A 57,376-nucleotide genomic window follows, 5' to 3' on the forward strand; every position below is an offset into this window, starting at 1 on the left:
TTCCAGCAAACGGGGCAAAATAGCGAACACAGAAGGTGTATATCCTTTTGTTGTCGGCGGTTCTCCCGCTGCCAGGCCGATTTCCCGCTGAGCCATCGCGACCCTCGTGACAGAGTCCATCATGAACATCACATTCCGGCCTTTATCGCGGAAGTACTCTGCAATGGCGGTGGCCGTATACGCCGCTTTCAAACGCATTAAGGCAGGCTGATCAGAGGTCGCGACTACGACTATCGAGCGTTTCAGTCCTTCTTCGCCTAAATCCTTCTCGATGAATTCACGCACCTCGCGCCCCCGTTCACCGACGAGTGCGATAATGTTTAAATCAGCTTCAGTCTGCTTCGCGATCATTCCCATCAGGGTGCTTTTTCCGACTCCGCTTCCGGCAAAAATCCCGATTCTCTGCCCTTTTCCTACCGTCAGCAGACTGTCAATCGATCTGACGCCGACACCCATCTTTTCCCGTATCGGCGGGCGTTTCATCGGGTTTGGCGGCGGCTGTTCCGTCGAAACGGGGGACAAACCTTTCGGAAGCGCCCGGCCGTCAAGAGGTTCGCCGAACGCGTCGACAACCTGTCCGATTAAACCCGCGCCTACTTTGATGCGGAGCGACTCGCCAGTGGCCTCCACAATGCTGCCCGGCGCGATGCTGGCCGCTTCCAGATAAGGCATTAGCAGAATGTTTTCATCCTGGAAGCCTACAACCTCAGCTTTAATTGCTTTTTTCGTATGGCCTTTCGGATAAATGAGACAAACATCTCCGATTGAGCTTTCGGGCCCTTTTGATTCAATCATCAGCCCGATGACCCGTTTAACCTTGCCGTAGCGTTTGTACGGATCCGCTGTTTCAATTGAGTCTATTAAATACTGTGTCTTCATTGCTCCGCTCCCGCCTCAAGCGCCGTTAAAAGTTTTTGCTTTAATTGCATCAGCTGGGTGTCTACGCCTGCATCAACACGTCCGAACGGAGTTTCTATCGAGCACGTTCCCTTCGCGGCTTTTTCATCGGCATATAAGCTTAATCTGCATTCTTTGTATAACAGCTGCTGAATTTCGTCCATATGCTGATGAACCGTCTCATAATATTCAGGGTCCACATAGATGGAGATGTCATCATAATCTTTTACTTCGGCTACTACCTGTTTGACCAGCAGAAGGAAAGCCTCTTTATCATCACTTTTTTGCCGCCATACTTTTTTAGCGAGCGCAACGGAAAGCTCAATAATTTCTTCCTCAGCGCTTTCCAGTTTTTCCTCGACTGACTGTCTCGCCATTTCCATAACGGCATTGGCCCGGCTGATGAGATTAGCGTATTCAGCTTGAGCCTCGGCTTTTCCCAATGCCATGCCTTCTTCATATCCTTCTGCCTTTGCTTCTTCTATCAATCTTTGTTTTTCTTCCGCCCAGCGGTTTTTCTCTTCTTCAATCTGCTGAAGAGTGTGCTCAAATTGATTTTTCGCTTCTTCAGACACCCTGTCGGCTTCTGCTTTGGCAAAAGCCATGAGAGCCTCTGGATTTTCGAGTTCCTCCCGGTCTTGCTGGGAATGTGTTTTCCTGACTTCCTGCAAGGAAAGCTTGCGCCGTTTTTGTTCAGGAGAAAATGATGATTGCTGTTTAATGATATTAGACAATAATATCGTCTCCTCCGCCTCGCGCGATTACAATTTCACCGGCTTCTTCCAGCTTGCGGACGACGCCCACGATTCTTGATTGCGCCTCTTCCACATCACGCAAACGCACAGGCCCCATAATCTCCATTTCCTCTTTAAACGTTTCAACCATACGCTGTGACATATTGCTGAAGACGATTTCTTTGACTTCCTCGCTCGCAACCTTCAATGAAAGCAGGAGGTCGTCGTTCTCAACGTCTCTGATCACGCGCTGAATCGCACGGTTATCAAGGGTGACAATATCTTCAAAGACAAACATCCGTTTTTTGATTTCATCCGCCAACTCAGGATCTTGGATTTCTAATGAATCAAGGATCGTTTTTTCCGTTCCTCTGTCTACGCCGTTTAACACTTCAACAACGGCTTCTATGCCGCCGGTCTGCGTATAATCCTGCGTAAAGGAGGAGGACAGCTTTTGTTCAAGGACCCGCTCCACTTCATTTATGATTTCAGGAGACGTTCTGTCCATAACCGCAATCCTTCTTGCCACCTCAGCCTGAACGTCCGGGTTCAGCTCAGACAAAATCTGTCCGGCCTGCACCGGGTCAAGGTAGGATAAAATCAGCGCCATCGTTTGCGGATGTTCCTGCTGAATGAAATTTAAAATCTGTTCGGGTTCCGCTTTTCTCGCAAAATCAAACGGCTTTACCTGCAAAGAAGAGGTGAGCCTGTTTAAAATGCTTACCGCTTTGTCTTCTCCGAGCGCTTTTTCAAGCACTTGGCGGGCGTAATTTAAACCGCCTTGTGAAATATAGTCCTGTGCGATTGCGATATTATGAAATTCTTCAATGATTTCATCTTTTCTTTGATGATCGACGCTTCTGACTCCCGAAATCTCGAGTGTCAATCTTTCAATTTCTTCTTCAGACAAATGCTTGTATACAGAAGCTGATACATCAAGGCCTAAGGAAATCATGAGGATGGCTGCTTTTTGTTTTCCTGTAAGCTTGTTCTGATCACGTTTCGCCATTTTCCATTCCCCCTAATCCTCGTCCAGCCAGCTTCGAAGCAATTTAGCAAAGTCTTCCGGTTTTTCTTTAGCCATTTTTTCAAGCTGTTTTCGTCTGACTGTTTCTTCCGTTTCAATTTTCTCTTCGTTGATATCAGGCAATCGAACCGGCTCCGACGGTGTTTCATATTCATATTCTTCGTATTCATCCTCTTGTGAGCGTTTCTTTCTGATGAGGAGAATAATAAGCAGAATAATGGCCGCAAGCAGTACGCCGCCTGTAATGTATACCCAGATCGGAAGACCTGAAGATTGTGCCGAATCTGTGTTCAGGCTTGTTTTTCCGTCAAACGGCTGAACGGATACAACGATTTTATTGTTGATATCATTGTCTGTCAGGTTTTGATTTTGCGTTTCGTTTTTATCAAGAGACGTTCTGACGACCGTTCCTAAAATCTTCTGTATATCAGCCTGTCTCTGTGCTGATAAGGAAGCGGCATTTTTCGGATTAGGCGGCTCCACCATGACCTGAATGCCTAAATCACGCACTTTATACGGGCTTTCAGCGATTTCTTTATGAATGCGGTTGACTTCATAGTTGATTTTATTGCTGCTTTTTTCGTAGTCCCCGCTGTTTGAACCGCCGTTTGTCTCGGCATAGTTCGCGGTGTCATTGCTTCCCGTTCCGGCCGTGCCGCCGTTGGCCGCTCCGTCGCCTTTATACGTTTCCGCAACTTTTTCGGCGCTTACCGCTATGCCTTCCATGTTATCTTTATCGACAGGTTCGACAGTGTCTTCAGTGCGTTTTTCCTTCGTGAAGTCAATATCCGCCGTTACGGAAACAACGACCTTATCCTGCCCCATCATTGTGCCGAGCAGTGACTGAACATGTTTTTGAATGTCCTTTTCGACCTGCGACTTAATACCTTGCTGAGAAGCATAACTGTCAGAAACGGCCCCTGCACCGCTGTCACTTTTGTCATAATATGTAGAATTTTGATCCATTATGACGATATTATCTTCTTTTAAGTTCGGAACACTTTTAGAAACGAGATGGTACAGCCCGTTGATCTGGTTTTGATCAAGCGAGTAGCCCGGTTTAATCTGCAAAACGATTGAAGCGGATGCTGCCGGCTGATCTTCACCGACGAACACGGCTTCTTTCGGCATATTGATCATGACCTTCGAGCTTTTAATACCGTCCATTTCATTTATCAGGTTTGACAATTCGGTCTGAGTCGCCTCAACCTTTAAAACGTCAAACTCATTATCTGTCAGGCCGAAGCCCGCATTTTGTCCGAAGAACGAATAATCAATTGATCCCGTTTTCGGCAGGCCTTCTGCGGCAAGCTGGACTTTAAGCGAATCCACTTGGCTCTCAGGAACCTTAATGACTGTGCCGCCGTCAGCAAGTTCAGAAGACACCTTTTTCGTATCGAGCTCTTCTTTAATCTTCCCCGCTTCTTCCGCGGACAAATCTTTATAAAGAGGCACCATCTTTTCAGACGAAGTAAAAATAATAACGACGATGAGTAAAATAATGAATGCGGCCAAGCCGCTTACCATGAGTATCTTCTGTGTTTTTGATCTGTTGTTCCAAAACGCTGCCGTTTTGGTTTTCATTTGCATTAGAGTACGATTCATGTTAACCCCCGGTCATTCCAGTCATTCTCTTCAATCTGACCACTACATCTGCATTCTCATGATTTCCTGATAGGCTTCCACGGCTTTATTGCGGAATTCGGTAGCGGCCGTCAGAGAAATATTTGCTTTTTGGGCAGCGATCATGACCTCGTCAAGGTTTACATCCTTTCCTGCAGCCAGTTCGTTCGTTATTTGGTCAGATTTTACTTGTGACTCATTTAACGAATCAATAGAGTTTTTTAAAAGCTCCGAAAAGCTTGTTTGGTTTGAAGAATCAGTTTTTTGAGTTTGGTTTAATTGATTCGTTACGTTTTGAGTGTTTTGGGTTTGTTGAAGCTGAAAAGGAGTAATAGCGTTAACCACTTACATCACCTTACTTTCCGATTTCTAAAGCCTTCAAAAGCATGCCTTTGGAGGCGTTTAATGCAGTTACGTTTGCTTCATATGATCTCGAGCTGCTGACAAGATCCACCATTTCCTTTAATGGATCTACATTTGGTTTTTGTACATATCCGTCTTTATTCGCATCAGGATTCTCCGGATCATAAACGAGATTAAAAGCGGACGGGTCTTCCGTAACACCAGATACCTTTACGCCACTTCCCGCGCTTCCTGTTCCGATCATCTTGGAATGTAAAAGGGACGAAAATGATTCGCCTCCGGATTGGAGAGATACCAGCTTTCTTCTGTAAGGCACCCATTCGCCATTTACCTGCTTCGCTCTCGTTGTATCCATATTGGCCAGGTTGGACGATACGACGTCCATCCGGACACGCTGTGCAGTTAAAGCGGAACCCGAAATATTTAAGCTTTGAAAGCCACTCATTATTTTCCTCCTGTCAAGACGGTTTTCAGAGAATTGAATTTGCCGCTCATTCTTTCAACCAAAGCCTGATAATTAATTTGGTTTTCGGCTAAATCTGTCATTTCTTTGTCGATATCGACATTGTTTCCGTTTTGCTGGTACGATGTATCACTGCTGGAAACGATAGAATAATCGTCCCCCGAACCCGTAAAGTCAACGTGCCGATAGTCGGTTTTTACAGCCTCAAGATTGGATGTTTCCTGATCTAACAAATTTCGGAAAGAGACTTTTTTTGCCTTATAGTTCGGTGTATCTATATTGGCGATATTATTAGTTAAGACTTTTTGCTTAATGTCCGCTCTCCCCAAGGCATTCTCAAGATTTTGTATAGTTCCAGAAAATAAGTCCAAATCCACTTACCTCCATTTCAGATATTTTTCTCCTAAAAATCCTTGTCGAGAATTGTAAAACCATATGCTTATTGTAAGAAATAACAGGCTTAAAGTCTATGAAGTTAGGCTAAAAAAAAGTGCTCAATTGTATCTATTTTGCATGTGGGTATTAAGTCCTAGAATATTTGTACTACAAGGGTTTGTTTAATATTAGACTGAAAATAGCGGAATTTCTGTATCTTCCTCCTTTTTTCACACAGCAAGATGGATTATCTCAGATCAGATTCCAATAAGCAACTTTAAACTGCAACTTTTCACCTATTGTTCATAAAAAAAGCAGGACCCCCATTTTCAGGGATCCTGCTTTTGTCTTAATGAGATTTAAGGTTTTCCAATTCAATAAGGAATTTGTTGTTCAGAACTTTAATGTACGTCCCCTTCATTCCCAGTGATCTGGATTCAATGACGCCTGCGCTTTCCAGTTTTCTCAGCGCGTTAACGATTACTGAACGCGTAATGCCGACACGGTCCGCAATCTTACTTGCCACAAGCAAGCCTTCGTTTCCGTCAAGCTCTTCAAAGATATGCTCAATCGCTTCAAGTTCACTGTAAGACAGAGAACTGATCGCCATTTGAACAACTGCTTTGCTTCGCGCCTCTTCTTCGATTTCTTCCGCTTTTTCTCTTAAAATCTCCATTCCTACAACGGTTGCTCCGTATTCAGCAAGAATGAGATCATCATCTTCAAATTGATCCTGCAGACGGGACAGAATGAGCGTGCCCAGTCTCTCTCCTCCGCCGATGATCGGCACGATCGTTGTTAAGCCCGCTTGGAACAGGTCTCTGTTTTCTACAGGAAACGCCGTGTATTCGCTGTTGATATCAAGGTTTGAAGACGTCTCCGGAACATTGAACAGATTTCTCGTGTACTCTTCCGGGAACTGGCGGTCTTCAAGCATTTTTTTCATGCGGTCATTTTCAATCTGCTGATTAATAGAGTAGCCCAAAAGCTTTCCTCTGCGGCTGACGACGAAAATATTAGAATCAATGACGTCACGAAGCGTTTCAGCCATTTCTTTAAAGTTTACGGGTTTGCCTGCCGCAGCCTGCAGCATGCTGTTAATAATTCGTGTTTTTTGTAGTAAAGCCATGATAAATAATCCTCCTAGAATTCCTCTTATTAAATTTTCACAATATAAATTGACTTAGATCTTTGTTGTTTGCAATCGTTCCGAGCTTTTCTTCAACGTATTGCGGCGTGATAGCGACTTTTTCCATCGTCACGTCCGGCGCTTCAAACGACAGGTCTTCCAAGAGACGTTCCAATATCGTGTGAAGCCTTCTCGCTCCGATGTTGTCCGTATCCTGATTCACATGATAAGCTACTTCGGCGATCTTACGAATAGCTTCGTCAGAAAATTCAAGAGATATACCTTCTGTCTGCAATAAAGCCTGATATTGTTTTAACAGCGCGTTATCGGGTTCGACGAGAATCTTCACAAAATCATCTACTGTCAGCTTGCTCAATTCTACACGAATCGGAAAGCGGCCCTGCAGCTCCGGAATCAGATCAGACGGTTTGGCCATATGGAATGCCCCGGCTGCGATAAACAGCACGTGATCTGTTTTGACGGAGCCGTATTTCGTGACGACGGTAGATCCTTCGACAATCGGAAGGATATCTCTTTGAACGCCTTCTCTCGATACATCTGCTGAGGAAGAAGCCCCTCCGTTTTTTGCGATTTTATCTATTTCGTCAATAAAGATAATGCCGCCCTCTTCAGCTCTTAACACGGCCTCTTGGCCGACTTCATCCATATCGATTAATTTGCCTGCCTCTTCATTGGTCAGAACCTTCCTTGCTTCTCTGACCGTCATTTTGCGGCGTTTTTTCTTTTTTGGCACCAGATTGCTCAGCGCATCCTGCATATTCATGCCCATCTGCTCCATCCCGGAGCCTTGCAGCATGTCAAACATCGACGGCTGCTGCTCTTCCACCTCTACGGAGACGTAATGGTCTTCGAGCTCTCCCAATGCGAGCTGATGCGCCATGCGCTTTCTTTTCTCTTCAAGGCTTGCTTCTTCCTGCTGGTCGGCTTCATCATCATTTGCCGCCTGGCTTCCTCCGAAAAGCATTTCAAACGGATTTTTCACACCCGCTTGTTTTTTCTTGCCCGGAACGAGAAGCCGCACTATACGTTTGTTTGCATTTTCTTCAGCCTGTTCTTTCACTTCGCTGATTTTTTCTTCTTTAATGAGCCGAACGGATGTCTCAACGAGGTCTCTGACCATTGATTCGACATCTCTGCCTACATAGCCGACTTCTGTAAATTTTGTCGCTTCAATTTTTATAAATGGCGCACCGGTAAGCTTGGCGATCCGTCTGGCGATCTCTGTTTTCCCCACCCCGGTCGGGCCCATCATCAGGATGTTTTTGGGAACGATCTCGTCTCTCAGTTTTTCATCAAGAAGACTTCTGCGATAGCGGTTTCTTAATGCCACGGCGACAGCTTTTTTCGCATCCTGCTGTCCTACAATGTATTGATCCAACCGATCTACGATTTGTCTCGGTGTTAACGGTTTGTTTTCCATGCGCCTCAAGTCCTTTCTATTCAAGTTCTTCCAAAATGATCTGATCGTTTGTGTACACACAAATCTCGCCCGCGATTTTCAAAGCGGCTTTTGCAATATCTTTGGCGGACAGATTCTCTCCGGCATAGGTTTTCAGCGCTCTTCCTGCTGACAGGGCGTAGTTTCCGCCGGAGCCGATTGCCAAAATGCCGTCATCCGGCTCAATCACTTCACCTGTTCCCGATACGAGAAGCAAGGTATCCTGGTTCATGACAATCAGCATGGCTTCCAGCTTGCGCAGCACTTTATCGCTGCGCCATTCTTTCGCAAGCTCAACCGACGCACGTTTTAAATTGCCGTTATATTCTTCAAGCTTCGCCTCAAACATTTCAAAAAGTGTGAAAGCGTCTGCAACAGATCCTGCAAATCCGGCCAGAACCTTTCCGTTAAACAGCTTTCTCACTTTTCTCGCGGTATGTTTCATGACTACAGCCTGACCGAATGTGACCTGGCCGTCTCCTGACATAGCGCTTTTCCCGTTATGCCGGACGGCAAAAATCGTTGTCGCATGAAAAGATGACATGAGAAGGGCCTCCTTTTAATTTTCTTTAAAAGCTCTCGGGTGGTGGGACATATATGTGTTTCTCAGCATTTCCTTCGATACATGCGTGTATATCTGCGTAGAAGACAGATTGGAATGGCCCAAAAGCTCCTGGACGCTTCTTAAATCAGCCCCTTCATTCAGCAGATGAGTCGCAAACGTGTGCCGAAGCATATGCGGGTGTATATGTAAAGTGCCGGATGCTTTTTTTACAAGCCCGCTTAAAATATACCGGATTCCTCTGGCGGTCAGCGGGCCGCCTCTTTGATTGACAAACAGCACATCATGAGGCTCTTTTGCTTTTTCAAGCAGGCACTGCCTTCCGCTGTTGATATACAGCTCCAGCGCATCACGGGCATATGAGCCGAACGGGATATAGCGCTGCTTCTTGCCTTTCCCGTGAACGAGCACCGTATCCATGAACAGGTCAAGATCGCCGACAGTAAGCGTACAGCACTCACTGACCCTCATTCCGGTCGCATAAAGAAGCTCAAGCAGGGCCTGATCGCGCATCCCTGACGGCTGACTTCTGTCTGAAACAGCGAATAGTTCCTCAAGTTCTTTTTCATAAAGAAACTTCGGAATCCGTTTCTCTTGTTTCGGCAGATGAACAAGCTGAAACGGATTCTCTTCAACAAGCTTTTCCCTCATTAAAAATTTATAGAAGCTTCTCAAAGCTGAAATTTTCTTGCTGATTGTTTTTCTTGACAGGCCTTTTTCATAAGCCTCTGTCAAAAATATTCTCACATCATGATATGCAGCTTCTTTCATTCCATTTATATTTTGAGCATGCAGAAACATCCCAAATTCTTCAATCGAATTAACATAATTCACAATAGTATATTGTGAATAATTTTTTTCAATTTGTAAATATTCAACGAATAACTTTAAAAAAAAGTTAACATTCTCAGTCATTATGAAGACCTCCCTCTCCGAAGGGCTTTTAAATGGTATCATATAATGCATCGAAGTTGCAATGAAAAGCTATATCGTTTTCGAAATAGTTTGAATAGTTCCAATTGCGCGTTTAGCGTATTCTTCATTTCGTTCTTTTTTGTTTTTAATTTTTACAGGCAATTCTTTTAAGAGGCCGAAGTTTGCATTCATCGGCTGGAAGTTCTTCTGATTTGTCGTCGTAATGTAGTGAGCCATGCTTCCGATCGCCGTCTCCTGCGGGAATGTCACAAGATCCTGACCGAGCACAAGTTTGGCGGCATTGATTCCCGCTACAAGACCTGAAGCGGCAGATTCAACATAACCCTCTACGCCGGTCATTTGGCCCGCGAAAAACAGATCGTTCCGCTGTTTAAATTGATATGTCGGGTTCAAAAGGCTCGGCGAGTTGATAAATGTGTTTCTGTGCATGACGCCGTATCTGACGATATCAACATTTTCAAGGCCGGGGATCAGTTTAAGCACTTCTTTTTGGTCTCCCCATTTTAAATGTGTCTGAAAACCTACAATATTATAAAGCGTTCCCGCCGCATCATCCTGTCTGAGCTGAACGACTGCATAAGGGCGCTTGCCTGTTTTCGGATCTTCCAGTCCGACCGGTTTCATCGGTCCGAACAGCATCGTTTTCTTGCCTCTTTTCGCCATGACTTCAATCGGCATGCAGCCTTCAAAGAAGATTTCTTTTTCGAATTCTTTTAAAGGTACCGTCTCAGCCGTCGTCAATGCTTCGTAGAAACGGTCGAACTCTTCCTCTGTCATCGGGCAGTTTAAGTACGCCGCTTCTCCCTTGTCATAACGGGATTTTAAGTACACTTTCTCCATATCAAGGCTGTCTTTTTCGACAATCGGCGCCGCCGCGTCATAAAAATACAGATACTCTTCTCCCGTGAGCTCTTTCAGCTGCTGTGAAAGCGATTCTGACGTAAGCGGTCCGGTCGCGATAACAGTCGGGCCTTCCGGAATCTCTGTTACTTCCTCAGTAAGAACCGTTACGTTCGGATGGTTTTTCACGAGATCCGTCACGCTTTGCGCAAATTCATGACGGTCAACGGCAAGCGCTCCTCCGGCCGGAACCGAGCATTTATCAGCAGATTGAATGATTGCCGAGTCAAGCGCCCGCATTTCTTCCTTTAATACGCCTACCGCATTGGCGAGTGTATTTGAACGGAGGGAGTTGCTGCATACCAGTTCGGCGAATTTATCAGTATGATGGGCTGCCGTCTGCCTGACAGGCCGCATTTCATATAGTTTCACTTGAATTCCTCGTTTTGCAAGCTGCCATGCCGCTTCACTTCCGGCAAGGCCTGCTCCGATTACATTAACTGTTTGCTGGTTCATTTCTTTTCATCTCCTGTTGTTTGTCCCTTCCACACAAAGAAGGTGAGCAAGGCTCTGCTCACCGCTACTTCTGTGGTTCTTCCTTATAATCGCATTCGACGCATTGGACTTGTATCCCTTTTTTAAGCTTTTTCTCTACGAGCATATTTTCACATTTCGGGCATTTTCGTTCAATCGGTTTGTCCCAAGATACGAAGTCGCATTCAGGATAACGGTCACAGCCGTAAAAGACGCGTTTCTTTTTTGATTTTCGTTCGACAATGTTTCCTTCATGGCACTTAGGGCATTTTACGCCGATTTGTTTGACAATCGGTTTTGTATTCCGGCAGTCAGGGAAGTTGGAGCACGCCATAAATTTGCCGTATCGGCCCATTTTATAAACCATCCGGGAGCCGCATAACTCACAATCTTCATCGGCGTATTCAGGTTCAATTTCCACTTCTTTCATTTCGGCTTCCGCTTTTTTCACGCGTTTTTCGAAATCAGTATAGAAGCTGTCAATGATTTGAACCCATTCTGTCTGGCCATCTTCAACATGGTCAAGGTCTCTTTCCATCTTAGCCGTGAATTCAACGTTAATGATTTCCGGGAAAAACTCCATGATAAGATCCAGCACGATCTGCCCAAGCTCAGTCGGCACAAACCGTTTATTGTCTAATCCCACGTAACCGCGGCGCTGGATGGTGTCAAGAGTCGGCGCATATGTCGAAGGACGGCCGATCCCCAGTTCTTCAAGCGTTTTAACCAGGCGCGCCTCTGTATAACGCGGAGGCGGCTGAGTAAAGTGCTGCTCAGGCTCAATATCTTTCGATAAAACCGTGTCTCCCTCTTTAAGGTCCGGAAGCATGCGGTCTTTTTCTTCCAGCTGATCGTCTTTACCCTCTACATAGACTTTCATGAAGCCGGCGAATTTGACTTTACTTCCGTTTGCCCGGAATGTCAATCCGTTATTGCTGAGATCGACGCTCATCGTATCAAGGACGGCAGGCGCCATCTGGCTTGCAACAAAGCGCTCCCAAATCAGCTTATATAATCTGAGCTGGTCTCTTCCAAGCACCGCTTTTAAGTCGGCAGGTTTTCTGAGCACCGAAGTCGGGCGGATCGCTTCGTGGGCATCTTGAGCGTTTTCATTTTTCTTTGCCGGTTTCCGTTTTCCCGCTAAGTACTCTTTTCCGTACGCCTGATCAATAAAAGCTGACGCTTCTTCAACGGCTGTATTGGAAATCCGCGTTGAGTCCGTTCTCATATACGTGATGAGCCCGACTGTCCCTTCTTTGCCGAGATCAATTCCTTCATATAATTGCTGAGCGATCATCATCGTTTTCTTCGCCCTGAAATTCAGCTTTCTTGCAGCCTCCTGCTGCAGAGTGGACGTTGTAAACGGCAGAGCGGGATTTCGTTTGCGCTCTTTTTTCGTAACCTTGTCAACTGTATACTTATTGCCTTTCAGCTGAGCAAGGATGGCTTTTACGTCTTCTTCGCTTTTTAAAGGAAGCTTTTTGCCGTTTTTTCCGAAAAATCCGGCTTCAAACGTCTCTTTTCCTCTTAAAAATGAGCCGGTAATCGTCCAGTACTCTTCAGGTTTAAAGTCATTGATTTCCTTTTCCCGGTCGATGATCAGCCGGAGCGCAACGGATTGCACACGGCCCGCACTGAGGCCTTTTTTTACTTTTTTCCAAAGAATCGGGCTGATTTTGTATCCGACAAGTCTGTCTAATATGCGGCGCGCCTGCTGCGCATCGACAAGATCCATATTAATCATGCGCGGATGTTTAAATGATTCTTTAATGGCGTCTTTCGTTATTTCATTAAAGACGACCCGGCAGTCCGAGCTGAGATCCAGATCAAGGCTGTGTGCGAGATGCCATGCAATCGCTTCCCCTTCTCTGTCGGGGTCGGCCGCGAGATAGACTTTTTTTGCTTTCTTTGCCGCTGTTTTTAATTCTTTTAAAACAGGGCCTTTTCCGCGGATCGTAATATATTTCGGTTCAAAGTTCTGTTCGATGTCAACTCCCATTTGACTTTTCGGAAGATCCCGGACATGTCCCATTGAAGCTTTGACTTTATATTTCTTCCCTAAATAACGTTCAATCGTTTTCGCCTTTGCCGGCGATTCCACGATGACTAGATAATCAGACATTTTCATCCCCCTCAAGAGGTGTTCTCTCTCTTTTCAAGTATCAATTTATTTTAGAGCTGCCTTTTTATGGCTTTCAACATTCCATTCTTTATGATGAACGTCATTTTATACATGAAAATAATGTGCAACTTTAAATCCTCACTATTATTAAATATTACAATACCGTTTGTCAAACGATATTTCAAAAGGGTTCCGTATACTGAACGCATCGGGCGGTCAGCTCTCCGTCAATATCCTCTGCGCATAATACAGCTTTCGCCCCTTCTTGAATGAGTTTTATAGGTCCTCCGGAATATGGATTAAATATGGAACCCGGAACGGCAAATACCTCTCTGCCTTGATCGAGAGCCTGGTAAGCTGTGATTAATGAACCGCTTTTTTCTTTTCCCTGCACGACCACAATCCCTTCACTTAGTCCGCTGATTATGCGGTTTCTCATCGGAAAGTGCCATTTTTTCGGCTTTGTTTCAGGAGGATGTTCTGAGAGTAGGAGATGGTGTTCAGCCATGTATTCTGCTAACAGGAGATTTTCCCGGGGATAGATGTGATGGAATCCGCCGGCTATCACGCCGATCGTAAGCCCTTTTGCCCTGATGCTCGCCTTATGAGACAATCCGTCTATACCGGATGCAAGCCCGCTTACAATGACCCAGCCTTTTTTTGAGAGTTCGGCGGAAAGATGCCCAACCGCTTTTATTCCGTCTTCCGTCGGTTTCCGCGTTCCTACAATCCCGATTTTTCTGCCTTTTTCAAGAAGCAGCGTGTTCCCTTTTGCATACAAGACAGCCGGCGGATCATAAATCGCTTTAAGCCATGTTGGATAGCGGCTTGATGAAATCGGAATGACAGTAATGCCTTCGCGGCGGTAATCGGACAGAACTTCATCAAGTTCCGAATTCTTGCGCTTTATTTCCCGAAAAATTGCTTCCGGGGCTGTTTTCCCTTCTGATAAAACAGTTAATGGATGCGGATCCGGTAAAAAAGACAGAGAGTGATCAGCTTTCCACCATTTTAATAGAAGAGACGGGGAAATGATTTGATTAATACTGCAGACCATTAAACAGCGCGATGCTTGATCCAAATCTGGAAACCTCCTCTTTTTTTCAGCAAAAACAGGAACAGCCGTTACGGCTGCCCCTGCTTCGATCAGTGCGTTTTGCACGTTTCAAATAAGCCTTTTTCTTTTAACACCTTAATCAGCGTTTCACCCATTACAGAAGGGGTTTCCGCGACTTCAATTCCGCAGGCGTTCATCGTTTTGACTTTTTCTTCTGCCGTGCCTTTTCCTCCGGAGATGATGGCGCCCGCATGGCCCATGCGTTTTCCCGGAGGCGCGGTTTTACCGCCGATAAAGCCGACAACAGGCTTCGTCATGTTCGCTTTCACCCACTCAGCCGCTTCTTCTTCAGCTGTGCCGCCGATTTCTCCGATCATGATGACGGCATGTGTTTCTGGATCTTCATTGAACGCTTTTAACACGTCAATAAAGTTCGTGCCGTTGACCGGATCGCCGCCGATCCCTACAGCGGTAGATTGGCCTACGCCGGCTTCTGAAAGCTGATGGACGGCCTCGTATGTTAATGTTCCTGAACGGGATACAACGCCTACATGACCCTTTTTATGAATGTATCCCGGCATAATGCCGATCTTGCATTCTTCAGGTGTAATAACACCCGGGCAGTTCGGCCCTATTAATCTCGTTTTCTTGCCTTCCATAAAGCGCTTCACTTTCACCATGTCCAAAACCGGAATGTGCTCAGTGATACAAATGACAAGATCAATTTCCGCGTCAACCGCTTCCATAATTGCGTCCGCCGCAAACGGAGCCGGAACGTAAATAACTGACGCATCAGCGCCCGTTGTATGAACCGCTTCTGCGACCGTATTGAATACCGGTACGCCTTCCGCTTCCGTTCCGCCTTTTCCAGGTGTTACACCGCCAACGATATTCGTGCCGTATTCCAGCATCTGCTTTGTATGAAATAAAGCGGTAGAACCTGTAATCCCCTGTACAATAACTCTTGTATCTTTATTGATAAAAACACTCATTATCTGGTCCCCTGCCTTTCATTCTTTCCTAAACTAAGGATACGATTTTCTGTGCGCCGTCTGCCATTGATTCCGCAGATGTGATGTTTAAGCCTGATTCATTCAGGATTTTCTTTCCTAAATCTACGTTTGTCCCTTCAAGGCGCACGACCAGCGGCAATGTCAATCCGACTTGTCTCGTCGCTTCAACAACGCCCTCGGCGATGACATCACACTTCATGATGCCTCCGAAAATATTAACGAAAATTCCTTTTACGTTTTGATCGGAAAGAATGATTTTAAAAGCTTCCGTAACTTTTTCTGCGGTTGCGCCGCCCCCGACATCAAGGAAGTTTGCAGGTTCTCCGCCGTAGTGTTTAATGATATCCATTGTAGACATTGCAAGACCCGCGCCGTTTACCATACAGCCGATATTTCCATCAAGGGAAATGTAGCTTAAATCGTATTTTGACGCTTCGATTTCTTTCGGATCTTCTTCATCTAAATCTCTGTATTCCATAATGTCTTTTTGTCTGTATAACGCATTGCTGTCGAAGTTCAGCTTAGCATCCAGCGCCATGACGTTTCCGTCCCCCGTAACGACGAGAGGGTTGATCTCGGCGATGGAGCAGTCCTTCTCAACAAATGCTTTATATAAACCGAGCATAAATTTAGCGGCTTTGCCGACAAGCTCTTTCGGGATGTTAATTGCGAATGCAATTTCCCTTGCCTGATAGCCCTGAAGGCCGACAGCCGGATCAATTACCGCTTTTTTAATTTTTTCAGGTGTTTTTTCCGCTACTTCTTCAATCTCCGTTCCGCCTTCTTCAGACGCCATTAAAACGATTCTTGAAGTAGCGCGGTCAAGTACAAGCCCGACATAGTATTCCTTTTTAATATCGCAGCCTTCTTCAATAAGTAAGCGTTTTATTACTTGTCCGTCCGGACCCGTTTGATGTGTGACGAGCGTCTTGCCTAACAGTTCTTCGGCATACTCTTTCACTTCATCTTTTGTTTTTGCAATCTTTACCCCACCAGCTTTGCCGCGGCCGCCAGCATGGATTTGCGCCTTTACGACATAAACCGAGCTTGACAGGCTCTCTGCTTTTTCAACTGCTTCCTCTGCTGTAAAAGCCACTTTACCTTCAGGAACAGACACCCCGTATTTTCTGAGGACTTCTTTTCCCTGGTACTCATGGATATTCATTTCCCATCCTCCTAACTTATGTAGCAAAACTAAAAATAGACTGCGCTTTCATTCTATATAATACTGGAAGAATTGTCTAGGGTTCAAAACAAAATCTTTATATCCTTCCAAACATTCTAACTTTTATTTTATTGAAAATATAAATTTAAACGGAGTCCGGGAAATGAATGGTCCTTATTTTTCGTTTTTCAGGGTTTCGTCCAGCCTGTAAACAAATGAAAAAATTTCGGCAACGGTTTCATAAAGCGCCTCCGGTATCTGATCGTCAACCGTCAAATGGCGCATTAATTCGACAAGGGTTCTGTCTTCCTGAATGGGGACCCCAGCCTTCTCAGCTTCTTTTATAATATTTTCCGCCACGTGCCCCCTGCCTGTTGCGACAACCTTCGGGACTTGGTCTTTCTGCCGGTCGTAATGCAGGGCGACAGCTCTTCTTAACGGCGTTTGCTCTTTCATATTTTCACATCCACTTTTCTTCCGCCGTCTTTTTCTATAAACTCTTCCACAAGAGCGCTCTGGTCTTTCGGGCGCCGTTTTTTAGACGTGACGCCTGACAGGCTGAAGCCTGTTTCTTTTACGGCTTCTTTTAAAGCCGGTACGAGAGGGTCGATGGCCGCCTGAAGCTCAAAATCAGTCTCAACCGTAATGGTCATTACATTTTGCTGAATCATGCAGTCCACAACGGTTTCTTGCAGTGTTTCAAGGTGCAGCAAAAATAGGAGCCTGCAATGTGACGGATCGAGTTTTCCGTCCGGCTTCTTCCGTCCTTTAAAGAGAACTGTGATGTCATTCTCATACGCGGACGCTCCCAGCGGAAATGACAGCACCATCTGCGTAAAAGAAGGGTTATGCTGCTCAATAAACAGCTGGCCGTTTAATTTATGAAGAAGCGGTTCCGCCTCTTGTTTAACGGATTGGGGCGCTTCTTGAAGCGTCCGGACGGCTTGGAGGGCTGTTTTCAGCGCTTGTTTCTCCGGCTGCGGAGACACGCCTTTTTCAAGCGCTGTAATGAATGATAATTCATCACGCGGGCCCAGTCCTTTTTTGATTTTCTGCAAAAGGCTTAATACATCATGTTTTTCCGCATATTTCAATTCGGTGAGCTGAACGGCTTTTTCGAAAACAGCCGCCTCCTGTTCTGTCAGATGTGCGTTTTGAAGAACGGGTGTTGTTTTCAATGTTCTTTCTTGAGAAATGAAAGCCTTAATGATCTCCGCCGTTACTTTTACGGGACGGTTTTCAGTTTTTTCTGCCGATGTCATTAATTTCTCTATAATCTGTTTTGCCGTTTTTTCAGGCAGTTCCGTATCTGTCCGTGCACTCGGAGGAGAAGGTTGGCTTGAGACTGCCTTTCCGTTTTCACGAGTCTCTCGGACAAATGGTGATTGTTTTGATTCCGTCCGTTCTCCTTCATCCATCAGCCCTGTTTCTGAGATCGGCATGCGTGCAGCCTCGGCAAGCTTCTTCAAGAGACGTTCTGCATGTAGATCCGTTTCCGCGTTTAACACGTCAGAAACCGCCTCTTTGAGCACAGACAGCTCTTTTGCCGATTGCGGAGCCTGATTGATTGCCTGAAGCAGTCCTGAGAGGAGGCGCCGGGTCGGAACCGGATATTTAACGGCATGAATGGCTGACAAGACTTCCGGATGTGCGGGCAGTTCCCGTTTCAGCGCAAATACGATTGTTTCCGCCGCTTTTTTCAATTCGGCGGCCGGAAGCGATTCAGCCCAGCGGATACAGGCTTTGAGGCTGTTTTCCGTCATGGGCAGCTGCTGCTGCATAAATGTTTCGGCAATCTTCAGAGACACAGGGCCTGGTTTGACGGAAAGAGCGTTTAACAGTCTTCCCGTCGCTTCCTGAACGGTTTTCGGGCTTCCTTCGAATTGGTCGATGACATGAAGCCGGCCCGTTTTTTCCGCCGGCTGTTTGTCGTAAGAAAACCAGTAATACGCCTGCGGACGAAGGGCGGTTTCAAGTTTTCCCTGCATCGTCCGGCCGCCGATTTGGATAAGAGCGCTTTGATCGTCCAGCAAACGGAGAACCTTCCCTAACAGCAGCCTTTGAGCGCCGCTGTCTTTACCGCCGTCTTGCCGGTCCGGAGGGATTTCCGCCGTCAGCTGTCTGAAAGCCGCTTGGATTTCGCCGCTTATGTTCATGTCTTAAGCCTCTTTTCTAACAATAAGATTGAACGGGAGCGAACGTTTTTCGGTGAATAGTTGTCGGTCCGTATGCCTGAAGAGCTTCAAGATGTTCTTTCGTTCCGTAGCCTTTATTTTTTTCAAAGCCGTACATGGGGTAGGTTTTGGCGTACTCAGCCATGAGACGGTCCCGCGTTACTTTTGCTATGCAGGCTCCGGCGGCAATTGACACACTTTTGGCATCCCCTTTTATAACTGATGACTGCGGAATGTCAAGCGGAAGGGTCATGGCATCAACAAGCAGATAATCAGGTGTTTCCGTTAAAGCATTGACGGCTTTTACCATCGCCAGTCTCGCGGCCTCATAAATGTTGATCCGGTCAATGACGTCCGCATGGACAATGCCGACTCCTACAGCCGCCGCTTCTTCCGTGATCCGGCTGTAATACTCCTCGAGCTTCTTTTCCGACAATTTCTTCGAGTCCGTGAGACCGAGAATCTCGCATTCTGCCGGCAAAATGACGGCGCCGGCGACAACCGGTCCGGCAAGCGGCCCTCTTCCGGCTTCGTCAACACCCGCAATCAGGCGGAAGCCCTTTTTGGATGACAGTCTTTCGTATGCCGTCATGTTCAGCCATTGCTCTTTAAGAGCTTTTTCCTTCGCGTGCTTTTTCAGCCATTGCTCTAAAAGCGTCTGTACGCTTTTTCTCGGGTCTTTCTCACATTGGGCAAGGAAGGGGTCGCTTTCGTCCCTGACCTCTTGCAGGCGTTCTTTTACGCTTTTTACGGTTAATGTATTCACGTTCTCTTCTCCCTTACATTATGTATATCGGTGTTCTGCGGAAAAAATAAAGACCCGCATCGCTGCGCGTCTTTATTCTGATGGCGTTTCAAATGAAAGCCTGCCGAATTTTTCCGTCCGGATGTCCCGAATGATGACTTCCGTTGTTTTATCATAGTCAACCATTCCGCCGCCCATCAAACAGCCGCGTTTTTCACCGATCGCGTCGAAAAGAGCGGCGATATCCTCAGGGATTTCCTGAAGTCCGTAGCGCTCCTTCAAGCGGTCGGGATAATGCTCTTCCAGAAAGCGCAGCCCGAAGACGGCCACATCCTGCAGGTTGATAATCGTATCTTTAATCGCCCCGGTGATCGCCAGGCGCAAGCCGACAAGCTCATCTTCAAATTTAGGCCATAAAATTCCCGGTGTATCGAGCAGCTCTAATTCCTTGCCTACCTTTACCCACTGCTGTGAAGTGGTAATGCCGGGCCTGTCTCCCGTCTTGGCAATGTTTTTCTTGGCCAGCCGGTTAATGAGCGTAGATTTGCCGACATTCGGAATGCCGATGATTAATGCGCGGATTGCTCTTGGCCTAATGCCTTTTGCTTTCATTTTATCGAACTTATCTTTCAGCAGCTCTTTCGAGGACGGCACGATTTGATGCAGTCCCTGCCCGTTAACGGAGTTTATTGAAAGAGAGGGAATGCCCTGTTCCTGAAAGTGGTCCTTCCACTGGGCAGTCACAGCCGCATCAGCCTTATCGGCTTTATTTAAAAGCATAATGCGCGGCTTATTTTTTAAAATCTCCTCAATCATCGGATTTCTCGATGACATCGGGATTCTCGCATCCACCAATTCGTATACGATATCAATTAATTTCAGTTTTTCTGTTACTTCCCGTCTCGCTTTAGCCATATGGCCCGGGAACCATTGAATGGTCATGTGACTTCGACACCTGCCTTATTTACCGGAACCGGATGTTCCGATGATCTCTTATGTATTTTACGTTGCTTGTTCCGCTTTTACAAATTTCATATAAAAAAAGAGCCTGTTACGGGTAACAAGCTCTTTTCGTTCGTTATCATTATCGTCTGATTTCTTTAATACGAGCCGCTTTTCCGCGAAGTTCACGCAGGTAGTAAAGCTTAGCGCGACGTACTTTACCGTAACGTACAACTTCGATTTTCGCGATTTTTGGTGTGTGTACAGGGAATGTACGTTCAACGCCAACACCGTAAGAAATCTTACGAACTGTGAACGTTTCGCTGATTCCACCACCACGACGCTTGATCACAACACCTTCGAAGATCTGGATACGCTCACGGTTACCCTCAACAACTTTTACGTGTACACGTAAAGTGTCACCAGGACGGAACGCAGGAAGATCAGTGCGAAGCTGTTCTTTTGTGATATCTTGAATTAGTTTTTGCATCGTTTTCAACTCCTTCCAACAGATGCTCTTGGCCACAACTGCAAGGCACAGCGGAACATCGTTTTCAAGCTTCTGAAGGATAAGCCTCCTTAAGCCACAAGTAGTATCTTATCATATCTTCATCGCCTGCGCAATAGAATCTATTCGTTTTCCCACTCGGAAATCCATTTTCTTTGCTCATCAGTGAGAGGATAGTTTTCAAGAAGATCCGGACGTCTTAAAAAGGTTCTTCTGATTGATTCTTTATTGCGCCATTCTTGTATTTTGGCATGGTTGCCGGACAGAAGGGTCTCAGGCACTTTTAAGCCTCTATAATCTGCAGGCCTCGTATAGTGCGGATGCTCTAAAAGCCCCGTGCTGAAGGAATCCTCCACGTGGGATGCTTCTTTTCCGAGGACGCCCGGCAAAAGCCTGACAACGCTGTCGGCGATCATCATGGCAGGGAGCTCTCCCCCGGTCAGCACAAAATCCCCGATGGAGATTTCATCAGTGACAAGATGTTCCCGGATCCGTTCATCATACCCTTCATAATGTCCGCAAATAAACATGAGATGTTCCTCTTCCGCCAGCTCCTCGGCTTTCTTCTGCGTATAACGCTCACCTTGCGGGCAGACGAGAATAATGCGCGGCTTGGCGTCCGTACCGGCTGTCAGCTTTTCAACCGCATCAAATACGGGCTGCGGCTTTAACACCATCCCGGCTCCCCCGCCGTACGGGTAATCATCAACCGTTTGGTGTTTATTATCCGAAAAAGCCCGGAAATTGATGACGTCAAAACGGACAGCCTCTTTTTCCTGTGCTTTTTGCAGAATGGATGAGCCGAGCACCCCTTGAAACATTTCGGGAAACAGTGTTAAAAAGTCGATTTTCATTCGTCTATTAACCCTTCCATTACATGAATCTTAATTTTCTTCTCATTTATATTAATATCCTTTACCACAGAAGCAATATACGGAATGAGCGCATCTTTTTTGCCTTTTCTTGCAACCACCCATACGTCATTAGCCCCGGGCGTCAGGATTTCCTTCACTGTGCCGATCAGTTCCCCGTCTTCTGACACAACCTCGCAGCCGATGATTTCATGAAAATAAAATTCATCTTCTTCAAGCTCTCCCAAGTCTTCTTCAGGGACTTTGATCACCATGTTTCTCAGGTGCTCGACTTCATTGAGACTCGGCATTTCTTTGAATTGCAGCAGGTGAAACTGCTTGTGAAGCCTGTGGGCGCTGACCGTTACTTTGACAGGCTCCGCAGCCCCTTCCGCAAACAAATAAAGCGTATTGCCGGGCTTGTACCGTTCTTCGGCAAAGTCCGTTTTAGAAATGACCCGCACTTCGCCTTTAATGCCGTGGGTATTTACAATTTTGCCTACATTAAACCATCTGTTTGTCATATTATCACCTCGGGCGGATTTCAATTACTACCCCGTCTTTTATGACGATGGTATTTGCCGCTGTTTTTTCATGCCAGTTATCACCGACGTTGATTGAAAGCAGCGCATCGATCTCCTTTTCCTTCACTTCGCTTCCAAGCGGGAGCGACTCTGTCTGGCTTATTTGGAAATCGATCATTTTGATTTTGTCTTGTCTTTTTTCAATGGCTTTTTTAAAAGATTCCGCTACATCGGGATTCTGCTGATCTTTTTCATGTTTTCTAAGCTGAAAATAGAGCTGGCTGCATTCTCGTTCAAGCGTTTGCTTTTTTTCTGCAAAAGAGGCCAAAAGCTTTTCCTTGCTTTGCTCGGTCAGAACCTGCATAACGGTTACCCTGTGAATAATCTGCATAGGACCAGACTCCCCACTCTTCCAACATATTTCTGTTCATTTGCCTTTTTTACGTGTAAAAAAAGGGGAGGTGCCGGCCCTCTCCCTTTTTCAGTCAAATATTTCAAATTGAACTTTCTTAGAAGACTGTGCGCCAGCTGCAAAAACGACGGTTCGAATCGCTCTTGCAGTCCGGCCTTGCTTTCCGATAATCTTACCGGTATCTGACTTATTGACAGATAAGCGCAGCGCAATCTTTTGATCAGTCTCTTCCTTTGTGACCGTTATGTCTTCCGGATGGTCGACAAGCGGAGCCACAATGCTGACAATCAAATCTTCCAAGTTCTGATCAGTCATTACTTGCCTTGTTTAGCGTTGTGGAATTTTTCCATAATTCCTTGGCTTGAGAACAAGTTGCGGACTGTGTCAGAAGGTTTAGCTCCTGTTTGAAGCCATTTAAGAGCAAGCTCTTCGTTGATTTTCACTTCAGCCGGCTTTGCAACCGGGTTGTATGTGCCGACTGTTTCGATGAAACGGCCGTCACGCGGTGAACGAGAATCTGCTACAACAATACGATAGAAAGGAGATTTTTTTGCTCCCATACGTTTTAAACGAATTTTTACTGCCATTTTACTAGCACCTCCGAAAATATTTCAACAAGATAGTATATTAACAATGATAAAAGTGTTTGTAAAGTGTTTTTTCTTAACAACGGTTTTATCATGTATAACCGATTACATAAAAGGTAATTTAAAGCCTTTTTTCTTCCCTTTTGTCATGTTGGTCATCTGCTTCATCATTTTTTTCATTTCCTCAAACTGCTTTAAAAGACGGTTGACTTCCTGAACGGATGTTCCGCTTCCTTTGGCAATCCGCTTCCGCCGGCTGGCGTTAATGATATCCGGCTGTTCTTTTTCAAGAACAGTCATTGATTTAATGATCGCTTCCACATGATTCAGCTGTTTTTCATCGACTTGGATGTTTTTTAAGCCTTTCATTTTGCCTGCGCCGGGCATCATTTGCAGCAGTTCGTCAAGAGGCCCCATGTTTCGGACCTGGCCGAGCTGCTCCAGAAAATCATCCAATGTGAAGCTCATCGTTCTCATTTTCTGCTCAAGCTCTTTGGCTTTGTCTTCATCAACGGTCGCCTGAGCTTTTTCAATCAGCGTCAGCACGTCACCCATTCCGAGAATCCGGGATGCCATCCGTTCAGGATGGAACGCTTCAAGAGCATCGAGCTTTTCTCCCATTCCGGCGAATTTAATCGGCGTTTCGGTGACCGCGCGGATAGAAAGCGCCGCACCTCCGCGGGTATCCCCGTCAAGCTTTGTTAAAATGACACCCGTTAAACCGAGCTGGTCATTAAAGCTTTTGGCGACGTTTACCGCATCCTGACCGGTCATTGAGTCGACGACAAGGAAAATTTCCTCAGGATTTGCGACTTCCTTTACGCCGGAGAGCTCATCCATCAGTTCATGATCGATGTGCAGCCGTCCGGCGGTATCTAAAATCACATAATCATGATGCTCTTCCTTCGCTTTTTCAATCGCCTGTCTGGCAATTTCCACCGGGCTGACCTGATCGCCAAGCGAAAAGACCGGCATATCAAGCTGTTTCCCCAGGGTTTCCAGCTGTTTAATCGCGGCGGGGCGGTAAATATCCGCAGCCACGAGCAGCGGTTTGCGATTATGTTTTTTGCGCAGCAGGTTGGCAAGCTTCCCCGTGGTTGTCGTTTTACCGGCACCTTGGAGCCCGACCATCATAATAACGGTCGGCGGGCGTTTGGCGACGGCAATTTTGCTTTCTTCGCCGCCCATCAGCTCGGTAAGCTCTTCTTTTACGACTTTAATAACCTGCTGACCGGGTGTCAGACTCTGCATAACGTCCTGTCCGACAGCCCGTTCACTTACTTTTTTCACAAAATCCTTTACGACTTTAAAGTTAACGTCAGCCTCAAGAAGCGCAAGACGAACTTCACGCATCATCTCTTTTACGTCTTGTTCGCTGACTTTTCCTTTTCCGCGGATTTTTGAAATCGTCTTTTGCAGTCGGTCGGCTAATCCTTCAAATGCCATTGTTTGCCGCCTCCTAATCTAATTTCTCAAGCGCTTCAATCAGAGCCGTCATTTTTTCCTCTTCCTGCAACCCGGAAGCAAGCTCTTTCAGCTTTGTAAACATTTCTTTACGCTCCTGAAACTTTTTAAAAAGGAGCAGTTTTTCTTCATATTGTTCAAGCATCGCTTCAGTCCGTTTGATGTTATCGTAAACGGCTTGCCTTGAAACGTCATACTCTTCGGCTATTTCACCAAGGGAGAAATCGTCCAGATAATAAAGCGACATATAGCTCTTTTGTTTTGACGTCAGCAACGACTGATAGAAGTCAAATAAATAGTTCATTCTCGTCGTTTTTTCGAGCGACATTTGAGCTCTCCCCTTTGTTAAGTCAAATCCCTTTACAAAAACTTAGTTTACATGGTTTCAGAGCGTGTGTCAAGTTTTTATCTTGTCAAAGCATGATGCTCTTTTTACATAATAAGTTTTTTCAAAAAAATTCATATAGACCGTCGTTAAAATACTCGAATTCTTGTTTTGATACACGGTAGCGGCAATAGCCTTCGTAAAAAGCATTGAGGCATGCTTCATTTGTGACAAAATGACTGATCGCTAATGATTCATCATATCGCGGATCTCCCGCCGATATTCCCGCAGCATCGATAAACAGATAGACCTCTCCGTCTTTCACCAGCACATTATCAGTCGTGCAGTCACCGTGAATCATTGTCTGCTGAACAGGAACAGGCCTGTACCTGTCCAATTCCTTCAAAAGCTCTGCACTTCCTTCAGCCTGCCCTTTTTTGACATATTCCCCGGCTCGTTTGATTTGCAGATCGAGCCAGTCTGTTTCCGGCTGTAAACCAGAGACCATGTCGGTTTCATGCAGCCGTTGCAGAAACCGGCCGAAACTTTTGATCAGCTTTTTCTTTTCAGTATCCCCTTTTGCTTTTCTTAAAGCCGAAGTCAGGGTGATTCCATCCTCAAATGACATGATGATATGGCTGGCATGCTGTTCCTGTATCATCCCATAATAAACAGGAACAGGCAGACGACGAGTTTCCGTCAGTTTTTGTAAAACGAAGGCTTCTCTCATTAACCATTCCCGATACTTCTGTTGAAAAGAACTTTTCAGCAGAAATGCGTCTTGGCCGGTCACTATTTTTCGAACGGTTGAAGTGCCTCCCTGTTCATCCAACAGCGACATATGGTTTATTGCGCCGATCTTACTTTCCAATTCAGCTTTCAGCCATTTGTCCAACAATTGCCCCCTCCATTCCGATCTATCAATGCGTATAAAAAAACGAGTATAAAACCGTCCATTTTATACTCGTTTTTTATTCATTAATCCTCGGCTTTTTCAACTAAATCAGAAAAGAGACCGTATACGTAAGATTCTGCATCAAACCGCTGGAGATCGTCAACCTTTTCTCCGAGGCCGACCAGTTTCACCGGGATGTGAAGCTCATTGCGGATTGCCAGGACGATACCGCCTTTTGCGGTGCCGTCAAGCTTCGTTAACGCGATACCCGTCACATTCGTCGCTTTAGAGAATTCTTTCGCCTGCGCCATCGCATTCTGGCCTGTCGTCGCGTCCAGCGCAAGGAGAACCTCATGCGGAGCCTCAGGCACTTCGCGTTCGATGACGCGTTTGACTTTTTCAAGCTCTTTCATTAAGTTAACTTTATTCTGAAGGCGGCCTGCCGTATCACAAATCAGCACATCCGCTCCTCTTGCTTTAGCCGCGTGTACGGCATCATAAATAACCGCCGCAGGGTCGCTTCCGGCAGCCTGCTTAATGACAGGCACGCCTGTACGCTCCCCCCACACTTCAAGCTGTTCAATCGCCCCGGCTCTGAAGGTGTCTCCGGCAGCGAGCACAACGGATTTGCCTTCATTCTTCAGCTTATGGGCAAGTTTTCCGATCGTTGTCGTTTTTCCGACGCCGTTTACCCCGACAAGCAGAATAACGTTCAGGCGCCCGTCCTGAATATTTAATTCAGAAATCTGTTCGTCGCCGCTGTTATAAATGTCGACAAGCTTTTCAGAAATGACGGACTGCACTTCCTGAGGATCCTGGATGTTTTTCAGCTTCACTTCTTTTTTGAGCTCATCAATCAGCTCCATGACGGTTGTAAAACCGACGTCAGCGCCAATCAGCACTTCCTCAAGCTCCTCGAAGAAATCCTCGTCGACTTTCCGGTAGCGGGAGACGAGTTCGTTCACTTTATTCGAGAAGGAATTTCTTGTTTTTTCAAGACCATCTTTAAATTTTTCAGAGACGGAGTCTGTCTGTTTCGTGATTTTCTCTTTTAATTTTTTAAAAAAGCTCATCTTTCAACCTCTTTCCTCGTTACTGAACGAATTCTTTTGTTTCTTCCAGTTTGACCGAAACCATTCGGGAAACGCCGGATTCCTGCATCGTAACACCGTAGAGGACATCCGCTTCTTCCATGGTGCCTTTTCTGTGGGTGATGACGATAAACTGGCTGTCGCTGCTGTATTTTTTTAAATATTGCGCAAACCTGAATACATTGGCTTCATCAAGCGCAGCTTCCACTTCATCAAGGACGCAGAACGGCACGGGCCTTACTTTCAGAATGGAGAATAAAAGGGCAATGGCAGTCAGCGCCCGTTCTCCCCCTGACAAAAGATTTAAGTTTTGCAGTTTTTTGCCCGGAGGCTGCGCGATAATGTCCACCCCGGAGTTAAGAAGATCATTCGGATCAGTCAGCTTCAGTTCAGCCCGCCCTCCTCCGAATAAAGAACGGAACACGTCGTTGAATTGAGAACGGATCTGGATAAACGTTTCATGGAATCGCTTCGTCATTTCAGAATCCATTTCTTCAATGACTTGAAACAGTGTGTTTTTCGCTTCCGTCAGGTCATTTTTCTGCTCTGTTAAAAACTGGTACCGTTCGTTTACTCTTTCAAATTCATCGATGCTGCCGAGATTGACCGTTCCGAGCTCTTCAATTGAGAGCTTGATCAGTTTGACCCGTTTTCTCGCCTCTTCAGGCTCGATTTCAAGCTGATATTGTTCTTTAGCCCCTTCAAAGGATAAGCTGTATTCCTCGCGTAAATACTGCAAGAGATTATCAAGCTCAACTTCCATCCGGCCGAGTTTTACCTCTTCATCTTTCAGAATTTCTGTTTTTTGCTTGTAGAGACGCTTCATCTCTTTCAGCTCAAGTTCGTTCGTATCAAGCGCCCTCTGAAGCTTCACACGCTGGTCGCGCCGGCTGGCGATCAATTCGATTGTTCTCGTTTTATCGTGAAGCTTATGATGGGCTGCTTCTTCAAGCTGCTCCTCACCGCTTGTGCTGGACGTCATTTCTGAGGTCAGGAGGCTTAAATCTTCCCGTGTTTCTTTCAGAGCGAGCTGCGTTTCCTCAAGCTCTTTTTTCAGCCTTTTGAGGTTGTCTTCTTCACTCGAGCACGCCTGTTCTTTTTTCGCAGCGGCCACTTTACATTCCGTCAGTTCATGAGAGAGCGTTTCTTTTGTTGAGGATAGGGTCTGCTTTTGTTTTGTCAGCCTTTCCATCTCTTCCTCAAGCTCTTTCAGCTGGCCGGATGCCTCACTCAGCTGTTCTTCCAGAGCTGATTTGCGCGTCTCTTTTTCCCGGCTGCTTTCCGTCAGTGATGCTTTCTCCTGATCGTAAAGCTCCAGATGGGTATTGATGTTCTTTTCAGCGACTTCGAGTTCATACAGCCTGCCTTTTACATCCTGCTGCTTTGTTCTGAAAGCTTCACCGTCTTCACGGAGACCGCTCAGCGTATGTTCAAGCTCTTGAATGGCCTGCTTCAGCGTTTTGACCTCTTTTTCGAGCAGAGCTGTTTTTTCTTCCATTTCGGCAAGCCGCGCAGTCACCGTCTCAAGCTCACGGCTTCTGCCGAGCAGAGAATTGTTTTTCTTTTTGACCGCGCCGCCTGTCATTGATCCGCCTGGATTGACGACATCGCCCTCAAGCGTCACGATGCGGTAGCGGTGCCCGAGAAGCTTGGCCAGTTCATTCGCGCCTTTTAAATCTTCAGTGATCAGCACGGTGCCGAGAAGGTTTTGAATAACATTCCGATATGCCGCATCATATGTGACAAGCCCGCTCGCTGTGCCGAGGAAAGACGGATGCTTCTGAGCCGTCTGTTCATCACGGGTTTGGAGCTGGCGCGGTTTCATAACCGTAAGCGGCAGGAACGTCGCGCGGCCGAAGGAATTCTGTTTTAAATATTGAATCGCTTTCCGCGCCGCCTGCTCATCGTCTGTGACAACGTGCTGCGCCGCTGCGCCGAGTGCAATCTCGATCGCCGTTTCATATTTTTGTTCGGTGGCAATCAGTTCGAGAACGGCGCCGCGGATGCCGCCAAGCTGCTCTTTCTGTTTCAGCACTTCTTTTACGCCTTGGTAAAATCCTGAAAAATCGCCTTGCATCGTTTCAAGCATATCTTTTTTGGATCTGGCCTGCTGGACGAATTGATAAGCCTGATACAGCGCAGATTCTTTCTTTTCATATTGGCGTTTTTTCTGTTCATATGCTGTCTGGACTTCGCGAAAGCGGACGACCTGATTGTGAATATCCTCTTCAACGGAGGCCAATTCTTCTTCGCACGCCGCTTTGCGGACTGCAATATCGTTACGTTCTTCAAGGTATTTTTCATTGTTTGCTGTCAGTCTCGCCTGCTGGACCGCAGATTGGGACATCTGGTCATCTAAAAGCTGCAGCTCGTTGCGAATCGACGCCTGACTGTTTAACAATTCAAAGTAATCGCTTTTTAATTGTTCGATTTTGTCTTCTACATTTTCATTATGCAGACTGAGAGCCTGCTGCTTTTCTTTCACCTGGGCGTTTAACCGCTTCACTTCCGCACGAAGTTTATCATAGACGGCAGACTGTTTTTCAATGTCCGCTTTCAGTTCGGCTTCTTTGTTCGTGTAATGTGTAACGGATTCCTCAAGCTGTTCCCGGTTTTGCGCGGCGTTTTTTTTGCGCTCTTTCAGCACTTCTTTCCGGCCTTCCAGCTTTTCCAGCTCTTCACTTGTCACGAGCAGAACCTGCTGCAGTTCGTTGACGGATTCATCAAGCGCGTGGATTTTATCTCTCGTCTCTTCTATCATCGCTTCTTTTGCGGACAGAGCCGATGATTCCGCCAATTCTTCTTCTTTTGCCGCCTGCACCTTTTCTTTTAAACCCGACCATCTGCCATGCAGTTCTTCGATGTCAAAGGCGGTAAGGGCGATTTCGACATGTTCAAGCTCTTTCTTTTTTTCTAAGTAGTCTTTGGCGATTGAAGCCTGGATTTTCAGCGGTTCGACCTGATCTTCAAGCTCGTGGAGAATATCTTCCACCCTGTTTAAGTTATCCTGCGTCTCAAACAGTTTGTTTTCCGCTTTTTTCTTTCTTGTTTTATATTTCAGCACGCCGGCCGCTTCTTCAAAAATACTGCGGCGGTCTTCCGCTTTGCTGCTGAGAATCTCTTCGACTTTCCCCTGGCTGATAATAGAGAATGCTTCTTTCCCGAGCCCGGAGTCCATAAATAAGTCAATGATATCTTTCAGGCGGCACTGCTGATTGTTGATGAGAAATTCACTTTCTCCGGAACGGTACACCCGTCTCGTCACGCTGACTTCGTGGTAATCGATCGGGAGAAAATGATCTTCATTATCAAGCGTTAACGTGACTTCGGCAAGGTTCAGCCGCTTGCGCGAATCACTTCCCGCAAAAATGATATCTTCCATTTTTCCGCCCCGAAGCGAGCGGGCTGATTGTTCGCCGAGCACCCAGCGGATGGCTTCGGTAATGTTGCTCTTTCCGCTGCCGTTCGGACCGACAACGGCCGTGACGCCTTTTACAAAGTCAACGGATATCCGTTCTGCAAATGATTTAAATCCTATAACGTCTAAACGTTTGAGGAACATCCCAGATCCTCCTTATCGTATAAGTATCTCAATATTATCATAATCACCCGCTTATATCAGGCGCAGACATACTGAAATCCCCCTAGGGAAACAGGGGGATTTTATTGTTTCGTATGATGTTTTTGCATTTTTGCAAGAGCTTCCTGTGCCGCATGCTGCTCGGCTTCTTTTTTGGAACGTCCGTTCCCGATACCGAGCGCCTCACCTTTAAGAGAGACAAGCGCCTCGAATTCCCGGTTGTGGGCAGGCCCTTTTTCATTGAGAATTTTGTACTCAAGCGATCCTTTTCCGTCCCGCTGTACAAATTCTTGAAGCTGGCTTTTGAAATCCATCACATGAGAAAAAGCACCATCGTTTATTTTAGGGAACACGTACACTTTCAGGAATTGCTGAACCGGCTCAAGGCCCTGATCCAGATACAGTGCGCCGATAAACGCTTCAAACACATCCGCTAAAAGCGCAGGACGCTTTCTGCCGCCCGTCATTTCTTCTCCTTTTCCCAAGAGAACAAGATCGCCGAATGACAATTCATGGGCAAGTGAGACGAGTGACGGCTCGCATACGATAGCGGCTCTCAGCTTCGTCAAATCTCCTTCACTCATGGCCGGATATTTGGCAAATAAGAATTGGGAGATCGTCAGTTCCAAAACAGCGTCACCTAAAAATTCAAGCCTTTCATTGTCTTCATACGGCTTTTTCCGATGCTCATTCACATAAGATGAATGTGTAAATGCTTGATACAAAAGTTTCTCGTTTTGAAAATGAACCGAAATCCGTTCTTGGAACTCTTTAAATTGCTCTATTTTTTTATAGAACTTTTTTTTATCTTTAAAATGTGAGTGTTTTGACATAGTAACCTCCATAGGCACATCAGGTTCACTGCGCTCCCCGCCGTAAACGGAATCGGCAGCGCGTACAGCGTCAGACGCCGGTAACCGAACGATTAAAGGGCTAAAGCCCCGCTGTCAGGCGGGACTTTTAGCATCAGCTTATTGCTGGTTTTGTATGTAGTTCACAGCGTCGCCGACTGTTGCAATCTTTTCAGCATCTTCGTCAGAAATCTCCATATCAAACTCGTCTTCAAGTTCCATAACAAGCTCAACTACATCTAGGGAATCAGCACCTAAGTCTTCCTTGAAAGAAGCTTCAAGTTTGACGTCAGCTTCATCAACGCCAAGGCGGTCTACGATGATTTTCGTTACACGCTCTAATGTATCTGCCATAGCAATTCACCTCCCCTCAAGTATTATAGAGGATTCGTTTTTAAAAAACTAGAGAAACTAGGATGAAATTTTAAAAACAAATCTTTACATCACCATTCCGCCGTCAATATGAAGGGTTTGGCCCGTCATATAACGCGATCCTTCAGACGCAAGGAACGTAACAACGCTGCTGATATCGGAAGGATCACCGAAACGCGCGAGCGGAATCTGCTTCAGCATTTCATCTTGGACTTCTTTAGAAAGCTTGTCCGTCATATCTGTAGAAATAAAGCCCGGAGCAATGGCATTGACCGTAATATTTCGGCTCGCAAGCTCTTTGGCTGATGACTTCGTTAAGCCGATTACACCGGCTTTTGCCGCCACATAGTTCGCCTGCCCAGGGTTTCCGCTGACGCCGACGATTGATGATACGTTGATAATCCGGCCGGAGCGCTGTTTCATCATCTGTCTTGTCACGGCTTTCGTGCAGTTGAATACACCTTTCAGGTTAATGTTAATGACATCATCCCATTCATTTTCTTTCATTCTCATCAGAAGATTGTCTTTTGTGATCCCCGCATTGTTCACGAGAATGTCGATTGAAGAAAATGCAGCGACAGCCTCTTTCATCATGTTTTGTACTTCTTCGGAATTTGATACATCGGCTTTTACCGCGATCGCGTTTCGGCCCAAAGATTTGATTTCATCTACGACTTCGTTCGCTTTCGCTTCATTCCCGGAGTAGTTGACTACTACGTTACAGCCGTTTTTCGCAAGATCAAGCGCGATCGCCCGCCCGATTCCGCGGGACGCTCCCGTTACCACTGCTGTTTTTTCATTAAGCATCCTGATTCTCCTCCTTCAGCGTTTGAATCGCCAGTTCGATGGTTTCATGGTCAGAAACCGAGATTGTTTTAAGGCGGCGGTTCACTTTTTTCACAAGGCCTGAAAGCACTTTTCCGGGCCCGATTTCAACAAACGTCGTGACGCCTTCGTCAATCAGTTTGTTAATGGTTTCTTCAAAGCGAACAGGTGAATACAGCTGTTCGATCAGTTTTTTCTTGATATCGTCTTTTTCTGTCATAACGTCAGCCGAAACGTTTGAAATCACGGGAACAGCCGCATTTTTTAACTCACAGGCGCTGAGCACCTCCTCGAGTTTTTGCGCTGCCGGCTTCATTAATTCAGAATGGAACGGTCCGCTTACTTCTAATGGGATTGCCCGTTTGGCTCCGTTGTTTTTCGCTTCTTCTGAAGCCAGCTCCACGCCTTTTGCCGTTCCGGAAATGACGATCTGGCCGGGGCAGTTCAGGTTTGCAAGCTGTACGAGATGACCGTTTTCCGTCACTTGATCCGTCACCTTTTTCAAGGACTCCGCATCCATTCCGAGAATCGCTGCCATGGCGCCTTCTCCGGCCGGCACGGCTTCATTCATGAATTCTCCCCGTTTTCTTACCGTGTAAACGGCATCTTTAAATGTCATCGCTCCCGCCGCAACAAGCGCCGAATATTCTCCGAGGCTGTGGCCGGCGGTGAAATCAGGGGTGATGCCGGATTCTTTAAACTTTTCCAATACGGCGATGCTTGTTGTCAACAGCGCGGGCTGCGCATTGTATGTAAGGGTCAATTCTTCGGCGTCACCTTCAAAAATGAGCGAGCTCAGCTTTGTTTCAAGCGTTTCATCCGCTTCATCAAAAATACGTTTTGACGCTTCTTCGCGTTCGTACAGGTCTTTTCCCATACCGATATATTGTGATCCCTGTCCGGGAAATAAAAATGCAATCTTACTCATGATGCGGTAACCTCCAGACTACTCATCTGTTTTTTCTTCTTTTACTTCTTCTTCTATAAATGCGGCCACGTTTTGGCTGACCATTTCTCTCGCCTGGCGCAGCGCATGGTAAACAGCGCGTGCGTCAGAAGAGCCGTGCGCTTTAACGACGGGCGCTTTCAAACCGAAAAGACTCGCCCCGCCGTACTCAGAATAGTCCATTTTCAGTTTCATTTCCATCAGCTTCGGCTTCAGCACTCCCGCTGCGAGCTTAGAAACAAAACTTGAAGTCAGTGTATCTTTCAGCATTTTAAAAATCGATAACGCTGAACCTTCCAATGTTTTCAACGTGACGTTGCCCGTAAAGCCGTCTGTGACGATGACGTCAGCAGCGCCTTCGAGCAAGTCTCTCGCCTCTACGTTTCCGACAAAATTCACGTTTGTTTCTTTTAATAATTCAAACGTCTTTTTTGTCAGGTCGTTTCCTTTCTTTTCTTCCGTGCCGACATTTAACAAGCCGACGCGGGGCGAGCTGATTCCGAGAACCTGCCGGGCATATACAGATCCCATAATTCCGTACTGGACGAGATGCTCCGGTTTGGCATCGACATTGGCTCCCACGTCCAAAAGAAGGAAACCGTCGCCTGAAACGGTCGGAAGCGTCGGCGCAAGCGCAGGCCGGTCGATTCCTTTAATTCTGCCGACGATAAACAGTCCCGCTGTCATGAGTGCGCCTGTATTCCCCGCTGAGATGCAGGCGTCCGCTCTGTTTTCAGCCACTTCCTGCGCCATCAGCACCATAGAAGAGTTTTTCTTTCTGCGTACGGCGCGGACCGGTTCATCCGTCGGTTCAATCACTTCATCGGCGTGCAACACAGTGATGCGGTCTGATGTTGTTGGCAAGTGTGATTCTATCGTTGTCTTGTCACCGACCAGCGTAATATGAAGATCGTCAAATGCCTCAATACTCTTCATTACTCCGTCAATAACAGCTTTGGGTGCGTTGTCGCCTCCCATTGCATCTACAGCTATTCTCATGCATGCTCCACCTTTATGATTGTTTTGAACGGTACATGTCAAAGCTGCCGGAGAACACGACTTCTTCTCCCACATAGCTGTTGACTTCAACTACCGTTCTGCCTTTTTCTTTTTCGACTGCCGTCACTTTGGCTTTCGCAACGACGCGCTCGCCTTCTTTCACCTGTCTTGTAAAGCGGATATTTGCGCTTGCGGTCAGCGCCAGCTCATCATCAATGACGGCTACGGCGAGTGAGTTCGCCTGCGCAAACAAATGATGCCCCCGCGCAATTTGATTGCGGCTGAAGACATGTTCGCGTCTTACTTCTAATATGGAAATGGCCTGGCCGTCAAGCTCCAGATCAATAATTTCACCGATCACTTCGTCTAAAGACAGTGATTTCACTTCATCATCAAGCGTTTGTTCTGCCACGTTTTTAATTCTTTCCCTCAGCTCCGGTATTGAGAGCTCTAAGCGGTCTAAACGGATCGTCTGAATGCTGACGCCGAACTTCCCCGCTAATTCTTCATCTGTGATGAAGGGTGTCGATTTGATCGTCTGCTGCAATAGTTTTTGGCGTTCTTTTTTGCTTCTTCTCATCTGTAAACACCATCCGGACAATTAAGACTAGGTACTAATAGTAGTATATAATCTCATAGATTGGAATGCAATGATTGTTTTTTGAAAGCCGCCGAATTTTACAGAATCAGCTTAATTTCTCCCCTTCCAGGACGCCGCTTGAAAGTAATTGACCGCGCAGCATGCGGTATTCGTCATCTTTCCAAAAAGCCTCTGAAGACACCAGATTGGCCGCATCCTGGCGGGCCGTCTCCAAAGCTCTGTAGTCATGAACCATATCCGCCACCTTGAACTCGGGCATACCGCTCTGTTTTTTCCCGAAGAAATCCCCGGGACCGCGCAGTTCAAGGTCCTTTTCAGACAGCTCGAAGCCGTCGTTTGTCTCCGACATGATTCTCATCCGTTCCTTCCCGGTTTCGGATTTCGGATCTGCCATCAAGATGCAGAAAGATTGGTGGTCTCCCCGCCCGACCCGGCCGCGGAGCTGGTGGAGCTGAGATAATCCGAAACGGTCGGCGTCATAGATGACCATAATCGTCGCATTCGGCACGTTCACCCCGACTTCTACGACGGTTGTTGACACAAGTACCTGACATTGATTGGCACTGAATTCTCTCATCACCTGATCTTTTTCATCAGAATGGAGCTTCCCGTGCATCAGGCCGACATTCCATTTCCCGCGGTAAACGTCAGACAGCATGTTATATACGTCAATCGCATTCTGTACATCCAGTTTATCCGACTCTTCAATGAGCGGGCAGATAATATAGGCTTGCCTTCCCTGTTTCAGCTCTTTTTCTATAAAAGCCAAAATCCGCTCCAGCATGTCGTGTTTCACCCAATACGTTTCGATTTGTTTTCGCCCCGCGGGCATTTCATCTATCACGGAAACATCCATTTCTCCGAAGACGGTAATGGCCAACGTTCTCGGAATCGGGGTGGCTGTCATAAACAGCACATCCGGATCCTGGCCTTTATTCTTGAGTTTTTTGCGCTGTTCGACTCCGAACCTGTGCTGCTCGTCCGTAATAACAAGGCTCAGCGCTTTAAATTCCACTTCGTCCTGGATTAAAGCATGGGTCCCTACTAAAATATCAATCTCTCCGAGAGCAAGCCGCTCCAAAAGCTCCCTGCGCCGCTTTCCTTTAACAGAACTCGTCAAGAGCGCGATATTCACATCTTCATTTGCAAACAACGATACGAGAGAATCTGCATGCTGTTCGGCCAGAATTTCAGTCGGCACCATTAATGCCCCCTGATACCCCGACAGAATCGCAGCGTACAAAGCGATGGCGGCGACGGCCGTTTTCCCTGAACCGACATCACCTTGCAGCAGACGGTTCATTCGGTAAGGGGATGTCATATCAGCGGTAATTTCCCGAAGCACGCGCGTCTGTGCGGTTGTGAGCGAAAACGGCAGGCTGTCTGTGAAAGCGGCGAGCTTTTCAGCAGGAAACACATGGCTGATGCCTTTTGACTGTTCCCTTTCCGCTTTACGGAACGCCTGCATTTTCAGCTGAAATAATAAGAATTCCTCGTAAACAAACCGGCGTCTTGCCTGCTGTAACGATTCCCTCGTTTCAGGCTGATGCATCGTCTGCAGGGCATGTTTGTAATCAGGCAGCTTGTAGCGGATTCTCAATTTTTCAGGAAGCGGATCGGCCGCACTGTCCAAATGATGCTCCAGCGCTTCCTTAATAAACCGTCTCATCATTTTTACGGTGACGTTTTCTTTAACGGAATAAACAGGCTCAATGCTTTTATCTTCTTGATGAGGACCGTTTTTTAATTCCTGCACGGAAACGGTCTGTCTGTGTTTATCCCATTTCCCGGATATTGTGACGACAGAACCTAACGTCAGTTTCTTTTTTAAGTAGGGACGGTTAAAGCAGACCGCGGTAATTAAATAATTGCCGACAAGCACCCTGAATGTCAGCCTGTTTCGTTTTTTGCCGTAATAGGTAAGAGAAGGTTCTGAATGAACCTTCCCTTCTACCGTCACTCTTTCTTCATGTTTTACTTCTTCTAAGTCCCTCAGCTCATAGTCGTCATAACGGTAAGGGAAATAATTCAGAAGATCAGAAATGTCATAGATACCAAGTTCGTGCAATGTTTTTTCTGTTTCCGGCCCAATGCCCTTAATTTCCGCTATACTAGTTTGCTGATGGTGTGTCACTTGATTTCAGCGCTCCTCCGAAAATTTTTTTCTCTAATTCTCTTCCCGTCGGTGTCGCGGCTAAACCGCCTTGTCCCGTTTCACGCAGTGCTGTCGGCATTGTCTGGCCGATTTTGTACATCGCGTCAATCACCTCATCGCAAGGAATGCGGCTTGTAATCCCGGCCAGCGCCATATCCGCCGCGATCATTGCGTTGGATGCTCCCATTGCGTTTCGTTTGACACACGGCACTTCTACCAATCCGGCGACCGGGTCACATACGAGACCGAGCATATTTTTCAGTGTAATCGCCATTGCTTCCGCTGATTGCTGAGGCGTTCCGCCCGCCATTTCCACAATCGCAGCCGCTGCCATGCCTGATGCTGACCCGACTTCCGCCTGACAGCCTCCTGCCGCTCCTGAAATACTCGCATTATTTGCTACGACAAAACCGAACGCGCCGGCTGTAAACAGAAAACGGATCATTTGTTCTGTCGTAGGGTTCAGCTTATGCTTTACGGCGAATAACGTTCCCGGCACAACCCCGGCAGAACCGGCGGTCGGTGTAGCGCAGATCGTTCCCATGGCCGCATTGACTTCATTTGTCGCGACAGCTTTAGAAACGGCGTCTAAAATCAGATTGCCCGACAGGCTTCTTCCCGATTGGATGTATGCCTGAAGTTTCACGGCATCTCCGCCTGTTAAACCGGTCTGACTCGTGACGCCCTTCAGCCCTTTTTCAACAGCTGCTTCCATGACGGAGAGATTGCGCTCCATTCCTTGAAAGATTTCTTCCCGCGTTTTTTGCGTTACTTCCATCTCTTGGGTGATCATCACTTCCGAAATCGGAATTTGTTTTTCTTGAGTGATTTCTATTAATTCTTTTACATTACGAAACATGTCATTTTCCTCCTGACTTTTTAGTCAGCTATCTTAGTAACCTGTATAATATTAGGAAGTGTTGAAAGCTCGTCAAGCACTTCTTCTTCAATATTCTGATCGACCTCAATCGTCATCAGCGCAAGCTGGCCGACGTCCTTACGCGCCACTTCCATATGTCCGACGTTGATAGAGAATTTCGCAAGCACATTGGCAACGCCTGCAATCGTGCCGAATTTATCATTGTGAACGACTAAAATAGCCGGATGGTTTCCGGAAAGACGCAGCTCAAAGCCGTTGAGCTCCGTGATTTCTATTTTTCCGCCGCCGATGGAAATACCGGTAAGGGCAAGCTCTCCCTCATCATCAGAAATGACGATACGCGCTGTATTCGGATGAACAGGCACGGCATCCTCTGTACGGAACTCTACATATATGCCCTTCTCTTCCGCAATTTGAATCGCTGTTTTAATCCGTTCATCAAATGTATCAAAATCAAGCAGGCCGCCGATAATCGCGACATCAGTGCCGTGACCCTTATATGTCTCCGCAAATGATCCGTAAAAAGACACAACGATCCGGCGGGGCTCCCGCCTGAATAGGCTTCTGGCCACTCTGCCGATCCGGGCGGCGCCTGCGGTATGTGAACTGGACGGACCGATCATTACCGGGCCGATAATATCAAAAACGCTTCTATACTTCATGCTGGTTTGTTCCTCCTTAACATCACTCTATTCAGCGCTTTTCTTTAGACTAATTGAACATTTCTCAATTGGCAAGCAGGCACACTGCCGCACTGCCGCAGGTAAATAAAGGCATAAGAATAGAAGGGCCTGATAAGCCCTTCTACTCTGCCGCAAATATATATGGATACAGAGGCTGTCTGCCGTTATGGATTTCAACCTCGATATCTTCACAGACGCTTGCAATATACTCAGCAAGTTTCTCAGCTTCTTCTTCCGGCGCGTCCTCTCCGTACAGGATGGTGACGATTTCATCTTCTTCCCCGATCATTTCATCCAGCAGCAATTTCGCCGCACTCATCCGATCTTCGGCGCTGCCGATAATTGAACTGTTTAAAATGCCGATAAAATCACCTTTTTTAATATCTTTGCCGTCAATATGGGTGTCTCTGACTGAATATGTCACCTGTCCGCTTTTCACATTCCGGATGGCCTCAAGCATATTGGCTTCATTTACGTCAGCCGGCTGGTCAGGGTTAAACGCAAGCAGGGCGGTCATGCCTTGAGGGACCGTTTTTGCCGGAATGACAATGACATTTTCTTCAGCCACGCTCGCCGCCTGATTGGCAGCCATCACAATATTGGAATTGTTCGGAAGAATGAAAACCGTCTCCGCATTGACAGACTGAACGGCTTCAACAATATCTTCCGTGCTCGGATTCATTGTCTGGCCGCCTTCGATTACGTGTGAAGCGCCGATGCTCGTAAACAATTCAGAAATGCCCTCTCCCATTGCCACAGTCACGATGCCAAAAGGCTTGCGGGCTTCTTTCATAACGCCGGCCGGCTTTTTTTCATCATGTTCTTGGCTGATGATTGAAGTATGCTGTTCCCTCATGTTTTCAATTTTAATTTTAATCAAATCGCCGTAACGCTGTGCGAGATTGAGTACGTTCCCTGGTTCTTCGGCATGAATATGGACTTTCGCCAGCGTATCATCAGCCACGACCAGCAATGAATCGCCGAAACGGCTCAGTTCATTTCTAAACGTCTCTTCCTTGAACGTCCGTTTATCTTGATCCAGCCTTACCATCACTTCCGTACAAAATCCGAATTCAATATCTTCTGTACTCAGCATGCTCTGCGCGCTTTTATGATGCTCGGCATTCACCATATCATCGAGTGCCGGAAGAACCGCTTTTTTCGGTACGGCCTCTCCTTTTAAAGCAGACAAAAAGCCTTCATATACACAAAGCAGACCTTTTCCGCCGCTGTCAACGACACCGACGTCCTTTAAAACAGGAAGCAGATCCGGCGTGCGGTTCAGCGACGCTTCCGCTTCTTCAATAACGGCCTCCATGAGAGCAATGATATCGGTTTCTTCTTTAGCCGAGGCGACCGCTTTTTTAGCCGCATCCTTGGCCACGGTTAAAATCGTTCCTTCAACCGGTTTCATGACCGCCTTATATGCCATATCCACTCCCGCTTGGAGTGCTGCGGCAAATTCTTGGGCGTCTATTTGGTTTTTGTTTTCAATGCTCTTTGTGAAACCTCTGAACAATTGGGACAAGATCACCCCTGAGTTTCCTCTCGCCCCCATAAGCAGGCCTTTTGACAGGGCGATGCCGACTTTGCCGATGTCGGGTGAGTCAATGTGCTCTACCTCTCTTGCACCGGATGACATCGATAAATTCATATTTGTTCCGGTATCGCCGTCAGGCACGGGAAACACGTTCAGCGCATCCACCGCGGATGCGTTTTGAGACAATGTCTCAGCCCCCGCCAGAATCATTGCCGCAAAAGCTCTCCCATCTAAGTTTCGTCTAGACAATACTCATCCTCCTCACTACGGGTTCGTTACTCGTACGCCTTGGACATAAATATTTACAGAATCAACTGCAAGTCCGATTGTTTGATTTACTGTGTATTTTACCTTCGTCTGAACATTGTGGGCTACTTCGGATATTTTAGTGCCGTAGCTGACAATAATGTACATGTCGATATGTATTTGTTCGGCTTCCTGACGGACATGTACGCCTTTTGCGAAGTTCTCTCTCCGGAGGATTTCAGACAAACCGTCTTTAATCTGGTTTTTTGAGGCCATCCCCACTATTCCGTAACAGTCAATGGCAGCGCCTCCGGCAACCATTGCGATGACTTCGTTGGATATATCAATCTGTCCGTATTTTGTCTTCATTTCAATGGACACACAGGTTCCTCCTTCAGGTGCATAGAGTTATCATTATTCTACTATATGTATCCCATTATGAAAAGAAAAGATACAGACAGCGGCCTTCAGCGCGAAATGTGATTGGTTTTACATGTCAAGTGATTTTTCTTGAAAGTAAGGGAAACAATAGTTGCAAACGGTTTTTAGCTGTGGTAAATTATTTAAAGTATTGTATAACGAAAGCATCTGAGAAACTATGTTTGAAAAGATGTTTCGCGCAGTTAGGAGGGAAACAAATGGCACGTAAATGTTTTATTACAGGTAAAAAAACAAAAGCCGGAAACAACCGTTCTCACGCAATGAACGCTTCTAAGCGTACTTGGGGCGCCAACCTTCAAAAGGTCCGCATCCTTGTTGACGGCAAACCTAAAAAAGTGTATGTATCTGCCCGGGCTTTAAAATCCGGTAAAGTTGAGCGTGTATAAGCAAAAATGAACGCCTGCCCTTTTATGCGGCAGGCGTTTTTTATGCGTTCAAAGAGGGCAATTTCAGCTTCTTGGGCTTACTCTTTTCTAAATGAGCCCAGCATCGCCCGGACAATTCCTCCTAAAAACTTCGGCAATTTAATGGTATAAAATTTCATTTTGTCCCCTCCTATAAGTCCCGTATCCGCTGCGTTCATCACTTTAGGATTCATGGTTTTTTCCGCATATGGCAGAAGCCGCTTTTCTAATCCGCGCTCCTTACCATTATTAATATGCCTTTTGCAAACGAAAAAGTACCTCGTGAATGAATGAGTTCGTTACTAATACATAGTGTGGAACCCAGAGGAATATGACAATTATCAAGGGGATATTTAAAACCGTCGAGCGTCAGGCCGTCTGCCGCTTCCGTAAACGGAATGAAAGAAATATAGCGTCTGCTTGCTTTTTCTTCAATTGTATAACGGCCGGGCCCGAACATCTGAATGTCATTCTGCCGGTCGATCAGCTCGACATCGGTATTCTTATGTAAGGCTTTATACAGCAGCTGGATGTTCCCTAAAAAGTGATCGGCTCTTCCGCCCGTCACACCGAATATCCGAATGGTCTTCGGTTCTAGTTGTAAAGCCCAGTCAAGGGCGAGTTCAAGATCGGTATAATCTTTTTCCGCCTGATATACATGGAGGGCCGGCGCCGCTTTTTGAATCTGCATGAGCTCCTCTTCCGTAATGCTGTCAAAATCACCGAAAGCTTCCTGCGGAATGATTCCGGCCTCCAAAAGAGCAACCGTCCCTTTATCGACTCCGACCCACGTCGTATCTCCGCCTGTGTATTCGGATAGATCGGGAATAAGCTCCCGCGGGCCGCCCGCAACGATATTGATTGTCTTCATATGTTTTCCTCTCTCTTAGACGCGAAAAGAGCCGGCGGCTTTCACCGGGCTCTTTTTCAGCATGTTTATGACGCGTTTCGGATGTCAGCGATGGCTTTTTTCCGATCCGGCTGATTATATACGGCAGACCCGGCAACAAGCAGATTGGCGCCCGCTTCAGCGCATAAAGGGGCTGTTTCTTTATTAACGCCTCCGTCCACCTCGATTAAAAGCTCAGACAGGCCTTTCTCCTCAGCCAGCTGTTTGACCTGACGGATTTTCGGCAGAACCGAATGAATGAAGCGCTGTCCGCCAAAACCGGGGTTAACCGTCATTAACAGCACAAGGTCAAGCTCCTCGATCACATGTTCAATCATGTGGACGGGCGTATGCGGATTGAGCACAACTCCCGCTTTTACCCCCTGCTCTTTTATCAATTGAATGGTCCGGTGAAGATGCGGACACGCTTCAGCATGAACAGAAAGGATGTCCGCACCGGCTTTTGCGAATGCCGGGATGTAGCGGTCCGGGTTTTCAATCATAAGATGGACATCCAGCGGCAGATCAGTCACCGGACGGACGGCTTCAACGATAAGCGGCCCGATTGTAATGTTAGGGACGAAATGGCCATCCATGACATCAATATGGATATAGTCCGCCCCTCCTTTTTCCACGTCTTTAATTTCCTCGCCCAGTGAAGCAAAATCGGCGGAAAGAATTGATGGCGCAACCTTAATCATATTAATACCTCGGCTTTCTCTCTTTTATTTCCTGCATAAATTCTTTGTAATGCTCATAGCGGTACGGCTGAATCTCTCCTTCTTCCACCGCTTGCTTTACCGCGCATTTCGGCTCCTTAAGATGCAGACAGCCTCTGAATTTGCAAGAGGCGCTTATTTCTCTGATCTCAGGGAACGTGCTGCCCAGCTCTTCTTCCTCAATGCCGGTAAATTCAAGCGAACTGAATCCCGGAGTATCCGCCACAAGACCGCCTGATGTATGAATGAGCTCCACATGGCGCGTCGTATGTTTTCCGCGTCCCAAATGCGCGGAAATCTCGTTTGTTTTCAGCTCAAGCTCCGGGCTGATCGCATTTAAAAGCGAAGATTTTCCGACTCCCGACTGACCGGCAAACACCGTTGTTTTGTTCTCGAAGTGTTTCACAATGCCTGTTAAACCGCTGTTTTCTTTTGATGACGTCACATATACGTCATAACCGATCGCCTGATAGTCTTTCACATAAGAAAGTATCGCCTCTTTCGATTCCCCGTCTGCAGCTAAGTCCATTTTGGTTATGCAGATGATCGGGTGAATGCCGTTGGCTTCCACAAGGACGAGAAAACGGTCCAATAAGGACGTGCTGAACGCCGGCTGAACGGCAGAAAAGACAAGAACGGCCTGATCGACATTTGAAATCGGCGGCCTGATCAGCTCGTTTGTTCGTTCTTTGATTTCCAGCAGGTAGCCTTCTTTATCATTTTCAGCCTGATAAACGGCATAATCGCCGACCAGGGGCGTTATTTTATTTTTTCTGAAAATGCCCCGGCCCCTGCATTGAATGATCTTGTCCTGTGATTCATCCAAGACATAATAGAATCCGCTTAACGCTTTTATAATTTTGCCCTCAGGCATAGGGTCCCTCCTTGTCAGTCATTATCTTTCGGGTATTCAATCGTTTTGTAGCTGACAACTTTATGATCGACCATCACTTGATAATACCCCTTCTGTCCCTGATCAATCTTCAGTTCAATTGTTTTTTCAGTCGGCTCTTTTATTTTAAATGAGTCATACGTATCAGAGATGCTGTGGTCTTTATCATCGATGGCGATTTGCACTTCAAGCTCGTCCCCTTCATGTTCGGGTTCGTAAGGAATGCTGATTTTTTCTTTTACCGTTTTCGCCGGTTTTTCTTCAGGTCCGAGCGAGAACGTCACTTCAACATTACTTCCCGGCTTAACCGCAGTACCGGCTGACGGCTCTTGTTTCATGACTTGTCCTTCCGGCACGTCATCTGAATGGGCTTGTTTTTCAACAAGCTGCAGGCCGTTATCTTCAAGATACCCTGAAGCCGCTTCTTTGCTGTAAGTCTTTAAGTCCCTCAGCGTAACGTCCGCCGGGCCGAGGCTGACCGTTAGATTGACTTCATCGTCGCTTGCGACCATGTCGGTGCCGGCTGACGGGTTCTGATCAATTACGGTGCCGGCCTCGCTGTCATCGTTCTCTTCTTTGACATTGACATGTTTGAAGCCTTTTTCCTTCAGCGCTTTTTTTGCGTCGCCGATCTGCCGCCCTTTCACGTCGATCAGCTGGGTTTTCGGTTTTCCGATGCTTTTATACAGTTTTACAGAAGAGCCTTCTTTAACGGTAGACCCCGCTTTTGGGTCCGTTTTGACAATTAATTCCTCTTCTATTTTTTCATCTTCAATGTCCGTTATATCAGGATCCGCCCGGAGTCCGTTCTTTTCAAGCAGGGCTTCCGCTTTTTCGTACTTCATGCCCCGTACGTCGGGGACGCTTACATCTTTAGGCATAAATAAAGACGGAAACACGGTGACCGCAAGAACAGCCGCCATAATGAAAATGAAACAGACGGCCAGCAAAACCCACGGCCATTTCCGTTTTTTCTTTTTGGCGGGCTGCTGTTCCTTATCATCCGTCTCCCCCGGCGTTTCCGCCTGAGGCACGGCTTTTGCGCCGTCAGTAATAACGGGAATGGCTTTTGTCATTTCCTCATCATCCTGCACGGAAAACTTTTGTTCATTCAGCCTGCCGGCGTCAAAAGCCGTTCTGATGTCCGCTTCCATGTCCTCGGCGCTTTCATAGCGGTGAAACGGGTCTTTAGCGGTTGCCTTTAAAATAATGTTTTCAACGCTCTGCGGAATGGAAGGGTTCCACTTTCTGGCGGAAGGCGTTTCTGTTTGCAGATGCTTTAGCGCTATGCTGACGGCTGATTCTCCGTCAAAAGGAATTTTACCTGTTAAAAGCTCAAACAGCACGATGCCGAGCGCGTAAATATCTGATTTTTTCGTTGCCAGACCGCCTCTCGCCTGCTCCGGAGACAAATAATGAACCGAGCCCAGCACAGAATTCGTATGTGTGATTGTTGTAGACGTAAGCGCTGTGGCGATGCCGAAATCCGTCACCTTGATATGCCCTAAATGATCTATCAATATATTGTGCGGTTTAATATCCCGGTGCACGATATGGTTTTGATGGGCATGAGCGATGGCCGAGACGATCTGCTCCATAACGGACAGCGCTTCTTTCGGATGGAGCGGCCCGTGTGCGTTTATGTATTCCTTTAATGTCATGCCTTCCACATATTCCATGACAATGTAATAAATATCGCCTTCCTCCCCGATATCGTAAATACTGACGATATTCGGATGATCGAGGCTTGATGCCGACTGTGCTTCTCTTCTGAAACGCCTGATAAAATCAATGTCATTCACAAAGTCAAACCGCAGAATTTTAATTGCGACTTCACGTTCGAGAATGATGTCCTCAGCTAAAAAAACGTTTGCCATTCCGCCGCCGCCAATGGGCCGGAGGATATGATAACGCCCGCTGATCCGCTTGCCGGTTAGCACTTGTCTTCACCCTCTTTTGCATCTGCGGAAAACTCAATCAACACAGCCGTGATGTTATCTTCGCCGCCGTTTTGATTCGCTTTGCTGATGAGAAGGTCTACTTTTTCCTGAGGATCAGATTCGGCTTGAAGCATTTGTTTGATCTCGTGATCTTCTATTTTATTTGACAGCCCGTCAGAGCATAAAAGCAGCTGATCGCCGTCAGACAGTTCAAAAGAACGGGCGTCGGGACTGATGGTTTCATCTGTCCCCAGCGCTCTCGTCAATACATTTTTCCGCGGATGGTGCTCGGCGTCCTCTTTCGAAATTTCCCCCGTCTTGACCAGCTCATTCACAAGCGAATGGTCCTCAGTCAGCTGAGTGAATTCCCCCTCTTGAAGCAGGTAGCACCGGCTGTCACCGATATGAGCCACAGTGACAAACTTCCCGGTGAATAAGGCGCAAACAACAGTGGTGCCCATTCCCCGGCATTCTTCATTCGCTTTAGCGTGGTCATGTACTTTGAGATTCGCCTCATGAATCCGGTCTTTCAGCCAATCCTCGCAAGCAGACGGCAGAGAAGGAACCGTTTCGGTCCGGTTCCACTGCTCTTCCATCGCCGCAATCGCCATCCTGCTCGCTACATCTCCGGCAAGATGACCGCCCATGCCGTCGGCGACAACCGCAAGCACCGCGTCTTCTTTTTTGAAAATGCCCGCCGCATCTTCATTATGCCGGCGGACTTTACCTGTATCTGTTTTCAAGGCTGTAATCAACCTCTTCACCTCGTCTCGTCTTGACGCTCCTTCGCGCGAAGCTGACCGCAGGCCGCGTCAATGTCATGGCCTTGCTCTCTTCTGATCGTGACATTTACACCGCGGGATTTTAACGTTTTTTCAAATGCGAAAATCTGATCTCTCGGTGTGCGGACGTAATCCCGTTCAGGCACATAGTTTACCGGAATTAAATTGACATGGCATTTCACGTCTTTTAACAGTTCTGCAAGCTCTTCTGCATGTTCGACCTGGTCATTTACGCCGCCGAACAGCCCGTATTCAAAGCTGATCCGTCTGCCTGTTTTCTCGATGTAATATTTGACGGCCTCCATAAGGTCAGGAAGCTTATAGGCTTTGTTAATCGGCATCAGACGGCTTCTGATTTCTGTATTCGGAGCATGCAGAGAAATCGCGAAATTGATCTGCATTTTTTGATCCGCGAAATCGTAAATCTTCGGAATGATTCCGCTGGTGGAAACTGTGATATGACGCGCTCCGATGTTCAGCCCTTTATCGTGGTTAATGATTTTTAAGAAAGCGAGCATTTCATTGAAATTATCAAACGGCTCTCCGATTCCCATGATGACGACTGAGCTGACGCGTTCATCCGTTTCATCAAGCGCCTTTTGCACTTTCACGACTTGAGCGACGATTTCTCCCGCTTCAAGATTCCGTTTCAGTCCGCCGAGCGTTGACGCGCAAAATGTGCAGCCGATCCGGCAGCCGACCTGTGTCGTTACACATACAGAATTACCATACTCGTGTCTCATTAAAACCGTTTCGATCGTATAACCGTCATGAAGCTCAAATAAAAATTTCATCGTGCCGTCTTGAGATGTCTGTTTTACAGCCGTTTTCAGCGTTGTCAGCACAAAATTGCTCTCGAGTTTTTCACGCAGGCTTTTTGAGAGGTTTGTCATTTCATCAAATGAAGAAACCCGCTTTTCATAGAGCCATTCAAAAATCTGTGCTGCGCGGAACGGCTTTTCGCCATTCTCGGTCAGCCATTGTTTGATTTCATCTAATTCAAAAGAGTAAATGGACGGCTGCTCAGTCCGCAGCTCTTTCCGTACGCTTGTCTTTTTTAATTGTGTCATTTTTTATCCCTTCTTTCTCATGCTGCTAATAAAGAAACCGTCTGTTCCGAAATAATACGGAAGAATTTGAAGGCTTCCATCCTGAACAAAGGGTCTCGCCTTTTCAGGCAGCCGCTTTTCAAGAGACAAATCGGGTTCAAACTCAGGGTGTTCTTGTATAAACGCATGCATAACTTCTTCATTTTCTGTCCGGTCCATTGTACACGTACTGTATACGAGTGTGCCACCTTTTTTTACTAATGGGGCGATTTCCCTTAAAATGCCGAGCTGGATTTCTGACAGCCGTCTGCTGTCCTCCGGCGTCTTCGTATATTTCATATCGGGTTTTCTTCTGATGACGCCGAAACCTGAGCAAGGGGCATCAACGAGAATACGGTCAAACCGTTCTGCGCCAAAGGCCTCTCCCGCTTTTCGCGCATCCATCGTTTGCGCGTCGATGATCGTAAGCCCGAGCCGTTCTGCGCCCTCTTTAATCAGCTTCACTTTATGGCGGTGAAGATCAAGCGATGTGAGGCTCCCCTCGTTCTCCATCAGTTCCGCAATGTGAGCCGACTTTCCGCCCGGTGCGGCGCATGCGTCTAAAACGATTTCGCCCGGCTTCGGGTCCAGCGCCCGCGCGACAAGCATTGAGCTTTCATCCTGTATGGATACCCGGCCGTTTTGGAAAAATGCCGTGTTCGCGATGCTTCCTTTTAAAAGCTTAATCGCATCAGGAGAAAGGTCTCCGGCTTCTGCTTCCAGACCGGCATTCTCCATCTCATTCAGCACCGTTTCCCTGTCGCTCTTTATGTGATTGACACGGAGCGTCTGCTTCGGCGGAATGAGATGAATCCGGCAGATCTTTTCAGCTGCCTCAAAGCCGTACGCCTCGACCCACTCTTTTACAAGCCATTCGGGATGGCTTGTCTCTGTGGAAAGACGGAGAACCGGGTCTTCAATTTCAGCGAATGACGGCGCCCCTTCACGCTGCAGGGAGCGGAGGATGCCGTTGACAAAGGACGCAATGCCCTTATGCCCGCGTTTTTTGGCGATCTCAACCGCTTCATGAATGGCGGCGCGATCCGGAATTTTTTCTAAATACTCCATTTGATACGCGGACAGACGAAGCAGCTGAATCACCCACGGCTTCACCTTATTCGGCTTGCGGATAAAAGGCTTCAGCATATAGTCTAAGGCGATTTTATTTTGCAGCGTTCCGTAGACAAGCTCTGTCAGGAGTCCTCTGTCCTGATCGCTGAGCGTGTTCGTTTTGATAACCGATGTAAGAAGCAGGTTGCTGTATGCCTGATTTTGTTCAAGCTTCTCAAGCGCTTCAAGGGCGAGCTCCCGGACATTAATTTTCTTCATTTGCTTCTCCTAACACGTCACCGGTCTGCACATTTTTGCCCCTTACAAAATCTTCGCCCTTCATCCGTTTTTTTCCCGCCGGCTGCAGCTCTGTGATTAAAAGGGCGGTGCTGTTTCCTGCTGCGACGACAATGCCGTTTTGCTCCGTGCGGATGACTGTTCCGGGCGCAGCTTCAGTTTTTGCCGCAACTTTTTCAGAAGCCCATACTTTAATATTTTGACCGTTCAAAGTTGTATAGGCGACAGGCCAAGGGTTTAAACCTCTGATCTGGTTGTAAATCTCTTCCCCGGGCTTTGCCCAATCAATCCGCTCCTGTTCACGCTTAATGTTAGGCGCGTAAGTCGCTTTTGATTCGTCCTGTTTGACCGGTTTAATATTTCCGGAAATGACGTTCGGGACGGTCTCTGACAAAAGCTTTGCCCCCGCTATGCTTAATTTGTCGTGTAGCGTGCCGACGTTATCCGTTTCATCAATTTCCACTTCGATTTTAGAAATCATATCGCCCGCATCAAGCTTTTCAACCATATACATGATCGTCACGCCCGTTTTCTTCTTCCCTTGGAGAATCGAATAATGTATCGGCGCTCCGCCTCTTAATTCAGGCAATAGTGACGCGTGTACGTTGATACAGCCGTATTTCGGGCCGTCCAGCAGCTGCTTGGGCAGGATCTGTCCGAATGCCGCCGTAACAATCAGGTCCGGCTTCAGGCTGAGCACTTTTTCTATTTCTTCTTCGAGCCTTACTTTTTCGGGCTGAAGCACGGGAATGCCGTGACGTTCAGCTTCAGCCTTTACAGGAGGGGGCGTCATGATTTTTTTTCTGCCTTTCGGGCGGTCAGGCTGCGTAACGACGCCAACTACTTCATACCCGTCTTCAATAAGCGTGCGCAGGACGGGAACTGAAAAGTCGGGCGTTCCCATAAAAACGATCCTTGTCATCCAATCATCCTTCCATTTCTGCCAGTTCTTCTTCAGTGTAGTAAGCCGTAATTTTTGATGTGAATAAAATGCCGTCTAAATGATCCATTTCATGCTGAACGGCTCTGGCCAAAAAACCCTCCGCTTCTAAAATAAACGGTTTTCCTTTACGGTCGTGGGCTTTTACCTTTACGTAATCCGGGCGGGTGACATCGCCGTAAACCCCGGGAAAGCTTAAGCAGCCCTCGACTCCGGTCTGTTCACCGCTCTTTTCAAGAATAACCGGATTTACTAGGTCGATCCGGCCGCTTTCTTCACCGATGTCCACGACGGCCGCTCTTTTTAAAATGCCGATTTGCGGCGCGGCGAGGCCGACGCCATCCATTTCGAGCATCGTATCGTACATATCGTCAAGCAGTTTTTTTAATTTTTTATCAAACACTGTCACTTCTTCGGCAGGTGTTTCCAGAACCTCCGCCGGGTGTGTGACGATTTTTTTCACAGCCAAAATTTTGCCCTCCAAAAACTAATGTTACATCAGCATGTACGGATTCATATCGATTGAAATCATTACATGCTTTTGCGCAATGTCGCGTTTATAGTGCTCCAGTATCTTTTTCAACTGAATCTGCAACTCGTTTTCCTGTCTGTATTTTATCACGCATTGATAGCGATATCTATCTTTGATCCTGGCGATCGGGGAAGCCGCAGGCCCGAGAATTTTCGTATCAGGCCCGCATCCCGCTCTTAAATAGTTTGTAATCTTTTCTGCGGTGACCGCGGCTTTTGGCGCTTCTTCATGAGAAACAGTCACCAGCGCCACGTAATAATAAGGCGGGTATAACTGGGCCCGTCTGTGCGCCATTTCCTGCTGAAAAAAAGTTTCATAGTCGTGCGTTTTCGTCAGCTGAATGCTGTAATGAGACGGTGTATACGTTTGAATGACCACCGTTCCCGGCTTTTCATGCCGCCCGGCCCGTCCGCTTACCTGTGTCAGCAGTTGGAATGTCTTCTCCGCGGCCCTGAAATCAGGGATGTGAAGCGTCGTATCTGCGCTTAATACTCCGACGAGCGTCACGTTCGGAAAATCAAGCCCTTTTGCGATCATTTGCGTACCGAGCAGGATATCCGCCTTCCCTTCACCGAACGCTGACAACAGTTTTTCATGGGCGCCTTTTCTTGAAGTGGTGTCCACATCCATCCTGATCACGCGCGCCTGAGGCAGCACTTTGGTAAGCTCCTCCTCCACACGCTGCGTTCCCGTGCCGAAAAAGCGGATATGTTCGCTGCCGCATTCCGGGCATGTTCCCGGTACAGGTTCCTCATGGCCGCAGTAATGGCATTTCAGCCTTTGTCCGTAGCGGTGATAAGTCATTGAAATGTCGCAATGCGGACATTGCGGCACATAACCGCAGTCCCGACACATCACAAACGAGGAATACCCCCGTTTATTCAGAAAAAGGACGGCCTGCTCTTTTTTTGCAAGCTTCTCTTCCAGCTGTTCCATCAGCTCTCTTGAAAACATTGATCTGTTGCCGTTTCTCAGTTCTTCTCTCATATCAACGAGAGAAACGTCAGGCATGAGCTGGCGATTTACGCGATGTTTTAACGGAAGCAGCTCATAAACGCCTTTTTTCGCCCGCGCAAATGATTCCAATGTCGGCGTGGCGCTCCCGAGGACGACTGGACAGCTGTGATGCTCGGCCCGGCGGATGGCTACGTCCTTTGCATGATACCGCGGCATTTCCTCCTGCTTATAGGAAGATTCGTGCTCTTCATCAATAATGATCATGCCGAGATTTTCAAACGGGGCAAAGATGGCCGATCTGGCTCCGACGACAAGCCGGACTTCCTTGCGCTGAATCTTCCGCCATTCATCGTATTTTTCACCTGTGGATAATCCGCTGTGCATGACCGCAACCTGTGAGCCGAAGCGGCCTTTAAAACGGTTGACCATTTGCGGTGTCAACGAGATTTCCGGAACGAGCACGATGGCTTCTTGTCCTTTTGCCAGCACTTTTTCAATGGATTGCAGGTAAATTTCCGTCTTGCCGCTTCCCGTGACGCCGTGAAGCAGAAAGACGTGATGGACATGGTCGGCTACAGCTTGTTTAATCGGCTCAAAAGCGGCCCGCTGCTCTTCTGTAAGAGAGAGCGGCTCTGTTTTTTTGAACATTCTGTCCTGATAAGGATCGCGGTAAACCTCCTCAAAGCTTTCCGTAAGAAGCCCCTTTTTAAGAAGCGTTTTCAGCGTCGCTGAACTGGAATCGGTCTTTTTGCAAAGTTCGGCCGCGGAAATCTTTGCTCCCCCGCCGATAAAATAAGTAAGCACGGCGAGCTGTTTAGAAGCCTGCTTTGTCAATGAATCTGCGTGCCGGGCGAGTTCTTCTTTGTCTGCCCCCGCTTCGATCATGCGGATCATTTTTTTATTCGTTTTTTGGGCGACTTTATATGCGACATCAATGCTTCCTTTGCGCACGAATTTTTGAAGTGACGAAAGAATGCTTTCATCGGTAATATCCGAGTACAGAAGACTTTTTTGATTCCTGAAAAGCTGTTTGATCTCCGGTGTCAGCGCTTCTTCGTCAACGACTTTCAGCTCTTTCTCGTACTTCGCCTTCAGTGCGGCGGGCAGCATTGCCTGAAGCGCCGTGATTTTAAACGACAGCGTTTTGTCAGAAAGCCATGAAGACAGCTGCATCAGTTCCTCAGTCAGAACGGGCGTCAAATCAAGAAGCTTCTCGACTTCCTTCATTGAGCCGCCGTTTAACTCAGACGAATCTTTCAAACCGGTCACAAATCCTTGAAGCTTGCGCGGGCCAAACGGGACAATCACCCGCATGCCGACTTCGATCATCCCTTTTAAATGATCGGGAATTTTGTAATCAAAGGGTCTGTCAATGTTTTTGGAGCTGACATCGACAATGACTTCTGCTACATTCATACGGGTTTTCGGTCCTCGGCTTTCAAAGCGGTCATTTCCTTCAGCATTTCAAAGGAAACGTCAAGTTTAGACATAAGCGCAAGCTCCCGTTTTCTTCCGTCCCGGAAATAGAAGGTGACGACATTCGTATCCGTACCAAATCCGGCCCCTTCTGCTTTCACATCATTCGCAACGATCATATCAAGGTTTTTCTGTTCGAGTTTTCTGCGCGCATAGCGTTCGACGTCTTGCGTTTCAGCTGCAAATCCGATCAGCAGCTGGTGTGTTTTCCGTTCGCCGAGTTCTTTCAGTATGTCTGCCGTACGGTTGAATTCGATCACGAGCGAACCGTCTTTCTTCTTCATTTTGTGATCAGAAACAGCCGCCGGCGTAAAATCGGCCACGGCCGCCGTCTTAATCACCATGTCGCATGAATCAAACACAGAAAGCACGGCTTCTCTCATATCGGCTGCCGATTGCACAGGAAGAAACTGATACAGCCCGACTGGCGGCTCTATTGACACCGGGCCGGAAATCAGCGTCACCCGCGCCCCGAGACGGACGGCGGCTTCAGCAGCGGCGTAGCCCATTTTGCCGGTGGATTTATTTGTGAAGAAGCGGACAGGGTCCACGGCTTCGCGCGTCGGACCGGCCGTAATGACAATATGTTTTCCTTTCAGCGGCGCATCGTCTTCAGGCTCCTTAAAATGCTCTCTGACACGCTCAACAATAAGCTCCGGCTCCTCCAGCCTTCCTTTGCCGACATATCCGCATGCCAAATAGCCTTCACTCGGTTCGATAAAGCGGACCCCGTCCTGATAAAGCACAGAGATGTTCCGTTTCACCGCCGGATGATCATACATATGGACATTCATCGCAGGCGCCACCCAGACCGGGGCCTCAGCCGCCAGCACCGTCGTTGTGAGCATATCGTCAGCAATTCCGTTGGCAAGCTTGCCGATGATATTTGCCGTAGCGGGCGCGACAATAATTAAATCCGCCCAGTCAGCGGCATCAATATGAGAAATCACCTTCGGATTTTGTTCATTAAATGTATCTGTATACACTTCATTCCGGCTCAGCGCCTGAAATGTCAGCGGAGAAACAAACTCACGCGCAGACTCAGTCATAATCACTTTGACGTTTGCGCCGGCCTGAACCAGCTTGCTCGTGAGTGCGGAAGCTTTATAAACGGCAATTCCTCCGCTTACGCATAGCAAAATGTTTCGGTTTTTCATGAAGTCTTCTCCCCTTTATGAAAGCATTGGACAAATCCCAAACGGAAAAAAATAACAACCTATGTAGAGATAGGTTGCTACGTGTGCTTGTTATTCGCTGTCTTCTCTTTCAAACGAAAGCAGGCCCGCGTCAATTTCTTCTAAAGCTTTGCCTACATATTTGTGAGAAATGGTATGTTCAATCTGCTGGTCTTTTTTGATCTGCATTTCACGCGCGCGTCTTGCAGACACGGTCACCAGCGTATATTTAGAATCTAATTTATTCATTAAAGAGTCAATTGACGGATCTAACATAAGTTATTCTACCTCCAGCATTTTCTTATATCTCGGAGCGACGCGTTCACGTTTTAAGTGCTCGGCGAGAACGATTGCGTTAATCTTATCACAAGCCGTTTGGATATCGTCGTTTTCAACGACATAATCATACGCGTCCATCATTTCGATTTCAGCTTTTGCGGCATTCATTCTGTTTTCGATTAAATCGTCGGTTTCAGTCCCTCTTGTTACGATTCTGTTTTTCAGCTCAGAAAGACTCGGCGGCGCTAAGAAGATAAACAGGCCTTCCGGAAATGCATTCCGCACTTGGAGCGCGCCCTGCACTTCAATCTCTAAGAAGACGTCTTTTCCTTCTTGAAGCGTCTGTTCGACATAATCAACGGGCGTTCCGTAATAGTTGCCGACATATTCCGCCCACTCAAGCAGTTTGTTGTTTTCAATCATGCGTTCGAATTCATCTCTAGATTTAAAGAAATAATCGACGCCGTCGACCTCGCCCTCTCTCGGGTTTCTCGTCGTGACTGAAATTGAGTATTCAAATTTCGTGTCCTGTTGTGAAAATATTGCTTGCCGAACCGTTCCTTTTCCAACTCCGGAGGGACCTGAGAGAACGATTAATAACCCTCTTTCTTTCATGCGGCAATTACCCCTGCCCTTCATCCATAATTTCTTCTTTCACAGAAAGTCTGTGTGCAACTGTCTCAGGCTGGACGGCAGATAAGATAATGTGATCACTATCCATGACGACAACTGCACGGGTTCTTCGTCCGTATGTAGCGTCTATTAGCATTCCGCGGTCTCTTGCATCCTGGATCATTCGCTTTATTGGCGCAGACTCCGGGCTGACAATCGAAATCATCCGATTGGCGGAGATGATATTGCCAAATCCGATATTAATCAGTTTAATCGTCATCTTCTACGTTCCCCCTGTAAAATAGACGTCTCTAGTGTAACCTGAAGAGACCGTCTGTAAACAATACGCACAGTCGCTATTCTATATTTTGCACTTGTTCCTTCAATTTTTCAATAGAACTTTTCATTTCAACGACAAGCTTTGTGATTTGATGATCATTGGCTTTTGAGCCGATCGTGTTCGCTTCCCGGTTAAGCTCCTGAACAAGGAAATCAAGTTTGCGGCCGACTGCCCCGCCTTCTTTTAATATATCACGGAATTGAACAAAATGGCTCTTCAATCTGGTAATTTCTTCCGTGATATCAGAACGGTCGGCGAAAATGGCGCATTCCGTGATCAGCCTGCTTTCGTCGAGCGCGTCCTCCGTCCATTCCTTCATTCGGGCGTAAAGACGCTCGCGATATTGAATAACAACGGCCGAAGCGCGCTCTTTCACCTGTTCGGACAGCGTCTCAAGCCGCTCAATGTGCAGAAAGCAGTCTTCCGCCAAAAGCCGTCCTTCTTTTTCCCTCATGTCACAAAGTTCCTTTACAGCCAGCTCAGCGGCTTCCCTGATGACTTCTTCAAGCTTGTCATCACGCATCTGTTCCTCGTGTATCTGCGCAATATGTTCAAATTTAAAGAAATCCATTGCATCGGGTTCTGCGGCCAGGCTGTAGCGCTCTTTCATGACGCGTGCGGCGCTCACATATTCATCAAGGAGCTCCCAATCGATGTTCAGGCTTCTTTTTATGAGCGCGTCACTGTTTACAGTGAGAAACAGCTCTACTCTTCCGCGCTGTATATGCTGCAATATCGTTTGTTTCAGCTTATCCTCTACATATAGCAAAGGCCGTGGCAGGCGGGCGTTCACTTCTTTGAACCGGTAATTGACGGATTTCAATTCAACGGTTGCCGAGAGATCGCCTTTTGTGCTGCTTGCGCTGCCGAAGCCTGTCATACTCCGTATCATATGAAACACCCAATTCTTTCCCGTTATCAAAATAAAAGGGCAATAGACATGCTATTACCCCTAAGATTATATCATATGGAATTATTTTTTTCTTGTCAAAAGTGAACCCGCCAGCAAAAAAGTAGGTATGCCCGACATACCGATAATCAGCATCCAATCGCCCGGCGTAATCGGCACTGTTTTGAAAATCGGCTGCAGCGGCGGATAATAGATGACGATGACCATCAGGAAGATAGAAGAAATGATGGCGCCGAGCAGATAGATATTTTCAAACGGATTCCGGGAGAAAACAGACGTTTCGCTCCGGCAGTCAAACACGTGTATAAGCTGAGCCAGAACAAGAGTCGCGAATGCAACGGTCTGTGCGTAGGGCAGATTTTCAGGATTGCGGTGATAGACGATGATAAACGCTAAAATGGTTGCGGCTCCGATTAAAAACCCTCTTGATACGACTTTCCAGCCCAGTTTTCTCGCAAACACTCCTTCTTTCGGATGCCGCGGCTTCCGCCTCATCAGATCTCCTTCCGGCTGATCCATACCGAGGGCCATCGCCGGCAGCCCGTCAGTGACTAAGTTCACCCACAATATCTGAATCGGAACGAGCGGCAGCGGCAGAGCGAGAAGCATCGCAAACAGCATCACTAAAATTTCACCGACGTTGGAGGCGAGCAAATACCGGACGAATTTTCTTATATTTTCATAGATATTCCGTCCCTCTTTTATGGCTGATTTAATCGTAGCAAAGTTATCATCTACCAGAATGAGAGAAGAGGCTTCCTTTGCCACATCCGTTCCCGTCACACCCATGGCAACACCGATATCTGCCTGCTTTATGGCCGGCGCGTCATTAACCCCGTCTCCCGTCATGGCGACGACGTGTCCGTTTTCCTGGAACGCTTTGACGATTTTCAATTTATGTTCAGGCGACACGCGTGCGAAGACGTAGACATCATCGACCGTTTCGATAAGTTCTTTCTCCGTAAGCTCATTCAGCGTCTTCCCGTCCATCACACGCCCCTTTTTCGGAAGAAGACGCAAATCTTTCGCAATGGCCTTTGCCGTTTCGACGTGATCCCCTGTGATCATAACCGTTTTAATGCCGGCTTCACGGCATTCTTTAATCGCCTGTCTGACCTCCGGACGGGGCGGATCAATTATGCCTGACAAGCCGAGCAT

General features: G+C 47.1%; 60 protein-coding genes (2 of these 60 running past the window's edge). 1 reads left to right on the top strand and 59 read right to left on the bottom strand.

Translation table 11 applies throughout. The features are described 5' to 3' along the window. The 42 genes from fliI to OQ477_RS07310 form a co-directional block, all read right to left on the bottom strand. Positions 1–879, bottom strand: the 5' portion of a protein-coding gene (fliI, locus tag OQ477_RS07105) for a flagellar protein export ATPase FliI (RefSeq protein WP_101669538.1). It extends 438 nt beyond the left edge of the window; 879 of the gene's 1,317 nt are visible here — the first part of the coding sequence; the start codon lies at positions 877–879; the stop codon falls past the left edge of the window. Continuing rightward, positions 876–1,631 (bottom strand): flagellar assembly protein FliH, encoded by a 756-nt coding sequence (gene fliH, locus OQ477_RS07110; RefSeq protein WP_265971953.1) that lies wholly within the window; start codon positions 1,629–1,631, stop codon positions 876–878. The genes fliI and fliH overlap by 4 nt, the downstream gene beginning before the upstream one ends. Continuing rightward, complete coding sequence (fliG, locus tag OQ477_RS07115; protein ID WP_003154256.1) at positions 1,624–2,640, bottom strand: flagellar motor switch protein FliG; 1,017 nt, start codon at positions 2,638–2,640, stop codon at positions 1,624–1,626. Before fliG ends, fliH begins: the two co-directional genes overlap by 8 nt. A 12-nt stretch (positions 2,641–2,652) precedes the next feature. Further along, positions 2,653–4,263 carry a flagellar basal-body MS-ring/collar protein FliF gene (gene fliF, locus OQ477_RS07120; protein ID WP_265971955.1) on the bottom strand — a complete coding sequence of 537 codons (1,611 nt, stop codon included), beginning with the start codon at positions 4,261–4,263 and terminating at the stop codon, positions 2,653–2,655. 42 nt (positions 4,264–4,305) lie between these two features. Further along, positions 4,306–4,626 carry a flagellar hook-basal body complex protein FliE gene (fliE, locus tag OQ477_RS07125; RefSeq protein WP_007409777.1) on the bottom strand — a complete coding sequence of 107 codons (321 nt, stop codon included), beginning with the start codon at positions 4,624–4,626 and terminating at the stop codon, positions 4,306–4,308. 10 nt (positions 4,627–4,636) lie between these two features. Next, the gene (gene flgC, locus OQ477_RS07130; RefSeq protein ID WP_265971957.1) at positions 4,637–5,089 is read right to left on the bottom strand and encodes a flagellar basal body rod protein FlgC; all 453 of its coding nucleotides are present in this window, start codon (positions 5,087–5,089) and stop codon (positions 4,637–4,639) included. Continuing rightward, positions 5,089–5,478, bottom strand: coding sequence for a flagellar basal body rod protein FlgB (flgB, locus tag OQ477_RS07135; RefSeq protein ID WP_003154260.1), 390 nt, complete (start codon positions 5,476–5,478; stop codon positions 5,089–5,091). Before flgB ends, flgC begins: the two co-directional genes overlap by 1 nt. A 353-nt stretch (positions 5,479–5,831) precedes the next feature. Continuing rightward, positions 5,832–6,611, bottom strand: a complete 780-nt coding sequence (gene codY, locus OQ477_RS07140; protein WP_003154263.1) for a GTP-sensing pleiotropic transcriptional regulator CodY — start codon at positions 6,609–6,611, stop codon at positions 5,832–5,834. 37 nt (positions 6,612–6,648) lie between these two features. Further along, positions 6,649–8,052 carry an HslU--HslV peptidase ATPase subunit gene (gene hslU / locus OQ477_RS07145; RefSeq protein ID WP_007611413.1) on the bottom strand — a complete coding sequence of 468 codons (1,404 nt, stop codon included), beginning with the start codon at positions 8,050–8,052 and terminating at the stop codon, positions 6,649–6,651. 16 nt (positions 8,053–8,068) lie between these two features. Beyond that, on the bottom strand, positions 8,069–8,614 hold the full coding sequence (gene hslV / locus OQ477_RS07150) for an ATP-dependent protease subunit HslV (RefSeq protein ID WP_014417767.1): 546 nt from the start codon (positions 8,612–8,614) through the stop codon (positions 8,069–8,071). Positions 8,615–8,629: 15 nt separating this feature from the next. Next, positions 8,630–9,547, bottom strand: coding sequence for a tyrosine recombinase XerC (gene xerC / locus OQ477_RS07155; RefSeq protein ID WP_007409774.1), 918 nt, complete (start codon positions 9,545–9,547; stop codon positions 8,630–8,632). A gap of 69 nt (positions 9,548–9,616) precedes the next feature. Beyond that, on the bottom strand, positions 9,617–10,924 hold the full coding sequence (gene trmFO / locus OQ477_RS07160) for an FADH(2)-oxidizing methylenetetrahydrofolate--tRNA-(uracil(54)-C(5))-methyltransferase TrmFO (protein WP_265971959.1): 1,308 nt from the start codon (positions 10,922–10,924) through the stop codon (positions 9,617–9,619). A gap of 64 nt (positions 10,925–10,988) precedes the next feature. Beyond that, positions 10,989–13,064, bottom strand: a complete 2,076-nt coding sequence (gene topA, locus OQ477_RS07165; RefSeq protein ID WP_265971960.1) for a type I DNA topoisomerase — start codon at positions 13,062–13,064, stop codon at positions 10,989–10,991. Positions 13,065–13,245: 181 nt separating this feature from the next. After that, on the bottom strand, positions 13,246–14,145 hold the full coding sequence (dprA, locus tag OQ477_RS07170; protein WP_265971961.1) for a DNA-processing protein DprA: 900 nt from the start codon (positions 14,143–14,145) through the stop codon (positions 13,246–13,248). Positions 14,146–14,210: 65 nt separating this feature from the next. Then, the gene (gene sucD / locus OQ477_RS07175) at positions 14,211–15,113 is read right to left on the bottom strand and encodes a succinate--CoA ligase subunit alpha (RefSeq protein WP_003154281.1); all 903 of its coding nucleotides are present in this window, start codon (positions 15,111–15,113) and stop codon (positions 14,211–14,213) included. Positions 15,114–15,141: 28 nt separating this feature from the next. Next, entirely contained in the window at positions 15,142–16,299 is a 1,158-nt protein-coding gene (gene sucC, locus OQ477_RS07180) for an ADP-forming succinate--CoA ligase subunit beta (RefSeq protein ID WP_003154283.1), read from the bottom strand. A gap of 174 nt (positions 16,300–16,473) precedes the next feature. Further along, positions 16,474–16,755, bottom strand: coding sequence for a FlhB-like flagellar biosynthesis protein (locus OQ477_RS07185; protein WP_014417762.1), 282 nt, complete (start codon positions 16,753–16,755; stop codon positions 16,474–16,476). Next, positions 16,752–18,455: a glycosyl transferase gene (locus OQ477_RS07190; RefSeq protein ID WP_265971962.1), complete on the bottom strand. Its 1,704-nt coding sequence runs from the start codon at positions 18,453–18,455 to the stop codon at positions 16,752–16,754. Before OQ477_RS07190 ends, OQ477_RS07185 begins: the two co-directional genes overlap by 4 nt. Before the next feature lie 16 nt (positions 18,456–18,471). After that, positions 18,472–19,239 carry a ribonuclease HII gene (locus OQ477_RS07195; RefSeq protein WP_007611398.1) on the bottom strand — a complete coding sequence of 256 codons (768 nt, stop codon included), beginning with the start codon at positions 19,237–19,239 and terminating at the stop codon, positions 18,472–18,474. Positions 19,240–19,311: 72 nt separating this feature from the next. Next, positions 19,312–20,160: a ribosome biogenesis GTPase YlqF gene (gene ylqF / locus OQ477_RS07200; RefSeq protein WP_007611396.1), complete on the bottom strand. Its 849-nt coding sequence runs from the start codon at positions 20,158–20,160 to the stop codon at positions 19,312–19,314. 142 nt (positions 20,161–20,302) lie between these two features. Next, entirely contained in the window at positions 20,303–20,650 is a 348-nt protein-coding gene (gene rplS, locus OQ477_RS07205) for a 50S ribosomal protein L19 (RefSeq protein WP_003154288.1), read from the bottom strand. A gap of 140 nt (positions 20,651–20,790) precedes the next feature. Then, entirely contained in the window at positions 20,791–21,522 is a 732-nt protein-coding gene (trmD, locus tag OQ477_RS07210) for a tRNA (guanosine(37)-N1)-methyltransferase TrmD (RefSeq protein ID WP_022553353.1), read from the bottom strand. Further along, positions 21,519–22,043: a ribosome maturation factor RimM gene (gene rimM / locus OQ477_RS07215; RefSeq protein WP_072176999.1), complete on the bottom strand. Its 525-nt coding sequence runs from the start codon at positions 22,041–22,043 to the stop codon at positions 21,519–21,521. Before rimM ends, trmD begins: the two co-directional genes overlap by 4 nt. Positions 22,044–22,047: 4 nt before the next feature. Beyond that, positions 22,048–22,434 carry a YlqD family protein gene (locus OQ477_RS07220; RefSeq protein ID WP_003154291.1) on the bottom strand — a complete coding sequence of 129 codons (387 nt, stop codon included), beginning with the start codon at positions 22,432–22,434 and terminating at the stop codon, positions 22,048–22,050. Between the two features lie 90 nt (positions 22,435–22,524). Continuing rightward, a complete protein-coding gene (locus tag OQ477_RS07225; protein ID WP_007611392.1) occupies positions 22,525–22,770 on the bottom strand; it encodes a KH domain-containing protein in 246 nt (81 codons plus the stop codon). Beyond that, positions 22,770–23,042 (bottom strand): 30S ribosomal protein S16, encoded by a 273-nt coding sequence (rpsP, locus tag OQ477_RS07230; RefSeq protein WP_003154296.1) that lies wholly within the window; start codon positions 23,040–23,042, stop codon positions 22,770–22,772. Before rpsP ends, OQ477_RS07225 begins: the two co-directional genes overlap by 1 nt. A 105-nt stretch (positions 23,043–23,147) precedes the next feature. Then, positions 23,148–24,488 carry a signal recognition particle protein gene (gene ffh / locus OQ477_RS07235; RefSeq protein WP_007409763.1) on the bottom strand — a complete coding sequence of 447 codons (1,341 nt, stop codon included), beginning with the start codon at positions 24,486–24,488 and terminating at the stop codon, positions 23,148–23,150. A 13-nt stretch (positions 24,489–24,501) separates the two neighbouring features. Next, complete coding sequence (locus tag OQ477_RS07240) at positions 24,502–24,834, bottom strand: putative DNA-binding protein (RefSeq protein ID WP_003154299.1); 333 nt, start codon at positions 24,832–24,834, stop codon at positions 24,502–24,504. A gap of 121 nt (positions 24,835–24,955) precedes the next feature. Further along, entirely contained in the window at positions 24,956–25,726 is a 771-nt protein-coding gene (locus tag OQ477_RS07245; RefSeq protein ID WP_072176998.1) for a phosphotransferase family protein, read from the bottom strand. An 83-nt stretch (positions 25,727–25,809) separates the two neighbouring features. Next, positions 25,810–26,799: a signal recognition particle-docking protein FtsY gene (gene ftsY, locus OQ477_RS07250; protein ID WP_003154301.1), complete on the bottom strand. Its 990-nt coding sequence runs from the start codon at positions 26,797–26,799 to the stop codon at positions 25,810–25,812. A 19-nt stretch (positions 26,800–26,818) separates the two neighbouring features. Then, positions 26,819–30,379, bottom strand: coding sequence for a chromosome segregation protein SMC (gene smc / locus OQ477_RS07255; protein ID WP_265971967.1), 3,561 nt, complete (start codon positions 30,377–30,379; stop codon positions 26,819–26,821). 101 nt (positions 30,380–30,480) lie between these two features. Further along, positions 30,481–31,230: a ribonuclease III gene (gene rncS, locus OQ477_RS07260; RefSeq protein ID WP_014417754.1), complete on the bottom strand. Its 750-nt coding sequence runs from the start codon at positions 31,228–31,230 to the stop codon at positions 30,481–30,483. A 138-nt stretch (positions 31,231–31,368) separates the two neighbouring features. After that, on the bottom strand, positions 31,369–31,602 hold the full coding sequence (gene acpP / locus OQ477_RS07265; RefSeq protein ID WP_003154310.1) for an acyl carrier protein: 234 nt from the start codon (positions 31,600–31,602) through the stop codon (positions 31,369–31,371). 84 nt (positions 31,603–31,686) lie between these two features. After that, on the bottom strand, positions 31,687–32,427 hold the full coding sequence (gene fabG, locus OQ477_RS07270) for a 3-oxoacyl-[acyl-carrier-protein] reductase (RefSeq protein ID WP_003154312.1): 741 nt from the start codon (positions 32,425–32,427) through the stop codon (positions 31,687–31,689). Beyond that, positions 32,420–33,373: an ACP S-malonyltransferase gene (gene fabD, locus OQ477_RS07275; protein WP_003154316.1), complete on the bottom strand. Its 954-nt coding sequence runs from the start codon at positions 33,371–33,373 to the stop codon at positions 32,420–32,422. Before fabD ends, fabG begins: the two co-directional genes overlap by 8 nt. Positions 33,374–33,391: 18 nt before the next feature. Further along, complete coding sequence (plsX, locus tag OQ477_RS07280) at positions 33,392–34,390, bottom strand: phosphate acyltransferase PlsX (protein WP_007409758.1); 999 nt, start codon at positions 34,388–34,390, stop codon at positions 33,392–33,394. A 13-nt stretch (positions 34,391–34,403) separates the two neighbouring features. Next, positions 34,404–34,970: a transcription factor FapR gene (fapR, locus tag OQ477_RS07285; RefSeq protein ID WP_003154320.1), complete on the bottom strand. Its 567-nt coding sequence runs from the start codon at positions 34,968–34,970 to the stop codon at positions 34,404–34,406. Positions 34,971–35,076: 106 nt separating this feature from the next. Next, complete coding sequence (recG, locus tag OQ477_RS07290) at positions 35,077–37,125, bottom strand: ATP-dependent DNA helicase RecG (RefSeq protein WP_032874873.1); 2,049 nt, start codon at positions 37,123–37,125, stop codon at positions 35,077–35,079. Then, positions 37,103–38,005: an L-serine ammonia-lyase, iron-sulfur-dependent, subunit alpha gene (gene sdaAA / locus OQ477_RS07295; protein ID WP_003154324.1), complete on the bottom strand. Its 903-nt coding sequence runs from the start codon at positions 38,003–38,005 to the stop codon at positions 37,103–37,105. Before sdaAA ends, recG begins: the two co-directional genes overlap by 23 nt. A 20-nt stretch (positions 38,006–38,025) precedes the next feature. Beyond that, on the bottom strand, positions 38,026–38,688 hold the full coding sequence (sdaAB, locus tag OQ477_RS07300) for an L-serine ammonia-lyase, iron-sulfur-dependent subunit beta (RefSeq protein ID WP_003154325.1): 663 nt from the start codon (positions 38,686–38,688) through the stop codon (positions 38,026–38,028). A gap of 142 nt (positions 38,689–38,830) precedes the next feature. Continuing rightward, the gene (locus tag OQ477_RS07305; protein ID WP_038457982.1) at positions 38,831–40,498 is read right to left on the bottom strand and encodes a DAK2 domain-containing protein; all 1,668 of its coding nucleotides are present in this window, start codon (positions 40,496–40,498) and stop codon (positions 38,831–38,833) included. Positions 40,499–40,513: 15 nt separating this feature from the next. Then, complete coding sequence (locus OQ477_RS07310; protein ID WP_003154327.1) at positions 40,514–40,876, bottom strand: Asp23/Gls24 family envelope stress response protein; 363 nt, start codon at positions 40,874–40,876, stop codon at positions 40,514–40,516. Between the two features lie 257 nt (positions 40,877–41,133). Between OQ477_RS07310 and rpmB the strand changes: the two genes are divergently transcribed. Further along, complete coding sequence (gene rpmB / locus OQ477_RS07315) at positions 41,134–41,322, top strand: 50S ribosomal protein L28 (protein ID WP_003154328.1); 189 nt, start codon at positions 41,134–41,136, stop codon at positions 41,320–41,322. A gap of 77 nt (positions 41,323–41,399) precedes the next feature. On the opposite strand, the gene spoVM is transcribed toward rpmB, so the two are convergent. The 17 genes from spoVM to OQ477_RS07400 all read right to left on the bottom strand — a co-directional run. Beyond that, positions 41,400–41,480, bottom strand: a complete 81-nt coding sequence (gene spoVM, locus OQ477_RS07320; RefSeq protein ID WP_003154329.1) for a stage V sporulation protein SpoVM — start codon at positions 41,478–41,480, stop codon at positions 41,400–41,402. Positions 41,481–41,566: 86 nt separating this feature from the next. Further along, positions 41,567–42,211 (bottom strand): thiamine diphosphokinase, encoded by a 645-nt coding sequence (locus tag OQ477_RS07325; RefSeq protein ID WP_265971969.1) that lies wholly within the window; start codon positions 42,209–42,211, stop codon positions 41,567–41,569. Between the two features lie 65 nt (positions 42,212–42,276). After that, a complete protein-coding gene (rpe, locus tag OQ477_RS07330) occupies positions 42,277–42,930 on the bottom strand; it encodes a ribulose-phosphate 3-epimerase (RefSeq protein WP_062623349.1) in 654 nt (217 codons plus the stop codon). Between the two features lies 1 nt (position 42,931). Further along, positions 42,932–43,822 (bottom strand): ribosome small subunit-dependent GTPase A, encoded by an 891-nt coding sequence (rsgA, locus tag OQ477_RS07335; RefSeq protein WP_007409752.1) that lies wholly within the window; start codon positions 43,820–43,822, stop codon positions 42,932–42,934. Positions 43,823–43,836: 14 nt separating this feature from the next. Then, complete coding sequence (pknB, locus tag OQ477_RS07340) at positions 43,837–45,780, bottom strand: Stk1 family PASTA domain-containing Ser/Thr kinase (RefSeq protein WP_265971970.1); 1,944 nt, start codon at positions 45,778–45,780, stop codon at positions 43,837–43,839. After that, positions 45,774–46,535: a Stp1/IreP family PP2C-type Ser/Thr phosphatase gene (locus tag OQ477_RS07345; protein ID WP_265971971.1), complete on the bottom strand. Its 762-nt coding sequence runs from the start codon at positions 46,533–46,535 to the stop codon at positions 45,774–45,776. Before OQ477_RS07345 ends, pknB begins: the two co-directional genes overlap by 7 nt. Positions 46,536–46,540: 5 nt before the next feature. Further along, positions 46,541–47,632, bottom strand: coding sequence for a 23S rRNA (adenine(2503)-C(2))-methyltransferase RlmN (rlmN, locus tag OQ477_RS07350; RefSeq protein ID WP_003154339.1), 1,092 nt, complete (start codon positions 47,630–47,632; stop codon positions 46,541–46,543). A 3-nt stretch (positions 47,633–47,635) separates the two neighbouring features. Next, positions 47,636–48,979, bottom strand: coding sequence for a 16S rRNA (cytosine(967)-C(5))-methyltransferase RsmB (rsmB, locus tag OQ477_RS07355; RefSeq protein ID WP_265971972.1), 1,344 nt, complete (start codon positions 48,977–48,979; stop codon positions 47,636–47,638). Continuing rightward, positions 48,966–49,919, bottom strand: a complete 954-nt coding sequence (fmt, locus tag OQ477_RS07360; protein WP_265971973.1) for a methionyl-tRNA formyltransferase — start codon at positions 49,917–49,919, stop codon at positions 48,966–48,968. Before fmt ends, rsmB begins: the two co-directional genes overlap by 14 nt. 4 nt (positions 49,920–49,923) lie before the next feature. Beyond that, entirely contained in the window at positions 49,924–50,406 is a 483-nt protein-coding gene (gene def / locus OQ477_RS07365; RefSeq protein ID WP_095060034.1) for a peptide deformylase, read from the bottom strand. A gap of 24 nt (positions 50,407–50,430) precedes the next feature. Beyond that, the gene (gene priA, locus OQ477_RS07370) at positions 50,431–52,842 is read right to left on the bottom strand and encodes a primosomal protein N' (RefSeq protein WP_265971974.1); all 2,412 of its coding nucleotides are present in this window, start codon (positions 52,840–52,842) and stop codon (positions 50,431–50,433) included. Beyond that, complete coding sequence (gene coaBC / locus OQ477_RS07375; RefSeq protein WP_265971975.1) at positions 52,839–54,059, bottom strand: bifunctional phosphopantothenoylcysteine decarboxylase/phosphopantothenate--cysteine ligase CoaBC; 1,221 nt, start codon at positions 54,057–54,059, stop codon at positions 52,839–52,841. The genes priA and coaBC overlap by 4 nt, the downstream gene beginning before the upstream one ends. A gap of 90 nt (positions 54,060–54,149) precedes the next feature. Beyond that, positions 54,150–54,353 (bottom strand): DNA-directed RNA polymerase subunit omega, encoded by a 204-nt coding sequence (gene rpoZ / locus OQ477_RS07380; RefSeq protein WP_003154346.1) that lies wholly within the window; start codon positions 54,351–54,353, stop codon positions 54,150–54,152. 3 nt (positions 54,354–54,356) lie between these two features. Beyond that, the gene (gmk, locus tag OQ477_RS07385) at positions 54,357–54,971 is read right to left on the bottom strand and encodes a guanylate kinase (protein ID WP_003154347.1); all 615 of its coding nucleotides are present in this window, start codon (positions 54,969–54,971) and stop codon (positions 54,357–54,359) included. 7 nt (positions 54,972–54,978) lie between these two features. Further along, positions 54,979–55,248 (bottom strand): extracellular matrix/biofilm regulator RemA, encoded by a 270-nt coding sequence (gene remA, locus OQ477_RS07390; RefSeq protein ID WP_003154355.1) that lies wholly within the window; start codon positions 55,246–55,248, stop codon positions 54,979–54,981. Between the two features lie 76 nt (positions 55,249–55,324). Beyond that, entirely contained in the window at positions 55,325–56,200 is an 876-nt protein-coding gene (locus OQ477_RS07395) for a YicC/YloC family endoribonuclease (RefSeq protein WP_014417740.1), read from the bottom strand. 81 nt (positions 56,201–56,281) lie between these two features. Further along, positions 56,282–57,376, bottom strand: the 3' portion of a protein-coding gene (locus OQ477_RS07400; protein ID WP_265971976.1) for a calcium-translocating P-type ATPase, SERCA-type. The gene runs 1,578 nt beyond the window's last position; 1,095 of the gene's 2,673 nt are visible here — the last part of the coding sequence; its start codon lies off the right edge, out of view; its stop codon occupies positions 56,282–56,284.

Origin of the sequence: Bacillus sp. ChL18, assembly GCF_026241425.1 — a bacterium.
Lineage (GTDB): Bacteria > Bacillota > Bacilli > Bacillales > Bacillaceae > Bacillus > Bacillus velezensis.

What these genes read in the sequence shown, in the direction of transcription:
- rpoZ (WP_003154346.1), bottom strand. Translation starts at nt 54,353, where the DNA reads ATGTTAGATCCGTCAATTGACTCTTTAATGAATAAATTAGATTCTAAA.
- ftsY (WP_003154301.1), bottom strand. Translation starts at nt 26,799, where the DNA reads ATGAGCTTTTTTAAAAAATTAAAAGAGAAAATCACGAAACAGACAGAC.
- rpe (WP_062623349.1), bottom strand. Translation starts at nt 42,930, where the DNA reads ATGATTAAGGTTGCGCCATCAATTCTTTCCGCCGATTTTGCTTCACTG.
- remA (WP_003154355.1), bottom strand. Translation starts at nt 55,248, where the DNA reads ATGACGATTAAACTGATTAATATCGGATTTGGCAATATCATCTCCGCC.
- fabD (WP_003154316.1), bottom strand. Translation starts at nt 33,373, where the DNA reads ATGAGTAAGATTGCATTTTTATTTCCCGGACAGGGATCACAATATATC.
- gmk (WP_003154347.1), bottom strand. Translation starts at nt 54,971, where the DNA reads ATGAAAGAAAGAGGGTTATTAATCGTTCTCTCAGGTCCCTCCGGAGTT.
- sucC (WP_003154283.1), bottom strand. Translation starts at nt 16,299, where the DNA reads ATGAATATCCATGAGTACCAGGGAAAAGAAGTCCTCAGAAAATACGGG.
- rpsP (WP_003154296.1), bottom strand. Translation starts at nt 23,042, where the DNA reads ATGGCAGTAAAAATTCGTTTAAAACGTATGGGAGCAAAAAAATCTCCT.
- smc (WP_265971967.1), bottom strand. Translation starts at nt 30,379, where the DNA reads ATGTTCCTCAAACGTTTAGACGTTATAGGATTTAAATCATTTGCAGAA.
- fapR (WP_003154320.1), bottom strand. Translation starts at nt 34,970, where the DNA reads ATGAGAAGAAGCAAAAAAGAACGCCAAAAACTATTGCAGCAGACGATC.
- rplS (WP_003154288.1), bottom strand. Translation starts at nt 20,650, where the DNA reads ATGCAAAAACTAATTCAAGATATCACAAAAGAACAGCTTCGCACTGAT.
- hslV (WP_014417767.1), bottom strand. Translation starts at nt 8,614, where the DNA reads ATGTCATCTTTTCATGCGACAACGATTTTTGCCGTCCGGCATAACGGG.
- OQ477_RS07325 (WP_265971969.1), bottom strand. Translation starts at nt 42,211, where the DNA reads ATGAAGACAATCAATATCGTTGCGGGCGGCCCGCGGGAGCTTATTCCC.
- ylqF (WP_007611396.1), bottom strand. Translation starts at nt 20,160, where the DNA reads ATGACCATTCAATGGTTCCCGGGCCATATGGCTAAAGCGAGACGGGAA.
- OQ477_RS07185 (WP_014417762.1), bottom strand. Translation starts at nt 16,755, where the DNA reads ATGAAAGAGCAAACGCCGTTAAGAAGAGCTGTCGCCCTGCATTACGAC.
- sdaAA (WP_003154324.1), bottom strand. Translation starts at nt 38,005, where the DNA reads ATGTTTCGTAATGTAAAAGAATTAATAGAAATCACTCAAGAAAAACAA.
- topA (WP_265971960.1), bottom strand. Translation starts at nt 13,064, where the DNA reads ATGTCTGATTATCTAGTCATCGTGGAATCGCCGGCAAAGGCGAAAACG.
- OQ477_RS07225 (WP_007611392.1), bottom strand. Translation starts at nt 22,770, where the DNA reads ATGACTGATCAGAACTTGGAAGATTTGATTGTCAGCATTGTGGCTCCG.
- trmFO (WP_265971959.1), bottom strand. Translation starts at nt 10,924, where the DNA reads ATGAACCAGCAAACAGTTAATGTAATCGGAGCAGGCCTTGCCGGAAGT.
- rpmB (WP_003154328.1), top strand. Translation starts at nt 41,134, where the DNA reads ATGGCACGTAAATGTTTTATTACAGGTAAAAAAACAAAAGCCGGAAAC.
- plsX (WP_007409758.1), bottom strand. Translation starts at nt 34,390, where the DNA reads ATGAGAATAGCTGTAGATGCAATGGGAGGCGACAACGCACCCAAAGCT.
- rsmB (WP_265971972.1), bottom strand. Translation starts at nt 48,979, where the DNA reads ATGAAGAAAATTAATGTCCGGGAGCTCGCCCTTGAAGCGCTTGAGAAG.
- rlmN (WP_003154339.1), bottom strand. Translation starts at nt 47,632, where the DNA reads ATGACACAATTAAAAAAGACAAGCGTACGGAAAGAGCTGCGGACTGAG.
- OQ477_RS07220 (WP_003154291.1), bottom strand. Translation starts at nt 22,434, where the DNA reads ATGCAGATTATTCACAGGGTAACCGTTATGCAGGTTCTGACCGAGCAA.
- rncS (WP_014417754.1), bottom strand. Translation starts at nt 31,230, where the DNA reads ATGTCAAAACACTCACATTTTAAAGATAAAAAAAAGTTCTATAAAAAA.
- xerC (WP_007409774.1), bottom strand. Translation starts at nt 9,547, where the DNA reads ATGACTGAGAATGTTAACTTTTTTTTAAAGTTATTCGTTGAATATTTA.
- OQ477_RS07395 (WP_014417740.1), bottom strand. Translation starts at nt 56,200, where the DNA reads ATGATACGGAGTATGACAGGCTTCGGCAGCGCAAGCAGCACAAAAGGC.
- trmD (WP_022553353.1), bottom strand. Translation starts at nt 21,522, where the DNA reads ATGAAAATCGACTTTTTAACACTGTTTCCCGAAATGTTTCAAGGGGTG.
- fmt (WP_265971973.1), bottom strand. Translation starts at nt 49,919, where the DNA reads ATGACAAGGATCGTTTTTATGGGAACGCCCGACTTTTCAGTTCCCGTC.
- priA (WP_265971974.1), bottom strand. Translation starts at nt 52,842, where the DNA reads ATGAATGTAGCAGAAGTCATTGTCGATGTCAGCTCCAAAAACATTGAC.
- OQ477_RS07190 (WP_265971962.1), bottom strand. Translation starts at nt 18,455, where the DNA reads ATGAACATAAGCGGCGAAATCCAAGCGGCTTTCAGACAGCTGACGGCG.
- coaBC (WP_265971975.1), bottom strand. Translation starts at nt 54,059, where the DNA reads ATGAAAAACCGAAACATTTTGCTATGCGTAAGCGGAGGAATTGCCGTT.
- ffh (WP_007409763.1), bottom strand. Translation starts at nt 24,488, where the DNA reads ATGGCATTTGAAGGATTAGCCGACCGACTGCAAAAGACGATTTCAAAA.
- spoVM (WP_003154329.1), bottom strand. Translation starts at nt 41,480, where the DNA reads ATGAAATTTTATACCATTAAATTGCCGAAGTTTTTAGGAGGAATTGTC.
- fabG (WP_003154312.1), bottom strand. Translation starts at nt 32,427, where the DNA reads ATGCTTAATGAAAAAACAGCAGTGGTAACGGGAGCGTCCCGCGGAATC.
- acpP (WP_003154310.1), bottom strand. Translation starts at nt 31,602, where the DNA reads ATGGCAGATACATTAGAGCGTGTAACGAAAATCATCGTAGACCGCCTT.
- codY (WP_003154263.1), bottom strand. Translation starts at nt 6,611, where the DNA reads ATGGCTTTACTACAAAAAACACGAATTATTAACAGCATGCTGCAGGCT.
- OQ477_RS07240 (WP_003154299.1), bottom strand. Translation starts at nt 24,834, where the DNA reads ATGTCGCTCGAAAAAACGACGAGAATGAACTATTTATTTGACTTCTAT.
- flgC (WP_265971957.1), bottom strand. Translation starts at nt 5,089, where the DNA reads ATGAGTGGCTTTCAAAGCTTAAATATTTCGGGTTCCGCTTTAACTGCA.
- fliG (WP_003154256.1), bottom strand. Translation starts at nt 2,640, where the DNA reads ATGGCGAAACGTGATCAGAACAAGCTTACAGGAAAACAAAAAGCAGCC.
- hslU (WP_007611413.1), bottom strand. Translation starts at nt 8,052, where the DNA reads ATGGAAAACAAACCGTTAACACCGAGACAAATCGTAGATCGGTTGGAT.
- rsgA (WP_007409752.1), bottom strand. Translation starts at nt 43,822, where the DNA reads ATGCCTGAGGGCAAAATTATAAAAGCGTTAAGCGGATTCTATTATGTC.
- sucD (WP_003154281.1), bottom strand. Translation starts at nt 15,113, where the DNA reads ATGAGTGTTTTTATCAATAAAGATACAAGAGTTATTGTACAGGGGATT.
- sdaAB (WP_003154325.1), bottom strand. Translation starts at nt 38,688, where the DNA reads ATGAAGTATAGAAGCGTTTTTGATATTATCGGCCCGGTAATGATCGGT.
- fliF (WP_265971955.1), bottom strand. Translation starts at nt 4,263, where the DNA reads ATGAATCGTACTCTAATGCAAATGAAAACCAAAACGGCAGCGTTTTGG.
- rimM (WP_072176999.1), bottom strand. Translation starts at nt 22,043, where the DNA reads ATGACAAACAGATGGTTTAATGTAGGCAAAATTGTAAATACCCACGGC.